Origin of the sequence: Rhodopseudomonas sp., assembly GCF_048594845.1 — a bacterium.
Taxonomy (GTDB): Bacteria; Pseudomonadota; Alphaproteobacteria; order Rhizobiales; family Xanthobacteraceae; genus Rhodopseudomonas.
Genome location: NZ_JBMDXE010000346.1, coordinates 1 through 56,459, shown reverse-complemented (window position 1 = coordinate 56,459; position 56,459 = coordinate 1). Strand labels below are relative to the sequence as shown.

At 65.2% G+C, this 56,459-nt stretch carries 46 protein-coding genes; 32 read left to right on the top strand and 14 right to left on the bottom strand.

Annotation, left to right across the window (positions count from 1 at the left end):
• Nucleotides 1-330: 330 nt before the first annotated feature.
• The 6 genes from ACOJTD_RS23545 to ACOJTD_RS23520 all read right to left on the bottom strand — a co-directional run bounded on the left by ACOJTD_RS23545 (nucleotide 331) and on the right by ACOJTD_RS23520 (nucleotide 6,709).
• Complete coding sequence (locus ACOJTD_RS23545) at nucleotides 331-900, bottom strand: flavin reductase family protein (RefSeq protein ID WP_420135268.1); 570 nt, start codon at nucleotides 898-900, stop codon at nucleotides 331-333.
• A 10-nt stretch (nucleotides 901-910) separates the two neighbouring features.
• Nucleotides 911-1,753 carry an ATP-binding cassette domain-containing protein gene (locus tag ACOJTD_RS23540; protein ID WP_420135267.1) on the bottom strand — a complete coding sequence of 281 codons (843 nt, stop codon included), beginning with the start codon at nucleotides 1,751-1,753 and terminating at the stop codon, nucleotides 911-913.
• A gap of 7 nt (nucleotides 1,754-1,760) precedes the next feature.
• Nucleotides 1,761-2,567 carry an aliphatic sulfonate ABC transporter permease SsuC gene (gene ssuC / locus ACOJTD_RS23535; protein WP_420135266.1) on the bottom strand — a complete coding sequence of 269 codons (807 nt, stop codon included), beginning with the start codon at nucleotides 2,565-2,567 and terminating at the stop codon, nucleotides 1,761-1,763.
• The gene (ssuD, locus tag ACOJTD_RS23530; RefSeq protein ID WP_420135265.1) at nucleotides 2,564-3,751 is read right to left on the bottom strand and encodes an FMNH2-dependent alkanesulfonate monooxygenase; all 1,188 of its coding nucleotides are present in this window, start codon (nucleotides 3,749-3,751) and stop codon (nucleotides 2,564-2,566) included. The genes ssuC and ssuD overlap by 4 nt, the downstream gene beginning before the upstream one ends.
• 579 nt (nucleotides 3,752-4,330) lie before the next feature.
• On the bottom strand, nucleotides 4,331-4,780 hold the full coding sequence (locus ACOJTD_RS23525) for an SseB family protein (RefSeq protein WP_420135264.1): 450 nt from the start codon (nucleotides 4,778-4,780) through the stop codon (nucleotides 4,331-4,333).
• A 48-nt stretch (nucleotides 4,781-4,828) separates the two neighbouring features.
• Nucleotides 4,829-6,709: a sigma-54-dependent Fis family transcriptional regulator gene (locus ACOJTD_RS23520; protein WP_420135263.1), complete on the bottom strand. Its 1,881-nt coding sequence runs from the start codon at nucleotides 6,707-6,709 to the stop codon at nucleotides 4,829-4,831.
• 322 nt (nucleotides 6,710-7,031) lie between these two features.
• On the opposite strand from ACOJTD_RS23520, the gene ACOJTD_RS23515 reads away from it, so the two are divergent.
• From ACOJTD_RS23515 to ACOJTD_RS23470, 10 genes are all read left to right on the top strand, one after another.
• Nucleotides 7,032-8,075: an NAD(P)-dependent alcohol dehydrogenase gene (locus tag ACOJTD_RS23515; protein WP_054163170.1), complete on the top strand. Its 1,044-nt coding sequence runs from the start codon at nucleotides 7,032-7,034 to the stop codon at nucleotides 8,073-8,075.
• A gap of 50 nt (nucleotides 8,076-8,125) precedes the next feature.
• The gene (locus ACOJTD_RS23510; RefSeq protein WP_420135262.1) at nucleotides 8,126-8,494 is read left to right on the top strand and encodes a hypothetical protein; all 369 of its coding nucleotides are present in this window, start codon (nucleotides 8,126-8,128) and stop codon (nucleotides 8,492-8,494) included.
• Complete coding sequence (locus ACOJTD_RS23505) at nucleotides 8,494-8,769, top strand: hypothetical protein (protein WP_420135261.1); 276 nt, start codon at nucleotides 8,494-8,496, stop codon at nucleotides 8,767-8,769. The genes ACOJTD_RS23510 and ACOJTD_RS23505 overlap by 1 nt, the downstream gene beginning before the upstream one ends.
• A gap of 129 nt (nucleotides 8,770-8,898) precedes the next feature.
• Nucleotides 8,899-10,572, top strand: coding sequence for an aromatic/alkene/methane monooxygenase hydroxylase/oxygenase subunit alpha (locus tag ACOJTD_RS23500; RefSeq protein ID WP_054163169.1), 1,674 nt, complete (start codon nucleotides 8,899-8,901; stop codon nucleotides 10,570-10,572).
• Between the two features lie 103 nt (nucleotides 10,573-10,675).
• Nucleotides 10,676-11,719, top strand: coding sequence for an NADH:ubiquinone reductase (Na(+)-transporting) subunit F (locus ACOJTD_RS23495; RefSeq protein ID WP_420135260.1), 1,044 nt, complete (start codon nucleotides 10,676-10,678; stop codon nucleotides 11,717-11,719).
• A 68-nt stretch (nucleotides 11,720-11,787) separates the two neighbouring features.
• The gene (locus ACOJTD_RS23490; RefSeq protein ID WP_420135259.1) at nucleotides 11,788-12,852 is read left to right on the top strand and encodes an aromatic/alkene monooxygenase hydroxylase subunit beta; all 1,065 of its coding nucleotides are present in this window, start codon (nucleotides 11,788-11,790) and stop codon (nucleotides 12,850-12,852) included.
• A 61-nt stretch (nucleotides 12,853-12,913) separates the two neighbouring features.
• Entirely contained in the window at nucleotides 12,914-13,273 is a 360-nt protein-coding gene (locus ACOJTD_RS23485; RefSeq protein WP_054163166.1) for an MmoB/DmpM family protein, read from the top strand.
• Between the two features lie 101 nt (nucleotides 13,274-13,374).
• A complete protein-coding gene (locus ACOJTD_RS23480; protein ID WP_420135258.1) occupies nucleotides 13,375-14,415 on the top strand; it encodes an amidohydrolase family protein in 1,041 nt (346 codons plus the stop codon).
• A 4-nt stretch (nucleotides 14,416-14,419) separates the two neighbouring features.
• Nucleotides 14,420-15,193: a metal-sulfur cluster assembly factor gene (locus ACOJTD_RS23475; protein WP_420135257.1), complete on the top strand. Its 774-nt coding sequence runs from the start codon at nucleotides 14,420-14,422 to the stop codon at nucleotides 15,191-15,193.
• A gap of 18 nt (nucleotides 15,194-15,211) precedes the next feature.
• A complete protein-coding gene (locus tag ACOJTD_RS23470) occupies nucleotides 15,212-16,840 on the top strand; it encodes a molecular chaperone GroEL (protein WP_420135256.1) in 1,629 nt (542 codons plus the stop codon).
• Between the two features lie 122 nt (nucleotides 16,841-16,962).
• On the opposite strand, the gene ACOJTD_RS23465 is transcribed toward ACOJTD_RS23470, so the two are convergent.
• The gene (locus tag ACOJTD_RS23465) at nucleotides 16,963-18,936 is read right to left on the bottom strand and encodes a sigma-54-dependent Fis family transcriptional regulator (protein ID WP_420135255.1); all 1,974 of its coding nucleotides are present in this window, start codon (nucleotides 18,934-18,936) and stop codon (nucleotides 16,963-16,965) included.
• A gap of 481 nt (nucleotides 18,937-19,417) precedes the next feature.
• Here ACOJTD_RS23465 and ACOJTD_RS23460 point away from each other — a divergent pair, with 481 nt between their 5' ends.
• Complete coding sequence (locus ACOJTD_RS23460) at nucleotides 19,418-19,813, top strand: VOC family protein (RefSeq protein WP_420135254.1); 396 nt, start codon at nucleotides 19,418-19,420, stop codon at nucleotides 19,811-19,813.
• Between the two features lie 95 nt (nucleotides 19,814-19,908).
• Here the strand turns inward: ACOJTD_RS23460 and ACOJTD_RS23455 are convergent, their stop codons facing one another.
• Nucleotides 19,909-22,197, bottom strand: coding sequence for a molybdopterin guanine dinucleotide-containing S/N-oxide reductase (locus tag ACOJTD_RS23455; RefSeq protein WP_420135253.1), 2,289 nt, complete (start codon nucleotides 22,195-22,197; stop codon nucleotides 19,909-19,911).
• A 289-nt stretch (nucleotides 22,198-22,486) separates the two neighbouring features.
• Here ACOJTD_RS23455 and ACOJTD_RS23450 point away from each other — a divergent pair, with 289 nt between their 5' ends.
• From ACOJTD_RS23450 to ACOJTD_RS23410, 9 genes are all read left to right on the top strand, one after another.
• On the top strand, nucleotides 22,487-23,377 hold the full coding sequence (locus ACOJTD_RS23450) for a LysR substrate-binding domain-containing protein (protein ID WP_420135252.1): 891 nt from the start codon (nucleotides 22,487-22,489) through the stop codon (nucleotides 23,375-23,377).
• 170 nt (nucleotides 23,378-23,547) lie between these two features.
• Nucleotides 23,548-24,822, top strand: a complete 1,275-nt coding sequence (gabT, locus tag ACOJTD_RS23445; protein ID WP_420135251.1) for a 4-aminobutyrate--2-oxoglutarate transaminase — start codon at nucleotides 23,548-23,550, stop codon at nucleotides 24,820-24,822.
• Nucleotides 24,823-24,858: 36 nt separating this feature from the next.
• Nucleotides 24,859-26,310: an NAD-dependent succinate-semialdehyde dehydrogenase gene (locus tag ACOJTD_RS23440; protein WP_420135250.1), complete on the top strand. Its 1,452-nt coding sequence runs from the start codon at nucleotides 24,859-24,861 to the stop codon at nucleotides 26,308-26,310.
• 48 nt (nucleotides 26,311-26,358) lie between these two features.
• Entirely contained in the window at nucleotides 26,359-27,657 is a 1,299-nt protein-coding gene (locus ACOJTD_RS23435; RefSeq protein ID WP_420135249.1) for an ArgE/DapE family deacylase, read from the top strand.
• Nucleotides 27,657-29,246, top strand: a complete 1,590-nt coding sequence (locus tag ACOJTD_RS23430) for an acetolactate synthase large subunit (protein ID WP_420135248.1) — start codon at nucleotides 27,657-27,659, stop codon at nucleotides 29,244-29,246. Before ACOJTD_RS23435 ends, ACOJTD_RS23430 begins: the two co-directional genes overlap by 1 nt.
• Before the next feature lie 79 nt (nucleotides 29,247-29,325).
• Complete coding sequence (locus ACOJTD_RS23425; protein ID WP_420135247.1) at nucleotides 29,326-30,906, top strand: ABC transporter substrate-binding protein; 1,581 nt, start codon at nucleotides 29,326-29,328, stop codon at nucleotides 30,904-30,906.
• A 5-nt stretch (nucleotides 30,907-30,911) separates the two neighbouring features.
• Complete coding sequence (locus tag ACOJTD_RS23420) at nucleotides 30,912-31,934, top strand: ABC transporter permease (RefSeq protein ID WP_420135246.1); 1,023 nt, start codon at nucleotides 30,912-30,914, stop codon at nucleotides 31,932-31,934.
• Nucleotides 31,935-31,946: 12 nt separating this feature from the next.
• Nucleotides 31,947-32,786, top strand: a complete 840-nt coding sequence (locus ACOJTD_RS23415; protein ID WP_420135245.1) for an ABC transporter permease — start codon at nucleotides 31,947-31,949, stop codon at nucleotides 32,784-32,786.
• Nucleotides 32,783-34,441 carry an ABC transporter ATP-binding protein gene (locus ACOJTD_RS23410; RefSeq protein ID WP_420135244.1) on the top strand — a complete coding sequence of 553 codons (1,659 nt, stop codon included), beginning with the start codon at nucleotides 32,783-32,785 and terminating at the stop codon, nucleotides 34,439-34,441. The genes ACOJTD_RS23415 and ACOJTD_RS23410 overlap by 4 nt, the downstream gene beginning before the upstream one ends.
• 123 nt (nucleotides 34,442-34,564) lie before the next feature.
• Here ACOJTD_RS23410 and ACOJTD_RS23405 read toward each other — a convergent pair whose 3' ends face one another.
• The gene (locus ACOJTD_RS23405) at nucleotides 34,565-35,473 is read right to left on the bottom strand and encodes an alpha/beta fold hydrolase (protein ID WP_420135243.1); all 909 of its coding nucleotides are present in this window, start codon (nucleotides 35,471-35,473) and stop codon (nucleotides 34,565-34,567) included.
• Between the two features lie 158 nt (nucleotides 35,474-35,631).
• Nucleotides 35,632-36,630 (bottom strand): AraC family transcriptional regulator, encoded by a 999-nt coding sequence (locus ACOJTD_RS23400; protein WP_420135242.1) that lies wholly within the window; start codon nucleotides 36,628-36,630, stop codon nucleotides 35,632-35,634.
• Nucleotides 36,631-36,790: 160 nt separating this feature from the next.
• Here ACOJTD_RS23400 and ACOJTD_RS23395 point away from each other — a divergent pair, with 160 nt between their 5' ends.
• The 5 genes from ACOJTD_RS23395 (at nucleotide 36,791) to ACOJTD_RS23375 (ending at nucleotide 43,041) form a co-directional block, all read left to right on the top strand.
• Nucleotides 36,791-38,485, top strand: a complete 1,695-nt coding sequence (locus ACOJTD_RS23395) for an AMP-binding protein (protein ID WP_420135241.1) — start codon at nucleotides 36,791-36,793, stop codon at nucleotides 38,483-38,485.
• Nucleotides 38,486-38,577: 92 nt separating this feature from the next.
• Nucleotides 38,578-39,765 (top strand): acetyl-CoA C-acetyltransferase, encoded by a 1,188-nt coding sequence (locus ACOJTD_RS23390; protein WP_420135240.1) that lies wholly within the window; start codon nucleotides 38,578-38,580, stop codon nucleotides 39,763-39,765.
• A 16-nt stretch (nucleotides 39,766-39,781) separates the two neighbouring features.
• Nucleotides 39,782-40,909: an acyl-CoA dehydrogenase family protein gene (locus ACOJTD_RS23385; RefSeq protein WP_420135239.1), complete on the top strand. Its 1,128-nt coding sequence runs from the start codon at nucleotides 39,782-39,784 to the stop codon at nucleotides 40,907-40,909.
• A 555-nt stretch (nucleotides 40,910-41,464) separates the two neighbouring features.
• A complete protein-coding gene (locus tag ACOJTD_RS23380) occupies nucleotides 41,465-42,052 on the top strand; it encodes a hypothetical protein (protein ID WP_420135238.1) in 588 nt (195 codons plus the stop codon).
• 170 nt (nucleotides 42,053-42,222) lie between these two features.
• The gene (locus ACOJTD_RS23375; RefSeq protein WP_420135237.1) at nucleotides 42,223-43,041 is read left to right on the top strand and encodes a LuxR C-terminal-related transcriptional regulator; all 819 of its coding nucleotides are present in this window, start codon (nucleotides 42,223-42,225) and stop codon (nucleotides 43,039-43,041) included.
• Nucleotides 43,042-43,062: 21 nt separating this feature from the next.
• Here ACOJTD_RS23375 and galE read toward each other — a convergent pair whose 3' ends face one another.
• From galE to ACOJTD_RS23360, 3 genes are read right to left on the bottom strand one after another with little or no spacing between them, the layout of a single operon-like run.
• Nucleotides 43,063-44,073 (bottom strand): UDP-glucose 4-epimerase GalE, encoded by a 1,011-nt coding sequence (gene galE, locus ACOJTD_RS23370; RefSeq protein WP_420135236.1) that lies wholly within the window; start codon nucleotides 44,071-44,073, stop codon nucleotides 43,063-43,065.
• A gap of 11 nt (nucleotides 44,074-44,084) precedes the next feature.
• The gene (locus ACOJTD_RS23365) at nucleotides 44,085-45,095 is read right to left on the bottom strand and encodes a glycosyltransferase family 2 protein (RefSeq protein ID WP_420135235.1); all 1,011 of its coding nucleotides are present in this window, start codon (nucleotides 45,093-45,095) and stop codon (nucleotides 44,085-44,087) included.
• Complete coding sequence (locus ACOJTD_RS23360; protein WP_420135234.1) at nucleotides 45,092-46,288, bottom strand: glycoside hydrolase 5 family protein; 1,197 nt, start codon at nucleotides 46,286-46,288, stop codon at nucleotides 45,092-45,094. Before ACOJTD_RS23360 ends, ACOJTD_RS23365 begins: the two co-directional genes overlap by 4 nt.
• Nucleotides 46,289-46,565: 277 nt before the next feature.
• Between ACOJTD_RS23360 and ACOJTD_RS23355 the strand changes: the two genes are divergently transcribed.
• Nucleotides 46,566-48,179 (top strand): glucosamine inositolphosphorylceramide transferase family protein, encoded by a 1,614-nt coding sequence (locus tag ACOJTD_RS23355; RefSeq protein ID WP_420135233.1) that lies wholly within the window; start codon nucleotides 46,566-46,568, stop codon nucleotides 48,177-48,179.
• Here ACOJTD_RS23355 and ACOJTD_RS23350 read toward each other — a convergent pair.
• On the bottom strand, nucleotides 48,134-49,339 hold the full coding sequence (locus ACOJTD_RS23350; RefSeq protein ID WP_420135232.1) for a GNAT family N-acetyltransferase: 1,206 nt from the start codon (nucleotides 49,337-49,339) through the stop codon (nucleotides 48,134-48,136). The genes ACOJTD_RS23355 and ACOJTD_RS23350 overlap by 46 nt on opposite strands.
• A gap of 302 nt (nucleotides 49,340-49,641) precedes the next feature.
• On the opposite strand from ACOJTD_RS23350, the gene ACOJTD_RS23345 reads away from it, so the two are divergent.
• From ACOJTD_RS23345 to ACOJTD_RS23320, 6 genes are all read left to right on the top strand, one after another.
• On the top strand, nucleotides 49,642-50,466 hold the full coding sequence (locus ACOJTD_RS23345; RefSeq protein WP_420135231.1) for a glycosyltransferase family 2 protein: 825 nt from the start codon (nucleotides 49,642-49,644) through the stop codon (nucleotides 50,464-50,466).
• Between the two features lie 64 nt (nucleotides 50,467-50,530).
• Nucleotides 50,531-51,685: a glycosyltransferase family 4 protein gene (locus ACOJTD_RS23340; protein ID WP_420135230.1), complete on the top strand. Its 1,155-nt coding sequence runs from the start codon at nucleotides 50,531-50,533 to the stop codon at nucleotides 51,683-51,685.
• Between the two features lie 68 nt (nucleotides 51,686-51,753).
• Nucleotides 51,754-53,655, top strand: coding sequence for a hypothetical protein (locus ACOJTD_RS23335; RefSeq protein ID WP_420135229.1), 1,902 nt, complete (start codon nucleotides 51,754-51,756; stop codon nucleotides 53,653-53,655).
• The gene (locus ACOJTD_RS23330) at nucleotides 53,642-54,403 is read left to right on the top strand and encodes a hypothetical protein (RefSeq protein WP_420135228.1); all 762 of its coding nucleotides are present in this window, start codon (nucleotides 53,642-53,644) and stop codon (nucleotides 54,401-54,403) included. Before ACOJTD_RS23335 ends, ACOJTD_RS23330 begins: the two co-directional genes overlap by 14 nt.
• Nucleotides 54,404-54,420: 17 nt before the next feature.
• The gene (locus ACOJTD_RS23325) at nucleotides 54,421-55,692 is read left to right on the top strand and encodes a glycosyltransferase family 4 protein (RefSeq protein WP_420135227.1); all 1,272 of its coding nucleotides are present in this window, start codon (nucleotides 54,421-54,423) and stop codon (nucleotides 55,690-55,692) included.
• A gap of 23 nt (nucleotides 55,693-55,715) precedes the next feature.
• On the top strand, nucleotides 55,716-56,459 hold a 744-nt coding region (locus tag ACOJTD_RS23320), incomplete at its 3' end, for an oligosaccharide flippase family protein (protein WP_420135226.1).

The window sequence follows — 56,459 nt, the reverse complement described above, 5'->3', positions numbered from 1 at the left end:
CCTTCAGCGTCGCCTCCAGCACGCCGCGTTCTTTCACGGCCGGCTGGATGCCGGCCTTCTGGAAGCCGATGCGGACTTCCTTCAGCTCGGCGGCGGAGGCGGCGCTCATCGACGAGGCTGCGAGGGCGGCGAAGGCGAGGGCGAACAGCGATCTGCGCGAAGTCTTCATGGGCCTGCTCCAAGGATCGTTTGCGGGGCACTCATTAGAAACGCGAACGACGTCCGGTTGAATTCCAAAGATCGGAGTGGCGCGTTAATACCATGCTGCGTCATGCGAGCTTGTTGGCAGAGAATAGACGCGAGCACGAGCTGATAGTCGTCAGCGTCGAACTAACCGTGCTTGGCGCCGGGGACGCTGACTTCGGCGAGTCGGAGAAGGTCCTCGTCGCGATCGATCGCGACGTAGCTGCCCTGCCAGTAGGCCAGTGATGACTTGCGCGGCAGCGTTGCGGTGTGAACGACGCGGCCGATCAGGATCGTATGAGTATGCCGCTCGATCAGTTCGTCGCGTTCGCATTCGAGGCTGGCGAGCGCGCCGGACAGAACCGGGGCGCCGGAGACGCCGGCGGCCCAAGCGCCGGCAGTGAACCTCGCGGCGCCCTTGAAGCCGCCTTTGCCGGCGAAACGTTCGCCGATCTCGATCTGATCGGCGGCGAGGATATTGACCGCGAAGCTGCGGCTCTGGGCGATGGTTGGGCCGGCCGAAGACGTCCGGTTGAGGCAGACGATCAGCATCGGCGGGCTCGCCGACAGCGATGTCACGGCCGTTGCGGTCATGCCCACTCGGGCGCTGCCGCTGCCGGCGGTGATGATGCTGACTCCGCTGGCGAGCTGGCGCATCGCATGGGCGAAGTCCGCCGGAGAGGCGGAGCGCAGACAGTCGTCGATCGCAAGCGTCATGGCGGTAGCCTCACAGCTCGAACGCGCCCTCCGAACCTTTCAGCAGGTCGCGCAGGATCTCGCCTTCGAGCGCGGCGAGTTCGGCCGAGCCGCGTTGGCGCGGGCGGGGCAGGTCGATCAGCAGGTCCTTGGCGATGCGGCCGTCCTCGATCACCAGCACGCGATCGGCGAGCGCCACCGCCTCGGCGACGTCGTGAGTCACCAGGATGGCGGTGAAGCCCTGGTCCTGCCACACCTGTTCGAGCAGACGCTGCATGGCGATGCGGGTCAGCGCGTCGAGCGCGCCGAGCGGTTCGTCGAAAGCCAGCACGCGCGGCCGGCTGACGAGCGCACGCGCCAGCGCGACGCGCTGCTTCTGGCCGCCCGACAGCACTGCCGGCCACTGGTCGCGCTTGTCGTCGAGCCCGACCTCGATCAACGCCGCATCGGCGCGCGCGCGGGCATTCGGCGAATTGCGTTCGGCACCGAGACCGACTTCGACGTTGGCGAGCACGCGGGCCCAAGGCAGCAGCCGCGGCTCCTGGAACATGACGCGGACATCGCCCGGCAGTTTGTCCTCGCCGAAGCCGATGTGGCCGGCGGTCGGCGTCTCCAGTCCGGCGATCAGGCGCAGCAGCGTGCTCTTGCCGCAGCCGCTGCGGCCGACGATGGTGACGAACTGACCGGCCGGAATGTGCAGGTCGATGCCGCGCAGCACATCGTTATCGCCGAAGGATTTGCGCAGGCCCCGAATGTCCAGCGGCAGCGCGGGCGTCGCCGGACGAAGCGGCGGCGCTTCGTGAGCAGGGCCGTCGTCGAGGTCGTCCGGACGAGGCCGGGGGTCGGCGACGAGAAATTGCAGAGCTTCCATCATCGCCGCCTCACGATTTCTGGAACGCCGGATGCCACGACAGCGTCAGCCGCTCGAGCAGCCGGGATGCGCTGTCGGCGAGCTTGCCGAGCAGGGCGTAGATCAGGATCGACAGCACCACGACGTCGATCAGCATGAATTCGCGCGCCTGCATCGCCATGTAGCCGAGGCCGGATGAGGCGGCGATGGTTTCCGCCACGATCAGCGTCAGCCACATGATGCCGAGCGCGAAGCGGACGCCGACGAACACCGAGGGCAGCGCGCCGGGGAAGATCACGCGGCGGAACAGTTCGAGATTGCTCATGCCGTAGATCCGGCCCATCTCGATCAGCTGCGGATCGACGGTGCGGATGCCGTGCAGCGTGTTGAGATAGATCGGGAAGAACACCCCGAGCGCCACCAGAAATAGTTTGGCCTGCTCGTCGATGCCGAACCACAGGATCACCAGCGGAATCAGCGCCAGATGCGGGACGTTGCGGACCATCTGCAGCGTAGTGTCGGACAGTTTCGCGCTGAGGCTGGACAGGCCGTTGGCGAGGCCGAAGGCGAAACCGATGCCGCCGCCGATGGCGAAGCCGACCGACGCGCGCCAGAAGCTGACCCAGATGTTGCGCACGAGTTCGCCGGATTGCAGCAGCTTCCAGCCGGCCACGACGACATCACTCGGCGCCGGCAGCACGCGCGCCGAGACCAGGCCGAAGCTGCACGCCGCCTGCCACAGCACGATGATCAGCAGCGGCACGATCCACTGGATCAGGCCATCAGCGCGCGGCAGGCGCCAGCTGCGCGGGCGGGCGAGGGTCTCGACGAGGCTCATGATTTGGCCGCCTGCTTGCCGCTCGGCAGATGCGCGTTGGCGATGGTTTCGCCGAACGGTCCGGAGTTGACGCGCAGCTGCGTGACGTTGCCCGCGTGCTGCGGCTTCACCAGTGGGAACACCAGCTCGGCGAAACGGTAGGCCTCCTCGAGATGCGGGTAGCCGGACAGGATGAACGTGTCGATGCCGATGTCCTGATACTCCTTGATACGCGCTGCGACAGTCTGCGGATCACCGACCAGCGCGGTGCCCGCGCCGCCGCGTACCAGGCCGACGCCGGCCCAGAGATTTGGGCTGATCTCCAGCTTGTCGCGCCGGCCACCGTGCAGCTCTCCCATCCGCTTCTGTCCCACCGAATCCATGCGCGCGAACACCTTCTGCGCCGCCGCGATGGTGTCGTCGGTGACGTAGCGGATCAGGTCGTCGGCCGCGGCCCACGCCGCCTCATTGGTCTCGCGTACGATGACGTGCAGCCGGATGCCGAACGACAGCTTGCGGCCGCGCGGTTCGGCGACGGACCGGACGCGGGCGACCTTCTCGGCGACCAGCGCCGGCGGCTCGCCCCAGGTCAGATACTTGTCGACCGTATCGGCCGCGACATCGATCCCGGCGTCGGACGAGCCGCCGAAATACAGCGGCGGCCGCGGGCTCTGCAGCGGCGGAAACAGCAGCCGGCCGTCCTCGATGGTGATGTGCTTGCCGGCGACGTTGACGGTCTTGCCGGACAGCAGATCCGAATAGACGTTGAGAAATTCGCGGGTGACTTCGTAGCGTTCGTCGTGCGCCAGGAAGATGCCGTCGCCCTTGTTCTCGACCGGATCGCCGCCGGTGACGACGTTGATCAGCAGCCGGCCGCCGGTGACGCGGTCGAGCGTTGCAGTCATGCGTGCGGCCACGCTCGGCGATTGCAGGCCGGGACGCACGGCGACCAGATAACGCAGCCGCTCGGTCCACGGCGCCACAGCGGACGCGACCACCCACGAGTCCTCGCAGCTTCGCCCGGTCGGCAGCAGCACGCCGAAATAGCCGAGCTGATCGGCCGCCTGCGCGACCTGACGCAGATAGCCGAAGTCGACCTCGCGTCCGCCTTTCGAGGTCCCGAGATAATGGCCGTCGCCGTGAGTCGGCAGAAACCAGAGGAAATTGGACGCCGGTCCAAATGCCGGTGCAACAGCTGAAGTCATCGGGGATTGCTCCTTGTGATCAGTAGTGGTTGCCGCCGCTACGGTTACGCTTGAGGCGACGGCGACAGCGCGTTGCGATCGGTGGGACGATCATCCGCACGCCGTGGCCCAATGGGTGATGCGTGTCCCGGCGAACGACTCGCCATTTGCGCGCGGCGGTAGCAACGCTGCCCAGGCGACGGCTGCTGATAGGTCGAACACGTCGCGCCGCAGCATTCAGCTCCACCCTTCCGGCCATTGTCGGTGGTGAGAATGATGGTCAGGCGCGCGTGGCCTGTCGAGGCGTGCGGGAAAATAGCAACGCCAGCGCTGCTTTCCTCACGGGTGGGAGCGGTAAATTTCCTCAAGGAGCGGCGGACGGGAATGGATGTTCCCGCTGCCTTCGGTCGGTCACAGTCGTGACGACGCGTTCGCGCGCAAGCGTTCGCGAGGAAGCTGGCCGCGACCTCATCGGCACGCGCTGCCGCCGGCAGCGATGCGCTCGCTTTCGCGGCGGCATCGGCCGGGCACAACTTTGCGGTGCGAGCGATCCCGCCGCAGTCGAAGATGTCGGCGGTTCGTTGCTGACGATGTTGGCTCTCAGCCTTTGCGTGGTGCGCGGCGCTGCCGGCCGGCCGGCGCGCCGATCGTCTCCAGGATTTTTGCGCTGGTGATCAGTTCGATTTCCGAGGCGGGCAGGGGCTTCTGGCACTCGGACGACGGGTTCAGCCAGAAATTCGATCCCGGCAGCATCGCGAACAGGTCGGCGGCGACGGCGCCGAGGCAACTCTCGGGTTCCTTGACATAATCGGAGATGCGCGATTTCGAGGTGAAGGCCGGGTGCCAGCGCAGGCCCTGGAAATCGACGGTGGCGACGTTGATCGTCTCCTGCGGCTGCAGCGCGCGGCTTTCGCCGGGCGCAACCGGCGCTTCCGGCACCAGGATGTAGATCTCCGACTTCATCAGCGCCTGATAGAACGCCGGTGCCGCGCCGGGATCCTGGGCGGCGGCCTGCATCAGCGTCTCCAGCTTGTTCTGCGGTTCGAACACAGCATCCTCCTTGCTGAGTGTTGAATTGCTGAGCGGCGAGCTACGCGATCAGTCCGTCTCGCGCAGCGCGCGATAGATCATGTTGCGCGACACGCCGAGCTTGCGCGCCGCCTTGCTGACATTGTTGCCGGCCTCGGTGTAGGCGGCGAGCAACTGCGCGCGCTGCAAGTCGCGCAGGCCGCGCTTGAGTCCACCGCCGCTTGCCGCCGCGCTGCCGGGTAGTCGCCTGGACATCAGATGGCCGATCACGGCTTTCACGGCTGCTTCGCCGATCAGGCCGCCTTGTTCGTCGAGCGACAGCCGCGACAGCACGTTGCGCAATTGCCGGATGTTGCCGTCCCAATCGAGTTCGGCGAGCCGATCGATCGCGCCGGGCGTCAGTCGGGCCGACGGATCGATCCGGGCCAGCACGTGCCGGGCAATGTCGGCGAAGTCCGTGCGCTCGCGCAGCGGCGGCAGCGTCACTTCGAGGGTGTTGAGGCGAAACAGCAGGTCGGAGCGGAAGCGGCCCTTGGCGATCGACTCGTCGAGATCGGCATTGGTGGCCGAGACGAGCTGGACATCGACCTTGCGCTTGGCGCCGCCGACCGGACGCACAGTCCAGTCGTCGAGGAAGCGCAGCAGCACGGCCTGCAGCGACACCGGCATGTCGCCGATCTCGTCGAGGAACAGCGTGCCGCCATCGGCCTCCTTGAACAGTCCGCTCGCTCCGCCTTTCCGCGCGCCGGTGAACGAGCCCTCGGCGTAGCCGAACAGTTCGGCTTCGATCAGGCTGTCGGGCAGCGCCGCGCAGTTCACCGGGACGAAGGCGCCGCTACGGCGGCTCGCGGCGTGGGCGTGGCGGGCGAGTTGCTCCTTGCCGGTGCCGGTCTCGCCGCGCACCAGGATCGGCATCTTGCGCGCCGCGGCGTTCTCGACCTGCCGCACGATTGCGGCGATCGCCGGATCGGCGGAGACGAATTCGGTCGCCGCCGGCACCGGAGCAGGTGCCGCTTTGATGCGCGGCTGCGACAGCATCGGAAATTGCCGGGTATTCTCGATCGTAGCGACGAACTGACTGCCGACGTCGTCTTCCAGGCTCTGCCGCTCGCTGCGCCGTCCTTCATCGACGAAGCGGTGGAAGTCGGTGCGGAATACGTCCGCGAAATGTCGTCCAGCGGCCGCCGGCAGGCCGTGCAGCAAGACACGCGCGGCACGATTGGCGGACAGAATGCGGCCGTCCTCGTCGATGGCGAGCAGGCCGGCGCTGAGCGTGTGCAGATACTCGCCGCGGTTGTGAAAGGCGATCAGGATATTGCCGCGGTGATATTCGCGGAACAGGCCGTTCTCGATCTGCGTCGCCGCCATGCCGACGAGCGCCTGAGTATGAGTCTGGCGCGACAGGCAATCCGACGAGGCGTCGAGGATGCCGGTCAGCTCGCCGTCGGGCGCGAAGATCGGCGCGGCGACACAAGTGAGATTGTTGTAGCGCGGGAAGAAATGCTGATCGCCGTGCACCGCAACGGGGCGCTTCAGATGCGCCGCCGTGCCGAGCCCATTGGTGCCGCAGTGGCGCTCGGTCCACAGCGCTCCCGGCCTGATGCCGGCGGCGTCCGACGCATCGCGGAAGCTGCGATCGCCGATGATATCGAGCAGCAGCCCCTCGGCGCTGGCGAACGCCACCATGAAGTTGGAGCCGGAGATCTGCTGATGCAGCGTGTGCATCTCGGCCAGCGCGAGGCCGCGCACCAGAGAGCAGCGCTGCTGTTCCTGGCGCAAGGTTGCCGGACTGACGAATTCCGGAGGCGGCGGTTGCCGCATGTCGAGTCCGAGTGCGATGCAGCGCATCCAGCTGTCGTAGATATCGACCGGCATATAGCCGGCCGGCGAACCGCCGCGTTGCTCGAGCGCTAACCCGATATTGTCCAGGCGCCGCCCGGCAAGCAGCATCGATTGCCCTCCCTCATCAAGCATCCGACGTTCCTCCGTCCCGCGAGCCGTGTTCGGCTTCTCGATGCGGCGTTCGGATTTCAACATATTCCAACTAAGCAGAATTCCAAATCCATCGTTCCGCGCGAGAAGTGTTCCGTCACGGAACATCAATGTTCATTGCGATGATCCGGTGCGGATCGGCGGGACGTTGTGTGCTCGCGCGGAAATCCATGTAGTTCAGCCTGTTAGTCGCGTGGCACAGCTCTTGCTGTTGTTAGTTCGTCGCCCGGCACCAACGAGGCGGCAGAACAAAAAATAATTTTCAGGGAGCGAAGGGTCGATGAAAGCCGCGGTTCTGCATGCATTCGACGAGAAGCTGACGGCGAAGGAATTCGTCAAATACGAAGACGTCGCGGATCCGAAGATCACGCGGCCGTCCGATGTGGTGGTGCGGATCGGCGGCGCCGGTGTGTGTCGCACCGACCTGCATATCGTCGAAGGCATCTGGCGCAGCAAGGTTGACGTCAACCTGCCTTACATCATGGGCCACGAGAACGCCGGCTGGGTCGAGGCGATCGGCCCCGGTGTCGAAGGCATCAAGGTCGGCGATCCGGTCATCTGCCATCCGCTGGTCACCAGCGGTCATTGCCTGGCGTGCCGGCGCGGCAACGACATGCACGCCGACGACAGCGCATTTCCGGGCATCAACACCAATGGCGGCTACGCGCAATATCTGCTGACCGGGCAGCGCTCGCTGATCAAGCTGCCGAAGACGCTAGCTCCGAAGGACGTCGCTCCCTACACCGACGCCGGCCTCACCGCGTATCGCGCTGCGAAGAAGGCGTCGCGGCATCTGCTGCCCGGGCAGTATGCCGCCGTGATCGGCGCCGGTGGTCTCGGCCATATCGGCATTCAGGTGCTGGCCGCGTTGTGCGCCGCCGAAATCATCGTGGTCGATCGCGACGACAAGTCGCTCGAACTCGCCAAGACCTGCGGCGCGCATCATCTGGTGAAGGCGGACGGCAACGAGGTCGAAGCGGTGCTGGCGCTGACCGGCGGGCGCGGTGCTGAAGCCGTGATCGACTTCGTCGGCGAGGGCGAGGCGGTCGCCCGCGGCCTGGCGATGACGGCGAACGACGGCTTCTACTACGTGGTCGGCTACGGCGGCAAAATCGAGCTGCCCACCATCGACCTGATCACCACCGAAAAGACCATCGTGGGCAATCTGGTCGGCAGCTACGCCGAGCTGGTCGAGCTGATGAAGCTCGCCGATCGTGGCCTCGTTCAGCTCCACACCAAGGAATACAAGCTCAGCGCCGCCAACGATGCGCTGCACGATCTGCACCATGGCCGCATCCACGGCCGCGCCGTGCTGGTGCCATGACGAGCCGCTGCGAGGCGGTTCGCTCGCCGCCGCAAACCTGGATGGGCGACATGACCAAGAGCAGTGCGGAAGATCCTCCGGGAGGTGACCGATTGGATCGCGAGGCGGCCCGCGCCAGCATGCTGGCGAGGCACCGGCTGATCGAAGCCATCATCCGCAACAACGAGGCGCAGCTGCGCAACGACAGCGCGCGCGGCGGCGCCGAGATCGAACTGCACTGTGCGCTCCGCGACAGCCGGCTGCCCGGCGCATCGGAGGACGCCGAAGCCGAGGTCGAGCGGCTCACCGCGCGGTTCAAGGCGCTGCAGGACGAACACGATCGGCTCGTCGCCGAACGCGAGTGGCTCAACGCATCGCTGCTCGAATTCGACGCCGGCCCGCAGGGCGGGGGCACTCACTACCGATCAGGAAACGCATGATGACCAGCAACAACATCCGCACAGCCGGCAAAGCGCCGCGCACGGACCGCGTGCCGCCAGCCGATCCGATCGAACTCAGCGAAGAGGACCGCTCCAAGGACGGCTTCTTCATTCAACTCGCGGCCATCGCAGAGGCGATGATCGCCAGCCACGGCAAGGATTTCGCGATGGGCGCGCTAGTGCTCACCGCGCGCTTCATCGCCGAAGGCAAGCCCTTGACCAAGGGCGCCGCGCAACGCGACCCGGCCGAGCGGCCGGTCTCCGGCCCGTCCTGAGCGACGGACCACCGACCATCGGGCGCACCTGCCTCATGCGTAGCAATCGATTGTCGAGCGGGCGCCCGACCAACGAAGGCAGGAAGTGAAGTCAAGACGAAGTCCAAGCAACGTCCAAGGGAGAAGTAAATGTCTGAGACACTGACGCTGAACAAGATCGTGAGCCAGAAGGGCATCAGCACAGCGGAAGCCGCCAACCGCGTGTCCGATCTGGGCTGGACGCCGAGCTACGTCCAGGAGGCGATGACCTTCCCGACCGACTACAAGATCTCGCGGGTGCCGCGCGACCCCATGAAGCAGGTGCTGCGCTCCTACTTCCCGATGCAGGAAGAGAAGGACAACCGCGTCTACGGCGCGCTCGACGCGGCGCTGCGCGGCGACATGTTCCGCAATGTCGAGCCGCGCTGGGTCGAATGGATGAAGCTGTTCCTGGCGATCATTCCGTTCCCGGAAATCTCGGCGGCGCGGTCGATGGCGATGGTCGGCCGGCTGGCGCCGGGCGAGGAACTGCGCACCGGCTTCACCATGCAGATGGTCGACGAGTTCCGCCATTCCACGATTCAGATGAATCTGAAGAAGTGGTACATGGAGAACTACATCGATCCCGCCGGCTTCGACATCACCGAAGCGGCGTTCGGCAAGTGCTACGCCACAACGATCGGCCGGCAGTTCGCCGAGGGCTTCCTGACCGGTGACGCGATCACCGCCGCCAACATCTATCTGACGGTGGTGGCCGAGACCGCCTTCACCAACACGCTGTTCGTCGCGATGCCGTCGGAAGCGGCCCGCAACGGCGACTATGCGCTGCCGACCGTGTTCCTGTCGGTGCAGTCCGACGAATCCCGCCACATCGGCAACGGCCACTCGATGCTGATGGCGATGATCCACGATCCGTCGAACCACCAATTGCTCGAGCGCGACCTGAAATACGCGTTCTGGCAGAACCACGCGATCGTCGACGCCGCGATCGGTACCTTCATCGAATACGGCACCACCAACCGCGACAAGAACAAGGAGTCCTACGCCGAGCTGTGGCACCGCTGGATCTACGAGGATTACTACCGGACCTACATGCTGCCGCTCGAGAAGTACGGCATCAAGATCCACCACGACGACGTCGCCGAGGCCTGGGACCGCATCGTCAAGAAGAATTACGTCCACAAGACCGCGCAGTTCTTCTCGGTCGGCTGGTCGTTCAACTTCTGGCGCATCGAAGCCCAGACCGAGAAGGATTTCGAGTGGTTCGAGCACAAATATCCGGGCTGGTACGCCGAATTCGGCGATTATTGGAAGTGGTACGCGAAGCTGTCGAAGCCGGGCGAGAAGGTGATCGCCTTCAATTCCGACGTCGGCTACGTCTATCCGCACCGCTGCTGGAGCTGCATGGTGCCGTGCCTGATCCGCGAAGACTTCTGCTGCGACGAAGTCGACGGCAAGGTTTACACCTACTGCTCGGAAGGCTGCCGCTGGACCCACAAGGTGGCGTTCGCCGCCGAGTATGAAGGCCGCGCCACGCCCGCGATGGGCCGCTTCAGCGGTCGCCGCGAGTGGGAGGAGTGCTACCACGGCTGGGATCACGCCGATGCCCTGGTGGATCTCGGCTTCGTGCGCTCCGACGGCAAGACGCTGGTGCCGCAGCCGCATCTGCGCTTCGAGCAGAAGGACATGTGGACGCTCGACCACGTCCGCGGCAACACGCTCGGCAGCCCGCTGCGCTCGTTCCGTGCCTTGAAGCCCGGCGCCGAACGCGACGCCGCCGTCGCCGAGTATCGCAAGGGCTTCACCATCAACCCCTGCAACTAAGCCTTGAACGAGGCGAGGGGGCCGCACGTCGCGGCCCTCTCGTCCCCGCCGATGCGGCGCGGTGCGCGCTGCCAACTCCGTCCCATTAACCAGGCCGAGATCCATGTCGGAAACCACCACCACCTACAAGGTCCGCCTCGAGCCGGTCGGCATCGAGATGGATGTCGAGGAAGGCGAGACCGTTCTGGACGCCGGATTCCGCCAGGGCATCGCGCTGATGCATGGCTGCAAGGAAGGCCAGTGCGGCTCTTGCAAGGCGCGCGTGCTGAGCGGCGATATCGAGATGTTGAAATACTCCACCTTCGCGCTGCCGGATTACGAGCGCGAGAACGAGCACGTGCTGCTTTGCAAGACCCACGCCTACAGCGATCTCGAAGTCGAGCTGCTCAATTTCGACGAGGAGCTGCTGTCGCATTCGATCGCGGTGAAGTCGTTCGAGGCGCGGCTCGCCAAGGTGACGGCGCTGACCCACGACATTCGGCTGCTGGAGATCGACCTCGACAAGCCGATGAAGTTCTGGGCCGGTCAGTATGTCGACCTCACGCTGCCGGAGATCGGCGTGACGCGCGCGTTCTCCATGGCCAATGCGCCGGTTGACGGCACGCGGCTGTCCTTCATCATCAAGAAATATCCGAACGGGCTGTTCTCGTCGCAGCTCGACGGCGCGCTGCAGCCCGGCGCCGTGCTGCAGGCCAAGGGCCCTTACGGCACCTGCTTCCGCCGCGAGGGCCGCACCGGCCCGCTGCTGCTGATCGGCGGCGGCTCCGGCATGTCGCCGCTGTGGTCGATGCTGTCCGATCAGGTGCAGAGCGGCGATCAGCGGCCGGTGCGGTTCTTCTACGGTGCGCGGACGCGGGCCGATCTGTTCATGCTCGACGAGATCGCGGCGGTGGCCAAGGCCCTGCCGGACTTCCAGTTCATCCCGGCGCTGTCGCACGCCACGGCCGACGATCAGTGGGACGGCGAGACCGGCTTCATCCACGAGGTGGTGCAGCGCCGGCTCGCGGCCGAAGGCTTGAGCGGCACGATCGACGCCTATGCCTGCGGGCCGGTGCCGATGATCGATGCGGTGCTGCCGGTGCTGCAGATGGCCAATGTCGAGCCCGATCACATCTTCTTCGACAAGTTCACGCCGGCCACGCGCTGACGGCCGACGGCTATCCCAAGACCTCGATCACGACTCTGCCAAACAAACCAGAACCCAGGGAGGATGACATGAGTGCGAGCCCACAGACCGTCCAGAAGTCCGGCGCCGCCGGATCCGCGATCTTCGCCGGATCGGACAGCAGGAAGTACAATTACTACGAGCCGAAGGCGCGCAAGGCGACGCATTACGAGGACATGACGGTCGACGTGCAGCCCGATCCGGAGCGCTATCTGCTGCAGGACTGGATCATCTCGTTTCCGGACGGCACGCCGACCTATTCGAAGAATTGGACCAAGGCACGCAGCTCGAACTGGCATCAGTTCCGCGCCGTCGACCAGGAGTGGGAGCGCACGCACTATCAGCGGCAGTCGACGATCTGCGGCATGGTGCAGGGCGTGATCGAGAACGCCCGCAAGTCGGGCGCGCCGAAGCGCTTCGACTCTGCCTGGGTCAAGGTGCTGCAGGATCATCTCGGCGCCTACAAGCACGCCGAATTCGGGCTCGGCACCTCGCTGATGCAGGCGCAGCGCTACGGCTACACCCAGATGATCAACAACGCGACGCTGACCAACTCGTCCTACAAGCTGCGCTTCGCCCAGGATCTGACGCTGTATCTCAGCGAGATCGGCATGGACATCGGGAACTTCGACCACACCGCCGGCAAGACCCACTGGCTCGAAGACCCGATCTGGCAGGGCACCCGCAAGGCGATCGAAGCCATCATGGGCGCCACCGACTATCTCGAGCAATATCTCGCGACCAATCTGGTGTTCGAGCCGCTGGTCGGCGAGCTGTTCCGCAGCGGCTTCATCATGCAGATGGCCGCCTCCCAGGGCGACTTCGCGACTCCGTCCGTGGTTGCCGCGGCCGAGGCCGACTACGAGCGCAATCTCGCCAACACCGTCGAGCTGATCCACATGCTGACGCACGACAACGAGAACGGCGCGCACAACCGCGATCTGTTCAACGGCTGGATGGCGCATCACGGCGCGCTGGCGCGCGAGGCGGCCAGCAATCTGCAGCCGATCTGGTCGCAGCCGCGCGTCAAGTTCACCGGCTTCGCCGACGCGCAGGCGCAGGCCGACAACCGCATCAAGACGATCTGCGCCCAAGTGGGCCTCACCGCGCCGTGATCGGCGGCGCGGAGATGATCCTGAACGCATGCAATCAAGCCATCACCTCAAGGAGAACCAGATGACCGAGGCCGCGACCAACATCTTCAAGTCGATGAAGGACATCAAATTCGAGGAGACGATCTCGCACCAGTGCGGGGTGACGATGAACGACAGCGTCGAGGCCCGCGCCATCGCCGAAGTCATGGAGCAGAAGGTCGGCGTCAAGGTGACGTTCATGCCGGCGATGATCCGGATCGACGGCGAGGGCAAGCTGGTCTTCAAGATGAGCGAGATCAGCGAAGCGCTCGGCCGCGAGATGACGCCGTATCTGTTCGAGATCTCGACCTCGACGCACTACGGCCGAATGGTGATGGTCGACGACGACACCGTGGTCTGCTTCGGCGACATGAACGAAGCGCTCGCCTACATCGAACACTGACGCGGACGGAGCCGGCCGTGCGCCGGCTCCCTACCTCCACGAGCCTGGATCGATCGATCCGCTAATCAAAACGCCCGAATGGGACGACAGGGAGAAACGCGATGTACAGGACGGCATCCGGCGAAGAGATCTTCGTGATCGACGGCCACACTCATTTCTGGGACGGTAGCCCGGCCAATCAGAAGAACATCCACGGCAAGCAGTTCATCGAATGCTTCTACGCCTATCACTCGAACCTCAGCCCGGCCGAAGAGAAGTGGCCACAGGACAAATTCGAGAAATACGACGCGCAGACCATGCACGACGATCTGTTCGTGCATGGCTATGACGACATGGCGATCCTGCAGTCGACCTATCTGACGGACTTCTACAACAACGGCTTCAACACCGTGGAGCGCAATGCGGCGCTGAAGAAGAAGCATCCCGAGCGCTTCATCCTCAACGGCGCGTTCGACCCCCGCGACGGCAACAAGGGGCTGGAGCAACTTCACGCCGACGTCGAGAAGTACAAGCTGACCGGCGTCAAGCTCTACACCGCGGAATGGCGGGGCGACTCCAAGGGCTATCGGCTCGACGACAAGGAGTCGTATCGCTTTCTCGAGGAGGCGCAGAAGCTCGGCATCAAGAACGTCCACGTCCACAAGGGCCCGACCATCATCCCGCTGAACAAGGACTCGTTCCATGTCGGCGACATCGACGACGTCGCGACCTCGTTCCAGGGGCTCAACTTCATCGTCGAACATTGCGGCCTGCCGCGGCTCGACGACTTCTGCTGGATCGCCACCCAGGAGACCAACGTCTATGGCGGCCTCGCCGTGGCGTTGCCGTTCATCCACACGCGGCCGGCTTACTTCGCGCATGTGATGGCCGAGCTGCTGTTCTGGATCGGCCCGGACAAGATCCTGTACGGCAGCGATTACGGCATCTGGACGCCGAAATGGCTGATCGACCGCTTCATGGCGTTCGAGATTCCGGAGGAGCTGAGCAAGGAGACCGGCTCGGTGCTGACGCTGGAGACCAAGAAGAAGATCCTCGGGCTCAACGCGGCGCGGCTCTACAACATCGACATCGAAGCGCAGAAGCAGCGGATCGGTGCCGCCGGCGGCTACGATCATCTCGCCGCAGCTCACGCGGCGGAGTGAAGCCATGGCTGCCGTGACGATCGCGGACCTCGAAGCCGAGGTCTGGCGCGCCTTGCAGACCGTCACCGACCCGGAGCTCGACGAGTCGGTGACCGATCTGAAGTTCGTCACGCGGGTCGATGTGGACGCGGATCACCGCGTCCACATCGATTTCCGCCTGCCGACCTATTGGTGCGCGGCCAATTTCTCGTTCCTGATGGCCGACGACATGCGCACCGCGGTGCTGCAGCTGCCGTGGGTGCGCTCGGTCGAGGTGACGCTCGGCGAGCATATGTATGCCGACAAGATCAACACCGGCCTGAAGGAGGGGCGCTCGTTCCAGGACACATTCGGTGACGAAGCCGATGGTGACCTGGGCGAAGTGCGGCGCACCTTCCTTCTGAAGGCGTTGCAACGTCGGCAGGGCGCGCTGCTGGCGCATCTGATCGCCGACGGCTTCGCGCCGGAGGTGCTGGTCGAGCTGACCTGCGCCGAACTCGCGGCGCTGGATCTCGACGAAGACGGGGCTCGCCTGGTCGCGCGCTATCTGGAGCGGCGTCCGGTCGTTGCCGGCGCCAGGTCGACGCTGGCCTTCGTCGATGTCGAGGGCGAGCCGCTGCAGGCCGAGACACTTGCCACCTATGTCCGCGCGCTGCGGCGCGTCGACGTCAATGCCGGCTTCAACAGTGCGCTGTGTCGCGGGCTGTTGCACGTCCGCTTCGATACCGAGACTCCGCTGACGCCCCGTTGCGAAAAACCGCTCGACCAAACAAACCGCGCGCCCGTGGTGCGCGCATAAAAACCAGGGAGGATCACGATGGCTAAGATGATGCTTCACGATGCCCAGGCGCGCGAAGCGCTCGGGCGAGGGGTCGCCAAGCTGGCGAAGGCGGTCGGCGGCACGTTGGGGCCGAAGGGCATGAATGCGGTGATGGACCGGCCGATCGGCACGCCTCTGGTGTCGCGCGACGGCGTCAGCATTGCGGCCGAGATCGAGCTGGAATGCCCGTTCGAGAACATGGGCGCGCAGGTGCTGCGCGAAGTCTCCAAGCATACCAACGAGGTCGCCGGTGACGGCACCACCACGGCGACCGTACTGGCGGACTTCCTGGTGCAGCATGGGCTCGAGCTGCTGGCCGGCGGTGCTAACGCGGTGGAACTGGTCGAAGGTCTTGAAGCCGCCGTCGAGGAAACCATCAAGGCGCTGAAGCGCGCGGCCAAGCCCGTCAACGGTCCAGACGGCATCCGCGCCATCGCCACCATCGCGGTCAACGATCCGCGGCTCGGCGAGATGGTCGCCGAAGCCTTCGCGCGCGCCGGCAATCACGGCATCGTCGCGGTCGAATTCGGCTCGACCGTCGAGACGACGCTTGAAGTGGTCGAGGGCATGGCGTTCGAGCGCGGCTATCTCTCGCACCACATGGTCACCGATGTGGAGCGGATGCAGGTGGTGCTCGACGAGCCCTACATCCTGATGACCGATCACAAGATCCAGACCAGCGATCAGCTCGCCGGCGTGTTCGCGCTGATCGAGAAGAGCGGCCGGCCGCTCTTGATCATCGCCGAGGAAGTCGCGCCGCCGGTGATCATGATGCTGCTGTCGCGGCGCGAGAAGACCAACGTCAAGGTCGCGGCGATCCATCCGCCGGAATACGGCCATTGGCGCAAGGCGATGCTGGAAGACATCGCAGTCGCGACCGGCGGCCGGGTGATCTCGCGCGATCTCGGCGGCACGCTCGAGCGCGCCAAGCTCGAGGATCTCGGCTCGGCGCGGCAGGTGCGGATCTCGTCGTCGAAGACGCTGATCACCGCCGGCCACGGCAAGGCGAAGGAGATCGAGGCGCGGCGCGAACAGGTGCTGCGGCAATTCGAGGCGGCACCGGAGAACATTGAGCGCGACAAATTCCAGGAGCGGCTCGCCAAACTCTCCGGCGGCACCGCGATGATCCTCGCCGGCGGTGCGACGCCAGTCGAGCAGAAGCGCCGCGCACAGCTGATCGAGGACTCGATCAACGCGACGCGTGCGGCGATCGAGGAGGGCGTGGTGCCCGGTGGCGGCGTCGCGATGATCCGCGTGGCGCCGGAGCTCGACGGTCTGATCGGCAAGCTGGACGGCAGTGCGCGTCAGGGCGCCGAGCTGGTGCAGCGCGCGCTCAGCCAGCCGCTCGCGCGCATCGTGGCCAATTGCGGCCGCGATAGCGCCGCCGCGGTCGACAAGGTCGCCAAGGCCAGCAACGGCTATGGCTTCGACGCGCGCACCGGCACGACGGTCGACATGATCAAGTCGGGCATCATCGATCCGGTGAAGGTCAGCTACTCGGCCGTCCGCAACGCCGGCTCGGTTGCCGCGCTGATCCTGACGACGCAGACGCTGATCGCCAAGAAGCCGGAGTATCACGACATCACCGCGGAGCCGGCGCGCGGGGGTGGCGCCGAGTTGCTCTAGGCCGCGATCATCAACGCGTCATGCCCGGGCTTGTCCCGGGCATCCACGCCTTGCTGATCGAAATGCAGAAAAGACGTGGATGGCCGGGACGAGCCCGGCCATGACGAGCTTGGTGCTACCTGTCAGCGCGGCGTCTGTCCCAGCGCGCGGTACACGGTGTTGCGTGAGACGCCGAGGCGGCGGGCGGTTTCGCTGACATTGCCGGCCGTTTCGGCGTGCACCGCGAGGATGCTGGCGAGCTGCATGTCCTGCAGCGATCCCGACTTCGCCGGCGGTGCTTGGCCGATCAGATCGGCGATCGCCGACGACCCCGGTTCGTCGTCGCCGGCGAGGGCGATGCGCGCCAGGATGTTGCGCAACTCGCGGATATTGCCGGGCCAGGGCCGCGATGCGAGCGCCGCCATCGTCGGCGGAGCGATCTCGCAGCCCGGATCGATGCCGTCGATCAGATGTCGCACGACCAGTTCGAAGTCGGTCCGCTCGCGCAGCCGCGGCAGCGTCACTTCGAGCGTGTTCAGCCGATACAGCAGGTCGGAGCGGAAGCGGCCCTCGGCGACGGCGGCTTCCAGGCCGGCATTGGTGGCCGACACCAGAAAGATATCGACGCGCTTGCGCGCGCCGCCGACCGGCCGCACCGTCCAGTCGTCGATCAGGCGTAGTAGCACAGCCTGCAACGCGACCGGCATGTCGCCGATCTCGTCGAGAAACAGCGTGCCGCCATCGGCCTCCTGCACCAGCCCCGGCGCGCCGCCGCGCCGCGCGCCAGTGAATGCGCCCTCGGCGTAGCCGAACAGTTCGGCTTCGATCAGGCTGTCCGGCAACGCTGCACAATTCACCGGCACGAATGCGCCGCTGCGGCCGCTGGCCGCGTGGGCATGGCGCGCGAGCTGCTCCTTGCCGGTGCCGGTCTCGCCGCGGATCAGGATCGGCATCTGTCGCGCAGCGGCGACTTCGACGCGGCGGACGACGGCCTGCACCGCCGGATCTGCGGCGACGAAGCTGGTCGCGGGCGAGGGGAGCGATCGTGATCGCCGCGGCGGCACGCAAGGCTGGCGCAACGCGGACGTCTCGTCGCAAAAGCGCAAGCTCGGCGGCGGCAGCGAGCGTGTCGGTGCGGGCTGTTTCCGCAGATCGGCGGGATGATCCTGCTTTTGCAGGCCGCGATCGGCGGCCGTCAGTCGCCGCCTGGCGTGCAGCACGACGACGGCGCCGATGCCAGTGTCGTCATGGGCGACGAGATCGATGCTCGCGCCCGGGATCAGCTCCTTCAGCTTCGCCGGCCACTCGGAGAAGTCGAGCCGCTTGAGAATTCGCGTCGGCGGATCGTGGCCGTCGCTACGTGCGTTGTCCCGGATCGCCTTGCGGGCGAGCTCGCTGCCGTGAAGGATGGTTCCGCGTCGATCGATCAGCAGGCAATCGTCCGCGGCCCATAGCGCGCGCTTGGCCAGATAGTGCTGCAGCAGCCGTTCGTGATCTTCCTTGATGGCGCGGGCCAGCACGCTCTCGACCTGCTGCCCGACGCAGACCGCGAGCGCGAGGCTGTGAGGATTGAACGTCGTCGCAGGACCGGAGATATCGACGATGCCAAGTACCTCGCCGTCGACCGGATCGCGCACCGGCACGGCCGCGCAGGTCCAGCGCTGCACCTCGGCGCAAAAATGCTCGGCGCCATGGATCTGCACCGGCCGTGCTTCGGCCATCGCGGTGCCGATCGCATTGGTGCCGATATCCGCCTCGCTCCAGCGTCCGCCATGCTCGAGATGCACCGCCCGGCCCGCATCGATCACACGCGCATCGCCTTCGGTGTCGATGATCAGACCCGACGGATCGGTGAGGATCATGATCGAATGCGCATCGCTCAAAAAGGTCCGGGAGCTCTCCAGCGCGTTGCGGGCAGCGTGCCTGAGCGAGACGTGCTTGGCGCGCTGCCGGAACAGCTCGGCTTCGGCGACCAGTGGCGCCTTGTCGCGATCGATTGCCACCTGGTGGCCGCGCGACCGCTGCCACGAGTTTGCCACATGAGTTCGGAGTTCGTTCGGCAGTGCGCCTCGTTCGACGAAGCGTTCCCAGGCGGCGCGTACGTCTCGCTGGTCCATGTCGGCTCCCTTGGCGTCATGGGTGTCGAGGCTGTCACGAAGCAGGTGCTCAATTAAGGCCGTATCCCGCCCGCAAGTCGCTACCTCAGCGAAAGTCGTTTCGCAGTCGTCAAAATCAGCTGCCGACAGCGGCGCACGACCGACCACGTCGGTCCTGGACCGCTCAGCGACAGCGCATTCGATCGTTGTCTTGTCCCGCGCGAGCGCTTTCACTTAGAAGATAGACAACTCGCAAATGGTGAGCCTATACCTCCTTTACGAAGTCGCAAGAAAGAGTCGCATGTGAACGCCCCGCACGGCCAAAAATCGTTGCTGCAGTGCGGTTAGATGTGGTCGTTGTTTGCGCTGCGGAATGACAGCGACTACGCGGCACGCAGGCAAGCGCTCCTGCCGCCTTTCGACTTCGCGCGTGTAGTTGACGTTGATCAGGATGAGTGAGACGCGCGGCGTTGCTGATCTCATCAGGTAGAGGAAGTGTACGATGGCGAAGCCGGTTCATTCGATGATCCGCGTGCTCGATGAGGCACGGTCGTTGACCTACTATCGCAAGGCTTTCGGGCTCGAGCCGGCAGACCGCATCGCATTCCCTGACTTTGCGCTGATCTATCTACGGCATCCGTCGTCGCCGTTCGAGCTCGAACTCACCGTCAATGCCGGTCGCACCGAGCCCTATCAGCTCGGCGACGGCTATGGTCATCTCGCTGTGGTGGTCGATGATCTGGCGGCGGAGCATGCCCGTTTCGAGCGCGAAAACCTCGGTCCTGGACCGCTTCGCGAATTGCAGCACGGCGGCGCTGTGCTGGCGCGGTTCTTCTTCGCCACAGATCCCGACGGTTACAAGATCGAAGTGATCCAGAAGGGCGGCCGGTTCGCCTGACTTCAGCCGGCCCATTACGTCGGCCGCGCCCACGGTCGCAACATCGTTACGGCGCTGCGACCAGTCGTCAGTGCTTCGTCACGATCACGGCCCGCTTAGCCGATTGGTGTCGGCGGATCGTAGGCGCGGATCGGCGGCAGCGGGCCGGTGTACTTCTCGCATTCGACGATAGTCACCTGGCCGGTGCAACCTTGCGCCAGCCGCGACGTGCCGATGTCGCGCGTCAGCACGTTCGGATTGCCGTGCACGCACAGTGGCTGATCGCCGCCGCCAGGCAGCGGGTCGTACCACGCGCCGGTCGGCAGATGGATCACTCCGCGCGCGACCTGATCGGAGATCGCCGCGGCGGCGAGGCAGGCGCCGCGATCGTTGAAGAGACGGACGATGTCGCCTGCTGTGATGCCGCGCGCCTGCGCATCGAGTGGATTGAGACGCACGACCTCGCGTCCCGCGATCTTGCTCGACTGGCTGTAGCGGCCGAAGTCGAGCTGACTGTGCAGCCGCGTCGCAGGCTGATTAGCGATTAGCGTCAGCGAATGACGCTCGGTCGGCTGATCAGCCGGCGGCAGCCATGTCGGATGTCCGGGGCAATCGGCGTAGTCGTAGCCCGCGATGGTCTGCGAGAACACTTCGATTTTCCCGCTTGGCGTCGGCAGCTTGCCAGCCTCGGGATCGTCGCGGAAGGCGCGGAGCAGGCCGCCGTCGTCGGGCTCGGACGGCAGCGCCAGCTCGCCGCGGCGCCAGAACTCGTCGAACGACGGCGCGTCCCAGCCCTTGGCGGCCAGCGCGGTCCGCGTGGTCTCATAGAGATGTTCCAGCCATTGCCGGCTGTCGCGGCCTTCGGTGTAAGCCTGCTCGACGCCGAGCCGGCGCGCGAGCGCCGCGAAGATCTCGAAGTCGTCGCGCGCTTCGCCGACCGGCGGCGCCACCTTGCGCATCGCGATCAGCCGCGGATCGGTCGCGGCGGCGCCGATGTCGTCGCGCTCCAGCGTCATCGTCGCGGGTAGCACGATGTCGGCGAACCGCGCCGTCGGGGTCCATGCGGTTTCGTGCACGACGATAGTCTGCGGCACGTTGAAGGCGCGGCGCAGGCGGTTGATGTCCTGGTGATGATGAAAAGGATTGCCGCCGGCCCAGTACACCAGCTTGATTTCCGGATAGCGCAGCGAGCGGCCATTATAGTCGAACGGCTGGCCCGGATTGAGCAGCATGTCACTGATACGCGCGACCGGAATGAACGCTTCGACGCCGTTGCGGCCCTGTGGCATCGTTGGAATCGGCACGGCGTTGACGCGCCGTCCAGTGTGGCCGAGTGCGCCGAGTGCGTAGTTGTAGCCGCCGCCGGGCAAGCCGATTTGGCCGAGCATCGCTGCGAGCACCGCGCCCATCCACACCGGCTGCTCGCCATACTGCGCGCGTTGCAGAGAATGCGACACGGTGACCAGCGTGCGTCCCTGCGCGGCGCGGCGGGCCAGCGCGATGATCTCGGCGGCGTCCATGCCGGTGACCGCCGATGCCCAGCTCGCATCTTTCGGCTGGGCGTCATCGAGGCCGAGGAGATAGCGTTCGAAGAGCTCGTAGCCGGTGCAGTAGCGCGCGAGGAAGTCGCGATCGTGCAGGTTCTTGGCAACCAAACTGTGTGCGAGCCCCAGCATCAACGCAACGTCGGAGCCGACCCGGATCGGCAGCCAGGTCGCCGCAGCCTGCTCGGGCAGGTCGTCGCGGAGTGGGCTGATGCAGTAGAAGCGCGTGCCGCGCTGCGCCGCCTTGCGCATCGCATCGCGTTCGACGTGACGGCTGATGCCGCCGCTCGCCACCATCGAATTCTTCAGCGCCATGCCGCCGAACGCCAGCACCGTGTCGGTGTGCTCGCTGACCTGTTGCCAGGTCACGTTGCGCCGCGACAGCGCTTCGAACGAACCCAGCACATGCGGCAGGATCACCGCGGATGCACCCGCGCTGTAGCTGTTGACCGAGCGGACATAGCCGCCGAAGGCGACGTTCAGGAAGCGATGGATCTGGCTCTGCGCGTGATGGAAGCGCCCGGCACTGGCCCAGCCGTAGGAGCCGCCGTAGATGGACTCGGCGCCGTACCCCTTGTGGACGCGCGACAGTTCGGCGGCGAGCAGATCGAGCACTTCGTCCCACGGCATCGCCACGAAGGCACCATCGAAGCCGCGCGGCTCGCCGGTCTTCGCGAGCCAGCTCTTGCGCACCATCGGCCGTTCGAGCCGCGCCTTGTGCCGCAGCGAGTCCGTGAAGTTGCCGAGGATCGGTGACGGCGCGGGATCGCCCGCGTCGGGCTCGACCTCGACATCCTGGCCATCCCATCGTGCCGAGAAGGCGCCCCAGTGCGAACTGTGCGTGCTCCAGTCGTCATTCATCCCGTTGATCTCCGTCGATCTTCTTGGTGGCAATGATCGGCGAACATGCCGACGCCGTATTGTTTGTAATCGTTCGAAATTGAGCGAAATGTCATGGCGACGAGCTGGACATGCGCAGCGCGGGGAAAGGCAGACATTTGTGACGGTTGCTTCGGCGTGCGACAAGAGGGAAGAGTTCGTCGACTGCGCGAATTTCCATCGCGGCAGAACACGAATGCGCACAGCCGCGCAGAGGTGACAAAGAGATAATGTACATGCGTCGTTACACCGATCCCGAGATGCAACGCCCATGACGCGTCGTCGGTTGCCGTCTCTGATCGCGCTGCGTGCCTTCGAGGCTGTCGGACGCACCGGCAGCGTCCGCGCTGCGGGCGATGAACTCGCCGTGAGCCACACCGTGGTGTCGCGGCATTTACAAAACCTGCAGAAGTTTCTCGGTGTAGCGCTGGTGCGCGGCGAAGGCCGCGGCGTGATCTTGACCGAAGCCGGGGCCAGCTTTCATGCGCAGATTTCGCAAGCCTTCGACATCATCGCGCGCGCAACGACGAGCGCACGGCCGTCGTCGCTTCCGACCCTGAACATCTGGTGCATTCCCGGCATCGCCAATCGCCTGCTGCTGTCCCGTCTGCCGGAACTGACCGGGCCACCGCGCAACTGGGAGGTGAATCTGCAGCCGACGCTGACACATCCCGACCTGCTGCGCGCGGAGGCCGATGCAGAAATCGTCTACGCCGACGTGATTGATTCCCGCGGTCCGTTGATGGCCGAGATTCTTTTGCGTCCGCGCGTGTTTCCAGTCGCCAGCCCCGCTTATCTGGCGCGCTATCCGGCCATCACCAGTCTCGAAGACCTCTCGAAGATCGCGCTGATCCACGAAGAATCCACCACGCAATGGTCGCGCTGGTTCGAGCTCGCGGGGCTCGACGATCTACCGCCGTTGCGCGGCCAGCGGCTGTGGCACGCGCATCTGGCGATCGAAGCGGCGCGGCTCGGGCAGGGCGTTGCGCTCGGAAACGAGGTGCTCGTCGAGGAAGATCTGCGTTCCGGCGCACTGGTCGAGGTGATCACGTCGTCGGTCTATATGGAGACGTATCAACTCGTCGCGCTCAAAGAGCGCTGGGACGATCCGGAGATCGTTGCGCTGCGGAATTGGCTGAAGCGGGTGCTTGCGGAGCTCTGATGGCGCCGTTTGGCTGCGCGTTGGGCGGATCGCTCAACAAAGCGCCAACATTTGCTCGCGATCGTGCAGCGTTTTCCGATTGGTGCATGCAAGTCACCAGATCGAACTTACAAGCTGATTGATTGTCCTCCTTGTCGCATTAGCGTCGTCATCAGTTCGGGAGAGAGCTGATGACGAATAGTGAATTGCTGGCGCGCAGGCAGACGGCTGTCGTGCGGGGCGTCAGCCAGGCGACGCCGGTCTTCGCGGCGCGTGCGCTAAATAGTGAGATTTGGGACGTCGAAGGTAAGCGCTACGTTGATTTCGCCGGTGGCATTGCCGTGCTCAACACCGGCCATTGCCATCCGCGCATCGTCGCGGCGATCCGCGAACAGCTCGATCGTTTCACCCACACCTGCTTTCAGGTGGCGCCCTACGAAGGCTACATCAGGCTCGCCGAGCGGCTGAATCAGTTGGCGCCGATCAACGGCCCTCTGAAGTCGATCCTACTCAGCACGGGTGCGGAAGCCACCGAAAACGCGGTCAAGATCGCTCGCGCCGCGACCGGGCGTAGCGGCGTGATTGCGTTCACCGGCGGTTTCCACGGCCGCACCGCCTTTGCGTCGGCAATGACCGGCAAGGTCATTCCCTACAAGAAAGCGCTCGGTCCGCCGCTGCCGGGCGTCTGGCATGTGCCGTTTCCTGTTCCGGGTAGCGACGTCAGCGTCGAAGACGCGCTGCGCTGCGTATCCTTCGTGTTCAAGGCGGATATCGACGCGTCGCAGGTCGCCGCGATCATCATCGAGCCGGTGCAAGGCGAGGGTGGATTCCATCAGGCGCCGCCGGAATTGATGCGTGGCCTGCGCAGGCTGTGCGACGAGAACGGCATCGTGCTGATCGCCGACGAAGTGCAGACCGGCTTCGGTCGCACCGGCAAGATGTTCGCGATGGAGCACTACGACGTTCAGGCGGACATCGTCTGCGTCGCCAAGAGTCTCGCCGGCGGCTTGCCGCTGTCGGGTGTGGTCGGCCGCGCCGCGATCATGGACGCGGCCGAGCCGGGCGGCCTCGGCGGCACTTATGCGGGCAATCCGCTGGCCTGCGCTGCTGCACTCGCGGTGCTCGACGTGTTCGAGGAAGAGAACCTGATCGCCCGCGCCAATCAGATCGGGGAGCGGCTGCGCGCTGCGATCGATCGCTTCGCGCTGTCGAACACGCTGGTGCCGACGTCGGCCGCGCGCGGACCCGGCGCGATGGTGGCGTTCGACATTCTCAAGCAGCGCGGCAGCAACGAGCCGGACGCCGAGACGACCAAGCGCGTGACGCGTCTGGCGCACGAGAATGGCTTGATCCTGCTGTCGTGCGGCACTGCCGCCAACACTATTCGCATTCTGGTGCCGCTTACGGCGTCCGATGCGATCGTCGACGAAGGGTTGGCGATCCTGGAGCGCTGCCTCGCCGCTTAGGACTGGGCGCGCTGCGCCGAAATAGGACTCATCGAGATGCTCATGACGAGTGATCCGGGCCTGTTGGTCGAACGCTGCCTGATTGGTGGCAAGTGGTGTGGCGAGCCGGTTGACGCCGTGCTCAATCCGGCAACCGGCGAACGTCTCGGCGCGGTGCCGCATTTCGGCGCCGACGAAGCCGAAGAGGCGTTGCGCGCCGCCGATATCGCCTTCCGGCAGTGGTCGAAGCTGCTCGCCAAGCAGCGCGCGACCATGCTGCGCGCGTGGTTCGACCAGATCATCGCCAATCGTGAAGAGCTGGCGCTGCTGCTCACGCGCGAGCAGGGCAAGCCGCTGACGGAAGCGCTTGGCGAGATCGACTACGCGGCCTCGTTCGTCGAGTTCTATTCCGAGGAAGCGCGGCGCATCTACGGCGAGACGATTCCCTCGCATCGCGCCGACGCCCGCACCATGGTGATCCGCCAGCCCGTCGGCGTCGTTGCGGCGATCACGCCGTGGAATTTCCCCGCCGCGATGATCACCCGCAAGGTTGCACCGGCGCTCGCCGCCGGCTGCACCGTGGTGATCAAGCCGGCGCCGGAAACGCCGTTGACGGCTCTGGCGCTCGGCGTGCTGGCGCAGCGTGCCGGTTTCCCGGCCGGCGTCCTCAACATCGTCACCGGCGATGCACCGGCGATCGGCCGCGCCTGGACGGAGAGCCCGGTAGTTCGAGCTATCAGCTTCACCGGCTCGACCGAAGTCGGCAAGATCCTGATGCGCCAGGCCGCCTCGACCGTGAAGAAGGTCGGTCTCGAGCTCGGCGGCAACGCGCCGTTCATCGTGTTCGACGACGCCGATCTCGATGCCGCGGTCGAGGGCGTGATCACGTCGAAGTTTCGCAACATGGGGCAGACCTGTGTCTGCGCCAATCGCATCTACGCGCAGGATGGCATCTACGACACCTTCGTCGAGAAGCTCACCGCCAAAGTGGCGACGCTGCAGGTCGGTAACGGTGTCGACGCCGGTGTGACGCAGGGACCGCTGATCACCAAGGAGGCGATCGCGAAGGTCGAGCGCCATGTCGCCGACGCGGTCGGCAAGGGCGCCAAGGCGGTGCTCGGCGGCAAGCGGCACGCGCTCGGCCGCACCTTCTTCGAGCCGACGGTGCTGTCCGGCGTCACAACGGACATGGTGATCACCCGCGAGGAGACGTTCGGTCCGGTCGCGCCGGTGTATCGCTTCACCGACGAAGCCGATGTGATTGCGCAGGCCAACGACTCGCCGTTCGGTCTGGCCGCTTACTTCTACGCGCGTGATCTCGGGCGGGTGTTCCGGGTCGCCGAAGCGCTGGAGTCCGGCATGGTCGGCGTCAACTCGGCACTGCTGGGCGCCGACGTGGTGCCGTTCGGCGGCGTCAAGCAGTCGGGCCTCGGCCGCGAAGGCTCGCGCCACGGCATCGAGGAGTACGTCGAGACCAAGTACATCCTGCTCGGCGGTCTCGATCGCTGACACTGCTGCTGCATTGCGACGACTTTCAGATTCAGGGGAGACAAGGACGTGGCGACTGACACATTGACCAAACCGGATGCGATCACCGAGGCTCTGCGCGCCGCTGTCGATCGCAACTTCGACGACCAGGTCGCGTTTCTCCAGCGTATGGTGCAGTTCCGAAGCCTGCGCGGCGAAGAGGCGCCGCAGCAGGCGTGGCTGGCGCAGCAATTCGCCGATCGCGGCTACAAGGTCGACACCTTCAGCCTCGCCGACGTCGATATCGCCAGCCATCCGAAGGCGGCGCCGATGGACACGATCGATCCGGCCGGCTCCATGCAGGTCGTCGCCACGCCTGATTACGACGGCAAAGGCCGCAGCCTGATCCTGCAGGGCCACATCGACGTCGTGCCGGAAGGCCCGGTCGATCTGTGGAGCGATCCGCCCTTCGCCGCGACCGTCCGCGACGGCTGGATGATCGGCCGCGGCGCGCAGGACATGAAGGGCGGCGTGTCGGCAATGATCTTCGCGCTCGATGCGATCCGCGCCGCGGGCTACGTGCCCGATGCGCGCGTGCACGTGCAGACGGTGACCGAAGAGGAGAGCACCGGCAACGGCGCGCTCTCGACGCTGATGCGCGGTTATCGCGCCGATGCGTGCCTGATCCCCGAGCCGACCGGACATACGCTGACGCGCGCGCAGGTCGGCGCTGTCTGGTTCAGGCTGCGGGTGCGCGGCACGCCGGTGCACGTCGCCTATTCGGAGACGGGCACCAGCGCCATCCTGTCGGCGATGCATCTGGTCCGTGCCTTTGAGGAGTACACCAAGACTCTGAATGCGGCGGCGGTGCGCGATCCCTGGTTCGGCCAGGTCAAGAATCCGATCAAGTTCAACGTCGGCATCATCAAGGGCGGCGACTGGGCGAGCTCGACCTCGGCATGGTGCGAAGTCGATTGCCGGCTGGGCCTGCTGACCGGCGATACGCCGCAGGAAGCGATGCGCGGCATCGAGAAGTGCCTCGCCGACGCGCAGGCGACCGACAGCTTCCTGTCGGAGAACCCTGCCGAACTGATCTGGAGCGGCTTCCAGGCCGATCCGGCGGTGTGCGAGCCGGGCAGCGAGGCCGAAGCCGTGCTCACCAGCGCCCACCAGGCCGCCTTCAAGGCGCCGCTCGACGCCCGCCTGTCGACGGCCGTCAACGACACTCGGTACTACTCGGTCGACTACGGCATTCCGGCGCTGTGCTACGGTCCTTACGGCGAGGGGCCGCACGCCTTCAACGAGCGCATCGATCTCGAAAGCCTGCGCAAGACGACGCTGAGCATCGCGCTGTTCGTCGCGCAGTGGTGCGGGCTGAGGAAGCTGTGATGACTGTCGCGGCTCCGGCGGCGTCTGCCGTGCAATCGATGACGGGAGCGGACCGGCTCTGCGATGCGCTGCTGGCACACGAGGTCGACGTCTGCTTCGCCAATCCCGGCACGTCGGAGATGCACTTCGTGGCGGCGCTCGACCGGCAGCCGCGGATGAGGTGCATCCTCGGCCTGTTCGAAGGCGTCGTCACCGGCGCCGCGGACGGCTATGCGCGGATGACCGATCGCCCGGCGGTGACGCTGCTGCATCTCGGTCCCGGCCTCGCCAACGGCCTCGCGAACATGCACAACGCGCGGCGCGCGCAGTCGCGGATGATCAACGTCGTTGGCGATCACGCAGTCGATCATCTGCCGCTCGATGCGCCGCTGACCAGCGACATCGACTCGCTGGCGCGGCCGATGTCGCGCTGGGTGAAGCGGATCGCGGATCCGGTGCGGATCGATCAGGACGTCGCCGAGGCGTGGGCGCAGAGCATGGCGCCGGGCATTTCGACGCTGATCCTGCCGGCCGACATGGCGTGGAACGAGCACGTCTATCGCTCGGCGCCGGTGCGCGGCAAGCGTCTGCCGCAGACGCCGCTGCAGCAGGAGACGGTGGCACGCATTGGTGATGCGATCCGCACCAAGCGCAAGGTGGTGCTGGTGCTCACGGGCGCAGCGTTGCGCGAACGCCCGCTGCAGATCGCCGACAACATTCGCCGTAGCGCCGGCGTGGAGATTTACGCGCAGGGCACCAACGGCCGCATCCAACGTGGCCGCGGCCGCGCGCCGATCGCCAAGCTGTCGATGATGCACGACGTCGGCCTCGACATGCTGCGCGACGTCGACATGGTGGTTCTGATCGGTGCCAAGGAGCCGGTGTCGTTCTTCGCCTATCCGAACCGTCCGGGCCGCTTGACGCCGCCGAATTGCGAGATCGTCCAACTCGCCGCGCCCGATCAGGATCTGGTGCAGGCGCTGGAATGGCTGGCCGACGAAGTGAACGCACCGAGCGAGCCGGTCGCGGTCAAGCCGTTCGCCGTCGCCGCGCCGGCGGCCGGTGCCGGCGACGCGCTGACGGTCGACATCGTCAACCGACTGGTCGCAGCCCGGCTGCCCGATCAGGCGATCGTCTGCGACGAGGCGCTGACCTCGTCGGGGTTCTTCGATTACTCCTACGACGCCGCGCCGCACGATTATCTGCAGATCACCGGCGGCGCGATCGGGATCGGCATTCCGATGGCGGCCGGCGCTGCTGTCGCGTGCCCGGACCGCAAGGTCATCAATCTGCAGGCAGACGGCAGCGGCATGTACACGGTGCAGGGGCTGTGGACCCACGCCCGTGAGAACCTCGACGTGCTGACCATCGTGTTCTCGAACCGCTCCTATGCGACGCTGTGGGGCGAGATGAGCAAGGTCGGCGCGCAGACGCCGGGGCGCAACGCGCAGCGGATGCTGCAGCTCGATCAGCCGGAACTCGACTGGACCAAGATGGCGCAAGGCCTCGGCGTCGAGGCGAGCCGCGCCACCACGCTGGCGGAATTCAGCCGGGCGCTCGACGCGGCGCTGACGCGGCGTGGCCCGTATCTCATCGAGGCGATGGTCTGATGCGGGGACCGTCTTCGTCACGATTTGCGACCTCATGGTCGATCGATCAGTTTCAACTTCTTGTAACGCGGGGGATGGCATGAACAGACGTGAATTCGCCAAATTGGGCCTGATGGCCGGCGCGCTCGGCATCGGCGGCATTCCGCTCGGCATCACGCGCGCGGCGGGGCAGACCAAGGGTGGCACGCTCAACACCATCATCCAGCCGGAGCCGCCCATCCTTGTGACGGCGCTCAATCAGCAGCAGCCGACGCTGACGCTCGGCGGCAAGATCTACGAGAGCCTGCTGCGCTACGATTTCGACCTCAAGCCAATCCCGGGCCTGGCCCAGTCCTGGGAAGTGTCGCCGGACAAGCTGACCTACACCTTCAAGCTGTTCCCCAACATCACCTTCCACGACGGCACGCCGCTGACTTCGGAAGACGTGGTGTTCTCGATCACGAAGATTCTGATGGAGAACCACGCGCGGGCCCGCAACACCTTCTCGCGCGTCGAGAAGGCCGAAGCCCCGGATCCGCTCACGGTGGTGTTCAAGCTGAAGACGCCGTTCGCGCCGTTCCTCACTGCGTTCGACTGCACCACGGCGCCGATCGTGCCGAAGCACATCTATGAGGGCACCGACTATCGCAAGAACCCGGCCAACGCCAAGGCGATCGGCTCGGGCCCGTTCAAGCTGAAGGAATGGGTACGCGGCTCGCACGTCCACCTCGTCCGGCACGAAGGCTATTATCGCCCGGGCGAGCCGTATCTCGACGAGATCATCTATCGGGTCATTCCGGACTCCGCGTCGCGCTCGGTGGCGCTGGAGCAGGGCACGGTTCAGCTGACGCAGTGGACCGACGTCGAGCTGTTCGAGGTGCCGCGGCTGTCGAAGCTGCCCAATTTGACGATGACCACCAAGGGCTACGAATTCTTCGCGCCGCATACCTGGCTCGAGTTCAACACCCGCATCGCGCCGATGAACGACAAGCGGTTCCGCCAGGCGGTGATGTACGCGATTGATCGCAAGGCGCTGCTCAACCGCATCTACTTCGGCCTCGGCAAGGTCGCGACCGGTCCGGTGTCGTCGAAGACCAAGTTCTATGAGAAGAACGTCAAGAACTACGACTTCTCGCCCGACAAGGCCAAGGCACTGCTCGACGAGATGGGGCTGAAGCCGGGTCCCGACGGCAAGCGTGTGTCGATTCCGTTCCTGGTGCCGCCTTACGGAGAGACGCATCAGCGGACGTCCGAATTCCTGCGCCAGTCGCTCGCCCGCGTCGGCATCGATCTGCAATTGCAGGGCATCGACGTCGCCGGTTGGGCCGACAAGTTCAGCAATTGGGATTTCTCCACCACCACGACCACTGTCTATCAGTTCGGCGATCCGGCGCTCGGCGTGTCGCGCAGCTATGTTTCGTCCAACATCCGCAAGGGCATCCTGTTCTCCAACACTTGCGGCTACAGCAACCCGGAAGTCGACCGGCTGTTCGAGGAGGCCGCGGTTGCGACCTCGGACGACAAGCGTCAGGAAGCCTATAGCGCGCTGCAGAAGATCATGGTCGAGGAAGTGCCGGTCGCCTGGCTGCTCGAGATCGACTATCCGAACTTCATGGACAAGCGGCTGAAGAACGTCGTGACCACCGCGATCGGCGTGCACGACACCTTCGGAACGGTTTAGTTCGGATGAGGGCGCTGGCGCTGTCCATCACCGGCAACCGCGGCGTGGCGATCGCGATAGCGAGCGCCCAGTGGGTGGCGCGGTTCGTCGCGGTGGTCCTGGTGATCGCCACGTTCAACTTCGTGCTGGTGCATGCGGCGCCCGGCGATCCGGCGCAGGTGATGGCCGGGCAGAGCGGATCGGCTGACGAGCAGATGTTGGCTCAGCTGCGTGCGGAGTACGGCCTCGACAAGCCGTACCCCGTGCAGCTCGCGATCTACCTGAAACGGATCGTGACGCTGGACCTCGGTTACTCGTATCGGCAGCAGCGCAGTGTGCTGTCGCTGATTGGCGAGAGGCTGCCGGCGACGCTGCTGCTCACCTGCAGCGCGTTCCTGCTGTCGCTCGCAGCCGGCGTCTCGCTCGGCACGCTGGCCGGCGTGCGCGCCGGCAAATGGTCGGACACCGCGCTGACGATCGTATCGCTGCTGCTCTACGCCATGCCGGTGTTCTGGCTTGGCCTGATGTTGGTACTGCTGTTCTCGGTGAAGCTCGATTGGCTGCCTGCGTTCGGCTATGTCAGCATCGGCGTGCCGATGACTCCGCTTCAACGCATCGGTGACATCGCTGCCCACATGGTGCTGCCCGTGGTGTCGCTCGGCGCCGTGTTGATGGCGATCTATGCGCGACTGATGCGCTCTGCGATCATCGAGGTCGCGCATCAGGATTTCATCAAGACGGCGCGCGCCAAAGGCTTGAAGCGTGGGCAGATCATCATGCGTCACATGCTGCGCAACGCGGTGCTGCCGGTGGTCACCGTCGCCGGCATGCAGGCCGGCACGCTGGTCGGCGGTTCGGTGGTGATCGAGACCGTATTCGCCTGGCCTGGTCTCGGCCGGTTGACCTTCGACTCCGTTTTGCAGCGCGACTACCCGCTGATGCTCGGCATCTTTCTGGTGATGTCGGTGATCGTCATCCTGCTGAACTTCTTGACCGACACGATTTATCGGATCGTCGATCCGCGCGTGTCGCTGCGTGCGGCGTCCTGAGCGGAGGTTGGGATGGAAAGGCTGAAGACGTTCCTGCGTCACCCGACCGGCATGATCGGACTGATCATTCTGTTGGCCGTTGTGATCCTCGCGATCTGCGCGCCGACGCTGTTTCCCGACGATCCGTGGGAGATGGTTGCGGCGCCGTTCCAGCCGCCGGGCAGTGAAGATCTGCCGCTCGGCTCGGACATGCTCGGCCGCAACGTCGCGGCGGGCATCGCCTATGGGGCGCGGGTGTCGCTGACAATCGGGGTCGCGTCGACACTCGCGGCGCTGTGCATCGGCGTGACGATCGGCGCGATCGCCGGATATTTCGGCGGCCGGGTCGACGATCTGATGATGCGGATCACCGAACTGTTCCAGACCATCCCCGGCTTCATTCTCGCCATTCTGCTCGTTGCGACGATTGGGCCGACGCTCACCAACGTCATCATCTCGATCGGCGCGGTCAGCTGGCCGCCGCTGGCGCGGCTGACGCGGGCCGAATTCATGCGGCTGCGCGGCCGCGAGTTCGTGCAGGCGGCGGTGTGCCAAGGTCAAGCTCCTTTGATGGTCGCTCTGCGCCACATTCTGCCCAACGCGATCTCGCCGATCATCGTCACCGGCTCGCTGACGATTGCGACCGCGATCCTGATCGAAAGCGCGCTGAGCTTCATGGGGCTGGGCGATCCCAACCTGATGTCGTGGGGGCTGATGATCGGCGCGTCGCGCACCGTGATCCGGCAGGCGTGGTGGATGAGCGTGTTTCCCGGCGTCGCCATCCTGCTCACCGTGCTGGCGATCAATCTGGTCGGCGAAGGCCTCAACGACACGCTGAACCCGCGCATCGCGCGAAAGGTGCGCAACGCATGAGCGACGAAACTCTGCTGTCCGTCGAGCATCTGTCGGTCGAACTGCCGCATGGCGGCGATCGTAGCCACGCCGTCTCGGACGTGTCGCTGAGCGTGGGGCGCAACGAGATCGTCTGCCTGGTCGGCGAGTCCGGCTCGGGCAAGTCGATCACCGCGCATGCCGTGCTCGGCCTGCTGCCGCCGAGCCTTGAGATCGGCACCGGCACCATCAGGTTTCGCGGCCAGGATCTCGCGCACGCCGACGAAGACACGATGCGCGGCCTGCGCGGTGGCGCCATCTCGATGATCTTCCAGGAGCCGCTCAGCGCGCTCAATCCGCTGGCGCGGGTCGGCGATCAGATCGCCGAGGTCATTCTCGTGCACGCCACGCCGCGCCCCAGCCGCGCGGAACTCGATGCGCGGGTGCTGGAGCTGATCGGAGCGGTCGGCCTGCCGGACCCGGCGACGCTGGTGCGCAGCTATCCGTTCCAACTGTCCGGCGGACAGCGTCAGCGCGTGATGATCGCAATGGCGATGGCCAACAATCCGGCGCTGCTGCTTGCCGACGAGCCGACCACCGCGCTCGACGTCACGACCCAGAAGCAGATCCTGGCGTTGATCCGCCGCCTGCAGGCCGAGCGCGGCATGGGCGTGTTGTTCATCACCCACGATTTCGGCGTGGTCGCCGACATCGCCGATCGGGTCGTGGTGATGCGTAACGGCCGCGTGGTCGAGCAGGGCAGCGTCGACGAAGTTCTGCGGCGCCCGAAGGACGACTACACCAAGGCGCTGATCGCCGCCGTCCCGGGCTCGCGGCCTGCATCGGAGGTCGATCGCAAGATCGAGGGCGAGCCGCTGCTCGATGCGCATGGGCTGAACAAGACCTTCGTCACCGGGCAGGGCCTGTTCCGCCCCGATCGGACCGTCGTCGCGGTGCGCGACGTCGCGCTCAGCCTGCGGCCGCGCGAGACGGTCGCGGTGGTCGGCGAGTCCGGCTCCGGTAAATCGACGCTCGGCCGCATCATCATGCGGCTGATCGAACCCGACACCGGCGCCATCGACTTCGCCGGAGCCGACTTCCTGCAGCTCCGCGGCGGCCAGCTGCGGGCGATGCGCCGCAAGGTGCAGATCGTGTTTCAGGACCCGTTCGCCGCGCTCGATCCACGGCAGAAGGTCGGCGACGCGATCGCGCGCGGGCCGATGGCTTACGGCGTGCCGCCCGCGGAGGCGATGGCTGATGCGAAACGGCTGCTGGCGCGGGTCGGCCTCGAGGCCAGCGCGGCCGGACGCTATCCGCACGAATTCTCCGGCGGTCAGCGTCAGCGCATCTGCATCGCGCGCGCGCTGGCGCTGAAGCCGATGGTGCTGGTCGCCGACGAGGCGGTATCGGCGCTCGACGTCTCGGTGCAGGCGCAGATCCTCGATCTGCTGGCCGAACTGCGCGAGGAGATGAACCTCGCGATGCTGTTCATCACCCACGATCTGCGGGTCGCCGCGGAGATCGCCGATCGCATCGTGGTGATGCGCAGCGGCGAAATCGTCGAGCAGGGTGATACCAAGTCGGTGTTCACATCGCCGCAGCACGCCTACACCCGCGCCTTGCTGGACGCGATCCCGGGCCGCAGCCTGTTCGCCGGGCCGCAGGCCGCCGTGACGCCTGACGTGATGACTGCGTAGTTGCCGGCCCTGTGAGACGACAGGTCGCTGTCAGCTCTGCCGACAGCGGACGATGTTTGCCCGCGACGGAGCCGCCGCTCCGACATGTGCGTTTGAACGTCGCGTCATGACCGGAGGCCGGGATCACTGTCGAGCGGGCTGCGATCCCGCGGCCGCCACACTGCAGATCGCTTCGATCAGGCGTGGGTGGAACTGCTTCGGCAGGTCATGACCCATGCCGTCGATCGGCACATAGATCGCGTCCGGGATCGACAGCGCCGTGTCGCGACCGCAGGCCTCCGGGATCAGCGGGTCGTCGGTGCCGTGAATGACCAACGTCGGTGCCGTGATCGTCTTGAGCCGCGCGCGCCGATCACCGGCGACGGCCATCGCGGCAATCTGCCGTGACGTGCCGGCCGGATCGTAGCCGCGCGCCGCCTCGTCGAGCAGAACGGCGCGATGTTCGGCTTCGTCGAACCCCGCGGCCGTTCCGGCAATCCGGCGTGCGAAGGCGAGGCGGGCCGCCAGAAAGCCCTCGGGGTCGATGGTGGGACCGGGCGCAGGCCGCAGCATTAGCGCCATGACGTCCGGCGCCGCCTGCGGCAGGGCCGGATTGCCGGTACTCGACATGATCGAGGTGAGGGAAACAACCCGGTCGGCGTGCTCGCTTGCGAGGATCTGCGCGATCATGCCGCCCATCGACCGTCCGACCATGTGGGCCCGCGCGATGCCGAGCGCATCGAGCAGGCCGATCGCGTCCATGGCCATGTCGTCGAGCGTGTAAGGCACGTCGGGTCGGCGCCCGGCCATCAGCGCGGCTGCAAGCGCTCCGAAGTCCGGCGGAGCCGCCGCCCCGAGATGCGTGGAGCAGCCGGCGTCGCGGTTATCGAAGCGAATGACGCGATACCCCCTGGCGGCGAGGTCTTCGCAGAACGGCTTGGTCCAGCGGATCATCTGCGTACCCAGCCCGGCGATCAGCAGAATGACGTCATTGGCCTCATCGCCGAACGCGTCCCAGGCGAGTTCGATGCCGTTGGCCTTCACGAGCGGCATGGTGTGGTCTCCTTCCAGGAAAAGCACGCTGCTGCGAGGTCGGCCGCGATTGCGTCCCGCAGCCTGATAGGCCTGCTGAGACGTCCCGTCAATTATATCCGGGTAAAAATAGCTAAGCCCTGATTTAGGACCGCGGCTTCTCCTCGAGGACGCAGCGGCTAGGACGAAACGGTCACGGACTCGCGCCGGAACGCGCCGGGGCTGCGGGCCATCCACTTCTTGAAGGCGCGGTGAAAGGCGCTCGGTTCGGCAAAGCCGAGGTCGGCGGCGATGTCGCCGACCGGCTTCTGGTTCTCGGCCCGCCAGCGGATCGCGAGCGCGCGGCGGATCTCGTCCTTGATGGTCTGGTAGGTCTGGCCCTCTGCGCGCAGCCGACGGCGCAGCGTCGAGGCCGGGATCTTCATCTGCTTCGCCAGCGTCTCGAAGTTCGGCCATACGGTCGGCGGCCTGGCGCGGAGCGTGGTACGGATGGCGGCGGTCAGAGTCGCATCGTGGCGGTAGCGCACCAGAATGTTCGCCGGCGCAAGGCGGAGAAACTCCTTTAGCGCCCGCTCGGTTCGGTTGGTGCGCAGCGATAGATATCGGGCGTCGAACACCAGCGCGCTTTCCGGCTGACCGAACCGCACCGGCGCTCCGAAGAACGATCGATAGTCGGCCGCCACTGCGGGCGGGCCGCAGGCGAAATCGACCCGGCGCAGCGGCAGCCGCCGGCCGACCAGCCAGCAGGCGACGCCGTGCACCACGATCCAGAAGGTGCGATAGGCGAAGGCGGAGCGTGGCCCGGCCTTGTCGTAAAGCACGATGCGGGCGAGGTCGCCTTCGACGCGCAATTCGCCCGACGGATCATCCAAGGCGACTTTGAGAAAGCGCAGCGCGCGGTTAAGCGCCTGTTGCAGCGTGCCGGCATTCAGCACCGCGTGGCACAGCAGCGTGAACGAGCCCGGCCGCATCGGCCGTCCGCCGAGGCCGAAGAATTCGTCGTCCATCGCCGCCGCCACCGCCAGCCACAACGCACCGAACTGTGCGGCGGAGACGCGCTCGCGCACGGCGTCGGGAAGGCCGGCGGCCGCGAACACCGGCTCGGGCGCGATGCCCGCACGACGCAGACAGTCGGCGACCTCCTCGACAAACAGAGGCGAGATCGTGCGCCGCTCCATCCGCTGGTCCTCTCCCGGAAGTGGCAAAACCGATCACATTTCTAGGTCATTTTGGTCCTAGAAAGCCACAGGACTCCGCCGCTTAATCCCGCCGTGGATCGACGTGCGCCAAACCCTCGTGCCGACAACGAGGGCAAGAGACGACAAGGGAAGAAACACCATGAGCAAAGCCCCCGGTGCGGCCGCAGCCGCTGAGGATTATGCCGACGTCCTGGCGCGGTTTCGCCGCGAGGATCTCGAAGCGCTGTTCGACGGTGACTTTGCGAACGGCATCAACGTTTGCGTCGAATGCTGCGACCGTCATGTCGCGGGCGGCAGCGTGGCGCTCGATTGGGAAAGCCAGGACGGCCGCACGGCGTCCTTCAGCTTCGCCCAGATGAAGGACTATGCGGCGCGCGTCGCGAATCTCCTTGTGGCCCAAGGCGTGGAGCCTGGCGATGTGGTCGCCGGCATGTTGCCGCGCACGCCGGAGCTGCTGGCGCTCATCCTCGGCACCTGGCGGGCGGGCGCGGTGTATCAGCCGCTGTTCACTGCCTTTGGTCCCAAGGCGATCGAGCATCGCCTGAAGATGAGCGGCGCAAAGCTGGTCGTCACCGACCCCGCCAACCGGGCCAAGCTCGCCGACGTCGTCGATTGTCCGCCCGTGGCGATCGTGACGCGGCCCGGCGAGAGCGTGCCGCTCGGCGACCTCGATTATCACGCCGAGCTTGCGACGCAATCGACAACGTTCGAGCCGGTGCTGCGCAAGGGCACCGATCTGTTCCTGATGATGTCGACCTCCGGCACCACCGGGCTGCCGAAGGGCGTGCCGGTGCCGATCAACGCTCTGCCGGCGTTCTATTCCTACATGCGCGACGCGGTCGACCTGCGCGCCGACGACAGTTTCTGGAATATCGCTGATCCAGGCTGGGCCTATGGCTTGTACTACGCAGTGACAGGGCCGCTGCTGCTCGGCCATGCCACCACCTTCTACGACGGACCGTTCACCGCCGAGAGCACCTACGGCCTGATCAAGCGCCGCGGCATCACCAATCTGGCCGGCGCGCCGACGGCGTATCGGCTGCTGATCGCGGCCGGGCCTGACGCCGCTGCTGCGGTGAAGGGGCAACTGCGCGTCGTCAGCAGCGCCGGCGAGCCGCTCAATCCGGAGGTGATCCGCTGGTTCGCCGAGCATCTCGCCGCGCCGATCCACGATCACTATGGTCAGACGGAGCTCGGCATGGTGGTGAACAATCATCACCGCCTGCGTCACACTGTGCATCCGGGCTCGGCGGGGCTGGCGATGCCGGGCTTCCGCGTTGCGGTGCTCGACGAGCAGGGCAAGGAGCTGCCGGCTAACGTTCCGGGCGTGTTGAGCGTCGATCTCGCCCGCTCGCCGCTGATGTGGTTCTCGGGTTACTGGCAACAGGAAACGCCCGCGATCGAAGGTGGTTACTACCGCACCGGCGACACCGTGGAGCTGGAGCCGGACGGCTCGATCAGCTTCGTCGGCCGCGCCGACGACGTCATCACCTCGTCTGGCTATCGCATCGGTCCGTTCGACGTCGAGAGCGCGCTGATCGAGCACGCGGCGGTGATCGAGGCGGCGGTGATCGGCAAGCCCGATCCTGAGCGCACCGAGATCGTCAAAGCCTATGTGGTGCTGGCGAAGGACGTGACGCCGAGCGAGACGCTCGCCGAGGAGCTGCGCCAATACGTCAAGAAGCGGCTGTCGGCGCATGCCTATCCGCGCGAGATCGAGTTCCTGGAGCAACTGCCGAAGACCCCGAGCGGCAAGCTGCAACGCTTTATCCTGCGCAAGCGCGAGGCCGATCAGGTGCGCGACGGGCAGGGCGCGGCGTCCTCCGCGGCCTGAGCCAAGAAAAGCAAACGAGGCCGCTGCCGCGCTGACGCGGCGGCGGCTGCTCTTACAACGTGATCAACAAAACCAATCCAGGGAGATCTCCCATGACCCACGATCCTATCGTTATCGTCGGCTCCGCGCGCACGCCGATGGGCGGCTTTCAGGGCGAGCTGAAAGACGCCACGGCGTCGCAGCTCGGCGCGGCCGCGATCTCCGCCGCCGTCGAACGCGCCGGCCTGAAGCCGGATGCGATCGACGAAGTCATGTTCGGCTGCGTGCTGCCGGCCGGCCAGGGCCAGGCTCCGGCGCGCCAGGCGTCGCTCGGTGCCGGCCTGCCGCTGTCGGCCGGCTGTACCACGGTCAACAAGATGTGCGGGTCGGGCATGAAGGCGGCGATGCTGGCGCATGATCTCTTGATCGCCGGCAGCGCCACCGTCGCGGTGGCCGGCGGCATGGAGAGCATGACCAACGCGCCGTATCTACTCGACCGCGCCCGTGGCGGCTATCGCATGGGCCACGGCCGGGTGATCGATCACATGTTCCTCGATGGCCTCGAAGACGCCTACGACAAGGGCCGGCTGATGGGCACCTTCGCGGAAGATTGTGCGCAAAGCTATCAGTTCACTCGCGAGGCGCAGGACAATTTCGCGATCACCTCGCTGACCCGCGCGCAAACCGCCATCAAGGACGGCTCGTTCGCGCAGGAGATCACGCCGGTGAAGCTCAAGGCCGGCAAGTCGGAAGTAACCGTGACCACAGACGAGCAGCCGCTCAAGGCCAAGCTCGACAAGATCCCGACGCTGAAGCCGGCGTTTCGCGACGGCGGCACCGTGACGGCGGCGAACGCGTCGTCGATCTCCGACGGCGCAGCGGCGCTGGTGCTGATGCGCCGCTCCGAAGCGGACAAACGCGGCCTGAAGCCACTGGCGGCGATCGTGGGGCATTCCACCCACGCGCACGAGCCTGCACTGTTCGCCACTGCCCCGATCGGCGCGATCCGCACGCTCAGCGAACGCACCGGCTGGAATCTCGCTGACGTCGATCTGTTCGAGATCAACGAGGCGTTCGCGGTGGTGGCGCTGGCAGCGATGCACGACCTTGGCCTGCCGCACGACAAGGTCAACGTCCATGGCGGCGCCTGCGCGCTCGGCCATCCGATCGGCGCTTCCGGCGCGCGCGTGCTGGTGACGTTGCTGGCGGCGCTGGAGAAGTACGACCTCAAGCGCGGCATCGCCTCGCTGTGCATCGGCGGCGGCGAGGCGACCGCCGTGGCCGTCGAACGGCTGTCGTGACGGTCGCGAGTGCATCATGATCCTGAACGAACTGCAGACCCAGATCCGCGACACCGCCCGCGACTTTGCCCGCGAGCGGCTTGCCCCGACCGCCGCGGCGCGCGACGTCGCGCGCGCCTTTCCGCGCGCCGAACTGACCGAGATGGGCGAGCTCGGCTTCCTCGGCATGCTGGTGCCGGAAGCCTTTGGCGGCTCCGACACCGGCATGGTGGCCTATACGCTCGCGCTGGAAGAGATCGCGGCCGGCGACGGCGCCTGCTCGACCATCGTCAGCGTACATTCCTCGGTAGCGTGCATGCCGATCCTGAAATTCGGTACCGACGCGCAGAAGCAGCGCTTCCTGCCCAAGCTCGCCAGCGGCGAATGGATCGGCGGCTTCGCGCTGACCGAGCCGCAGGCCGGATCGGACGCCTCGAACCTGCGCACCACCGCGCGCCGCGACGGCGACGCCTACGTCATCAATGGCGCCAAGCAGTTCATCACCTCGGGGCAGAACGGCCAGCTGATCATCCTGTTCGCCGTCACCGATCCGGCGGCCGGCAAGAAGGGCATCACCGCCTTCATCGTGCCGACCGATACGCCCGGCTACGAGGTGGTGCGGGTCGAGGACAAGCTCGGCCAGCATTCGTCCGACACTTGCCAGCTCGCTTTCAACGACATGCGGATTCCCGCCGATCTCCGGCTCGGCGCTGAAGGCGAGGGGCTGAAGATCGCACTGTCGAATCTCGAAGGCGGCCGGATCGGCATCGCGTCGCAGGCGGTCGGGATGGCGCGCGCCGCGTTCGAGGCGGCCCGCGACTACGCGCGTGATCGAGTCACCTTCGGCAAGCCGATCATCGAGCATCAGGCGGTGGCGTTCCGGCTCGCCGACATGGCGACCCGCATTGCTGCCGCGCGCCAAATGGTGCTGTACGCCGCCAGCCTGCGCGAAGCCGGGCTGCCGTGCCTGACCGAAGCCTCGATGGCCAAGCTGTTCGCCTCCGAGACCGCGGAGGCGGTGTGCTCGTCGGCGATCCAGACGCTCGGCGGCTACGGTTACTTGAAGGACTTCCCGGTCGAACGGATCTATCGCGACGTCCGCGTCTGCCAGATCTACGAAGGCACCAGCGACGTCCAGCGCATCGTCATCTCGCGCAATCTGTGACCGGCAGGGTGGTCGCCACCGGCGTGCGCGACCACCCATCTCCCTTTCGAGCGGTCGGATAGAACGGGCAGTTTAGCTGGTCAATTTCCTTCGCTGCTGTTCTGCCGGATCGAGGAGGCCGCGGTCGAAGTGTGGACTGGCCGACTGTCGGATACATGCCTCGATTCCACGGATTGCGAGCCGCGCGGTTTACTCAAGGTTCAGTTGTGCTCTCCCGTGAAGCGTAAAGCTCTGCGGCGAGCTTGTTTAACGTGAGCGGGGCGGAGGCGACGACCGCTGTCGCGCGTAGTGGCTCACGAACAATCTGACAACAGTCGCCAGGAATTAGCAAAGACGCGATCAGCGAGGATGAAAATCCCGCAGGCAGACAACGCCGGCCCGAGCCTCGGATGACGGTGTGCGAATCGATAGATCTGACTGGGAGAGTGATATAAAAGGCAACAAAATAGTTAACTTACAGTTATCATTCTTAGTGACAACGCTTTCGACGCGATGCAAATTGAAGGCGCATTTTTGGTACCTCGATTTTGACCATAGCTAGTGAGCGGAGCGTACATGCCGCAAAGAGCACTCAACACGGTAATCGTCGATCCTCACAGTCTCATTCGGGACGTGCTGTCCTCGCTGTTGCTGCCGTACTCGTTCAATATCGTGGGAACCTTCGCTTCCGTTCACAAAATCGATGAGCTTCATCGAACCTCTACGGACGTTGATCTGACTATTCTAAGTGGCCAGAGTGTCGACAACGCCCTGGCAACTGCGGAAGTCATGTCTGCCGCTTATCCCGGTGGAAAAGTGTTCTTTCTGTTCGATGAATTGTCGTCAGAAGATATGTGTCGCCTCTGTAGTTCGCCCATCGATGGTTGCGTTTCACTTCATGTGTCGCACGACCTGTTGATGAAATCGATTGAGTTCGTCGTCGACGGCAATGTTCGCATTTTTACGCTCGACGATAGTCTGCCGAGCGCCGGGACTACTTCGCTGCTTCAACGCAGTGCCATCAACCAGGCGATCGAGTCTGGTTGGGGTAAAAGCAGCGGGGTGCGCCTGGATAGTCCGTTCTTCGATGACGGAGATGTTTTTGGAGAAGTTGACGATTCAGACGACTCTGTCGTCGGAAAGGGAGCTCCACGTCGACATTGATGTCGTTTCGAGCGGTTCGGCAGCCAGCTGGCACGCTGATTGCCTTTCGGTCGGACAGTGTAATTCAGGCTCGCGTTGGCGTGTGAAGTACGCCGCCGGGCATCGTCGGTCGGAAGCGGTGTGAGAAAATACCTCACGATCGACGAAACTTCGGGCGGGGGTCTTTCGTCATGCAGGCAAGGTCGATTCCAACTATCATCGTCGGGCCACAGAAGTTGCTGCGGACGGGGATATCGCATCTCATCGAAGAATTTCTCTTCAATGTGGTGGCCACATTTGGCTCGATGGAAGATGCCGGGCAGAACAGGTTCGCCAATCACGATCCGGAACTGGTGTTGATCTGCGGCCAGAGCGCCGAGCGGGCGCTGAAAGATGCGGCCGACATTCGCGAGCAGTGGCCGACCTGCAAGATCGTGGTGCTGTTCGATCAGTTGCCACCTCGGCAACTTCAGAAACTTGGTCAAGCGGCGATCGATGGCTGCCTTCCTCTTGCGGTGTCCCGAGAGTTGCTGATCCGGACTTTGAAGCTCATCATTATGGGCGGCGCGCGCATATTGATGCACGACGAGCCCGCCCGGAACGGATCGGTGCAAAGAGACGCGCCGGCCGAACGGCACGGCGAGCAGCTGCACAAGGTGAAGCCGGTTATCGGCCTCGTTTCGAGGACGGCGCGCGTCGAGGACGAAGAGCCTAACGGGGCCGAGCCGACGGAAGAATTCGCCCTCGGATTTGATCCGGCCGACCCCGGTGATCCATCGACGGTTCATGCACCTCAATTTCCGACGCTTTCGGGCAGGGAAGAGATGATCCTTGATGGACTCGTCAGAGGGCTGTCGAACAAGCAGATCGCCCGTGAATGCGGTATCACCGAGGCGACCGTGAAGGTCCATATGAAATCCATTCTTCGAAAGATCCAGGTCTCCAATCGAACCCAGGCCGCGATATGGGCGCTCGATAGGAAGGCCGCTCTCACGTCGTCGGTGCGCTGAGGTCCTAGACCTCGAACGCGCTCAGGCGCCCGCGTAGCCTGCTGGATTCATGGATTGCCAGCGACAATGGTCGGCACACATCTGCAAGAGTGATCGGGTCGATGTCCAGCCGAGGACGTCTTTCGCAAGCGACGGATCGGCGTAGCAAATAGCGACGTCGCCGGCCCGGCGCTCGCCGATTTCGAAGGGGACAGCGCGGCCGCTGACGGCTTCGAAAGTCCGGATGACCTCCAGAACACTGCTGCCCTCGCCGGTGCCGAGGTTGAGGGTGAGGATACCCGGCTCCTTCAGTTGCCGGAGCGCCCCGAGATGGCCCTCCGCCAGGTCACAGACGTGGATGAAGTCGCGCACGCCGGTGCCGTCGGGCGTTGGATAGTCACTGCCCCAGACCGTGAGCTTGTCGCGTCTGCCGATGGCCACTTGTGCAACGAACGGCATCAGGTTGTTCGGGATCCCGAGCGGGTCCTCGCCGATCAGTCCGCTCTCGTGTGCACCGACAGGATTGAAGTAGCGCAAGATGCCGATGCGCCAGTCGCGGTCGGCGGCGTGCACATCCCTTAGAATTTCTTCGACGAACAGCTTGGTGCGGCCATATGGGTTTGTTGGCGCCAGCGAATGCGACTCGTCGAGGGGCAGGTAGGAGGGCGCGCCGTAGACGGTGGCGGACGAACTGAATACAATCGTCTTGGCGCCGGCCCGTTGCATCGCGGAGAGCAGGCGCATCGAGCCGATCACGTTGTTGTCGTAGTAGCTCAGTGGCTGCTGGTTGGATTCGCCGACCGCCTTGAGGCCGGCAAGATGGATGACCGCCGTGACGCCATACGTCGTCAGGACATCGTAAACCGCCTCTTCGTCGCGGATGTCGCCCTGCCGGAAGTGAACCGGTCTGCCGGATATCGACTGAACGCGGTCCAGCGAGGCAGCGCTGCTGTGACACAGGTTGTCGAATACGACGACGTCGAGTCCGGCCTCCAGCAGAGCGACCGCAACGTGGGAGCCGATGTAGCCTGCGCCTCCGGTCAGCAAGATCATGGTCTTCTCACTCAGCCATTTGGACCAACATGGACGGTCGCACCCTGGGCTGGAGCGGGTGCCACTCCACCCAGCCGGGTGCGAGCGTAAGCGAAGGCGGTGAGGGCAAAGCCGGCCACGATCGCGCCGGCTCGTCCGAGAGCGCCGGGCTCGCCACGAATGGCTGCCAGCAGGTTGCGGGCCACGGCGCGCGGGAGTACGTCGCGGACATAGCGGTTCTCGGCGCCGAGACCGTCTGCGCGCCCCGTCAGCCCGGTCAGCACCGCTTTGGCGGTGCCTTCGACGAGACAGCGCTGGACGAAATATTTCCACGTGGTGCGTTGAGCCGGGACGCAGTGGCGGACCCGCGCTCCGTCCCGGTAGGCCCAGTAACCACCCGGATTGAGCCGCGCGGTTCGGATACTGAATTCCGTTTCTTCGCAGCTTTCGGCCTTGCCGCCGATGCGGGCCTTGCCGCTGACCGAGAAGCCGAGCTTGCGGCGTCCGAGATCAGAGGTGAAGCCGCCGGCGCGACGCAGCACGTCGGTTCGTACCGACATGTTGGCGCCGATGGGATTGCGGATGCGGCCCTGCTGCACGTGCATGCCGGCATAGGTGCAGCCGACCACCCAGAGGAATTCGTCGGGAAACCAGCACGGCCGGGGGGCTCGCCAGAGCGGCTCCACCGGGCCGCCAGCGCCGATGACGACCGGGTCTTGATAGGCGTCCAGCAGTGCGGCCAGCCAGCCCGGCTCGGTGACGGCGTCGTCGTCGAGGAAGGCGATCACGCTTCCGGCCGCGAGCGCGGCGCCGGTCATCCGCGCGCCTGACAGGCCGGCCGGTCCCTCGTTGGCGCGCACGGTCACGCCTTCGATTTCACGCACGGCACGTTCGCGCAGCTGCTCGTTGTTGTCGATGACGACGATAATCTCCCGCGCCTGCGGCTGCTGAGTGCGGACCGACGCGACGGCTCGCGTCAGGTCGTCCCAACGATCGAGCGTGTGCGCGCAAATCACGACGGAAGCTTCGATCGTCTCGGTCATTTGGGCTCTCGAGCGGTGAGGGTGGAGCGATCGTCGGTCGCGCCCGGGCGTTTCCGGGCGGCTGCGATCTTCAGCGCGTCCCAGATCGGACTGCCGTCTTTGCGGATGTCGAACTGGTCGTGAAGATCGGCGGGATAGTTGCTGCTGTCCTGGCGAGATACGAGCCGCCATACCACCCAGCCGGCACAGTTGCGATCGCGGCTCAACGTGTCGAGCCAGCGCGTGTAGGCGTCTGCAGCGTCCGGGTTTGATCGGGCATAGCCGAATTCTTCGAGCAGCACCGGCTTGCCGGCACGCGCGCCGATCTCGCAAAATTTGCTGATCGTACGGTCGAACTGATCGACCGAAAGATTGTAGTAAAGCGGATAGCCGTGCCAGGTGCCGAAATCCAGAGACTGCACGATAAGGTCCGACATCTGATCGAGCACGCCGCTGTGGCCGGATCCGACGAGATGGTTGTGGTCGAGCGATTTCACGTAACCCGACATCTCGGCGGACCAGGCGAGACGCAGTGATTCCGGGGCGGCATTGCCCTCGTTCATCAATTCCCAGGCCATGATCGTCGGGTCATCGCGATAGGCCAAGCCGGTCAACGGATTCAACCGCTCAACGACATGCGCAACCCAGCGCCGGTAGTCGGCCTTGGTCCGCGGATCTTCGAAGAAGAAGCCCGACTTGTCCGCGCTGCCGTACCACGCTCGCATCTGCTGCGCGCCGCCGGTGTAGTCCCAGAAGTCGAGAAAGGCGATGATGAGCTTGAGGTTGCGTTTGGCGGACTCGGCGAGCAGAAAATCGACTTTCGCCATGCCGTCGGGACCGTCATTGATCCCCATCGCGCCAGCGACGTGATCCCAATAAAGCAAATAGGTTCCACCAACGCCGAGGTCGCTCGCATCGGCGCGGACGTGCCACGCCCAGATCGTGGCGTGGCTGCCGTCGAGCGATCCGATCACGGGCTGCAGAAAGGTGCGAACCACGTTGGCTCCGAGGGCCACGGCGTCGTCGAGGACGCCCAGCACCTCCTGCCTCGATCCAAAGGTCACGTAGTGGTTGTTGACCCCGGTGACGTAGAAGGGCTTGCCGTCGAGCATGAAGTCGGTGCCCTTCGTCTTCACGAAGCTGGTCGAGGCGCGCGCGCAGTCGGTAGATGCGCTCGAGGCGGCGCAAAGCAACGCCATCGCGAAGACGGCCATTCCGGCGTCCCGCAGTCCTTGCGTTATCCGACCCCGGCTTCCGTTCATGAGCGAAAGCTGACTACGGCTGGGCCTTCAAGGCCAGACGCCCAGAGGGGGTACCCCCGTGGAGAGGACTGGTTCGCGGACGCCCCTCTGACTTCTTCCCGACCGTAATCTGCCGAGACGGATACGCCATCGGGGATGGGGATCAACATCCGCGCATCTCCTTTAGATCAGTAGGACGGCGCCGGTTTCTGTTCGAGTATTGAGAGGACCGAACAGGTGCTCATCGCGAATGCACATCTGTCTCCAACTGGACCGATCGCGACTCTTCCGTTGGCATATTTGGCTGGCGGAAGCGCTCCTTGCCGTGCCGGGTCAGACAGTATCGCGGCAATTCGCAGCGAGTTCGCATCCTATCCCGCGTGGCGTTTCACTGCTGCTCGACCTGGAAAGGTCGATCTACCGGCTCGCCCCGAAGGGCGCCATGGATCCAGCGAGCTCCGCTGCCCTCTCGCTGGCCCCGGAACGGGACGATACGCCGGACGTGGTGGTCGATCTTGCCGGTGACGGAGTAACCACAGCAGCACAGCGCGTCCTCAGGCCGACGTTCAACGGCATCTCTGGCGAGATCGGCGTGATGGCCGCGCTCAGCGAAGGCGCGGATCTCCTAATCGAACTTCATGATACGGCACGTCCCGGACGGCCGTGGACGGCCCGGCCTGCGAGCCAGGACCGAGAGGTGTTCGGGGCCACGCTCGACGCCGCCTTGTCGTGTACTGTTGCACTGATCCTCAAAGCGATGTCTGGAGAGCGCGGCGTTACGAGCCAAACGGCCGCAGCGCCAGGGCCGGTGTATACTGATTTTGGAACTGCGCGGTCACTGGCGTGGGCGAGCGCATCAGTCGCGGCCAAGGCGATCCGATTGCTGGGTATCTTGGCCAAGGGAGCCAAGGAGTGGCGCATCGCTTGGCGGCTCGATCGCAGCGGAACCGGCTTGCTGGATTGCGGTAAGGCCTCCTTCCGCGTGCTCACTGGTGGCGTCGGTAGCTATCTTGCCGACCCGTTTCCGTTTCGACACGGGGGACGCGACTTCATCTTCGTCGAACAGTATTTGCACGCCAAGAATAAGGGCTGCATCGCCGTGGTGCCGATGAATGGGAGCGGCGTTGCTGGACCTGCCGAGATCGTGCTCGAGGAGGCGCACCATCTATCGTATCCGGTGGTGTTCGAGCAGGCCGGGCAGATCTGGATGATCCCGGAAGCCGGCGAGTCCGGGAAAGTCACGCTGTACCGCGCGGAGTCATTTCCTTACCGCTGGAAGCGCGAGGCCGATCTTGCCAATGGCATTGAGGCCTACGATGTCACGCCGCTGGCGGACGACTCCGGCGTCTGGTTTTTCGCCGCGCAGCGTCTGTGGCGGTCGTCGTCATGGGACGTCCTCAACATCTACCGCGCCGACAGCCTGACCGGCAGCTGGAAGCCGCACGGCGTAGGGTCAGCGCTGATCGACGCCGCGCTGAGCCGCCCCGCCGGCAGCTTCATCCGGCGGGACGGGCAGACGCTGCGTCCGGTGCAGGATTGCTCACGCGGTTATGGCAGCGGGCTGACCTTCTGCAGGATCGACGCACTCGACGCTTTCAACTTCGCACAGACTGCGGTGGGGCGCGTCGGCGCAGGACCTTACGGATGCCATACCTATAACCGCCGCGATGGCATCGAGGTGGTGGATCTGTTCGGTCGGATCGCCGACGCGGAGGACGTGACAATTTCCTACGTTCCGCTCCCGACGGACTCACCAGCGGCGCGGTCGTCGACGAACCTCATTTCGCCGACGTTTTCAGGAGACCGGGCAGGCGCCGGTCACTCGGCGGAGTTTCTGAACTCGGCCAGCGCGCGTCTTCCCTGACGGACCATCGCTTCGATGCGGTGCTCAATTGTGTCGGCGCCGACAATGATGCGCTTCAGTGTGCGCTCGGCATTGGCCAGGCGCGATTTGTGAGCGGCCGATCCAGCCATGAAGTCGTAGCCGCGCTCGCCGCGGGCGAAGCTGTCTTCGATCGCCAGCACGTGGCTGAGGAGGCCTGGCTTCAGCTTGGCGTCCTCTTCGTACAAAAAGCCGCTTTGGTAGTGCAGGACCTCACCGTCATGGACGAAGTTGTAAAGTACGCCGATGGTTTGGCCGCCGACGGTCGTGCGCGAAATCCGGACCGCGCCGGCGGGAACGCCGTGTTTGATCAGGTCCTCGTGAAAGGGGCGGAAGGCCGGGTTGGCGAACGCGCCCTTGCGGCCCCAGCGCGCGTTGTGGAGTTCGGCAAGTTCGGTGAAGGCGGCCAGCGCCTCCGGGACCGTCTCCATGAGGTGGTGCTCCACGGGCCCTCGCTCGCCATAGAGTCGCAACGTGCGGCTCACCGCTTGGCGGGTATTGCGACCGAGCGAGGCTCGGTAGTCCTTGCTGGTGCGACGGATCTCGGCGTAATCGATCCAATGCGCGGTATCGATATGGGTAGCCTCGGCACGTAGTCCCGCGTCGGCCGCGAGGCGGCAGGCGGCGACGTCGAGATCGCTGGTGATGCCCGGCAGCACCAGTTGATCCAGCCGGCCAAGGTGGCGGAGCACCCGATCGAGGCATCCCGCGACGACGGCGTCGGCCGCCGAGCGCTCGGCAAGGATCCCGTTATATTCGATGGCGAGGCGGTCGAAGCGGGCGTCACCGGTTTCGTGCAGAAACCATCGCGCGCGGGGACGAACCCCGAGTCGCCATGTCCCGCGCCGGCAAAGCACGGCCATGCCGACGACGCGGCCGTATAGCACGGCAGTCACGAGATGCGGCGCGGCGTTCTTCGGTAAATGCGCCAGCCACGTTCCGATCCAAAGCCACGACACGAAGAAGGAGGGGGCCGCGCGCGCTTCCAGATCCCGCCAGATGGCCTCAACCGCTGTTGGGTTCCTGAGCGGTTCAATCCGGACCTCGATGGCGTCGGCCGACACCGCTTCGCCGCCGGTAATCACGCGCAGCGGTGGCCGGTGCAATTGACGGAGAGGGTCTGAGATCGACGTCTGCGGCATCGGGACCTTCCTGGCCGTTTGCGGCCGAGCGCGGCCGCGCCGACGTTCGGTTTCGGCGACGAGCCGACGAACCTTCTGCCCCAACGTGCCGATAGGGAAGGTCCCACAGAGGCTAGATCAGGGGCTGTTCGCACGGTTCATTGTGATTACTCCGTGGGACCGGTGCATAGGTATTGGCGTCCACGTCTCGCGTCGCGCCGCCTCGGCCTAATGCTAACGGACTACCCACCCATCGCACTTCCAACATCACCGCGCTTCGATGAACCTCCAGGCAGCCGAATTTGGCCAGGAGAAACGCTCTCATGAACGCTCCGGTACCCCATCCAATTGCCGCGTCCGTCCCAATTGCCGAGCCCGCTCTTGCCGAGTCCGCCCGGGCGCGTAGCGTCTCGTCAGTCGAATATGGATTGCCGCCCACATTGTCGCTGCCCCGTGTCAGCTTCATCGTCCCGACGCTCAACGAGGCTCTGAACCTGCCGCATCTGCTGCCGCGGATTCCGTCATGGGCGCACGAGGTAGTGATCATCGATGGCAGATCGACCGACGACACTGTTGCCGTTGCGCGCAAGCTTCGCTCCGATGTCAAGATCGTCATGGAGCCCAGGCGCGGCAAAGGTGCAGCGCTGCAAGCCGGTTTTCGCGCGGCCACCGGCGACATCATCGTGATGCTCGACGCCGACGGCTCTATGGATCCCGAGGAAGCGATTCTGTTTGTCGGAGGCCTGATGGCCGGTGCCGACATGGTGAAGGGCTCCCGTTTCCTGCAGGGCGCCGGCACGGACGACATGTCGCTTATCCGCATGCTCGGCAACTGGGGTCTCACGACAACGGTGCGGCTGCTGTACGGATGCGCCTTCTCCGATCTTTGCTACGGGTACATGGCGTTCTGGAGACGACACGTCGACACGTTGAAATGCGACTGCGACGGGTTCGAGATCGAGACGCTGATCAACGTGCGTGCCTTGAAGAACCGTCTGAAAATCGTCGAGGTGGCGAGCTTCGAGGCGCCGCGTATCAGCGGTCTCAGCAACCTGCGTGCACTCCCGGACGGCTGGCGGGTTCTCAAGACCATCCTGCGCGAACGGATCCTCGGGCAGGTCGCGCCGGTGGGGTACGGGGTCTCCTAGCTAGCGGGCTCGCCGAGCAGTGCGAGAGCCTCGATACTGACAGCTCTGGAGCGGTGATCGTTCAATGCGTATTCTGATGGTTGCCGCTCGCTGCCACCCTTTTATGGGAGGCATCGAAACTCACATCCGGGAGGTCGGTCCACGGCTGCAGGCACGCGGCCACACGGTCGACGTGCTCACCACTGATCCGTCCGGCGAACTGCCGGTCGAAGAGGACGTGTTGGGCATGCGGGTCCGGCGGGTCAGGGCCTGGCCGAAACACCTGGACCTGTATTTCGCGCCGGGAATCTACTCGGCGATCCGGGATGGTGCCTGGGACCTGATCCACTTTCAGGGCTACAGCACGTTCGTGGTGCCCATCGGTTTGTCCGCCACCGTTCGGGGCGATCTGCCGTTCGTGCTGACCTTCCACAGTGGCGGGCACTCGTCCCGCCTGCGCAATGCGGTGCGCGGCGCGCAGCAGGCTATGCTCCGGCCGCTGATATCGAGGGCCGACCGCCTGATCGGCGTCTCCGACTTCGAAGCGGACTTCTTCAGCGCGCGGATGGGCGTGCGGCGGGAGCGGTTCGCGGTGATTCCAAACGGAGCCGCGATGCCGACGCCGAGCCCGGGCGTTCGGGTCGATCCCAACCTGATTGTCTCGAGTGGCCGGCTGGAGCGCTACAAGGGGCACCACAAGGCCATCGCAGCGATGCCTGATGTCATTCGGCGACTTCCCGAGGCACGCCTTCACATCGCAGGAGCCGGTCCACACGAAGACGCTCTGCGCCGTCAGGTACGCAAGCTCGGTTTGGATGATCGCGTGACGATCGGCGCGATCCCGGGCGGCGACCGGCAGCAGATGGCGGACCTCTTAGCCAGGGCCGGCCTGTTCGTGCTGTTCAGCGACTATGAGGCGCATCCCGTGGCTGTGATGGAGGCGCTCGCGCTGCGGCGTCGGGTACTGGTCAGCGACACTTCGGGGCTTGCTGAAATCGCCGCGAAGGGTCTGTGCCGGGCCATTCCCTGCCACGCCGGCGCCGCCGAGACCGCAGCGGCGATTGCCCGGGAGATGACGACCCCACGTCTGTTTCCCGACCTCACCCTCCCGGACTGGGACGACTGCGCGGATGCACTGATGGAGGTGTATAGCGGTGTAATGACCGCCCGGTCTGCGACACGAAGCGCTTCCGGCAATGGGCGGTTGACCTTGATGCCCCGCACAGTGCCACGCCGATGACGACCGGCGACATCACACTCGGAACGTGGACGGGCCCGGTCAGAAACCGCGTCCGGCAGGTTCTGGCCGTGATCGGGCCGGATTATCGGGATGCTGCTGCCGAGACCAACGCGCAGCCGGCCAAACCCGACATCGTCGCGGCGTTATTCTTGATCGTCTCCGCCGCCCTGCTACTAGTAGTGCTCGGGCAGGGGGCGGGCCGACGGGGCGAGGCGTTGGCGCCGCTGCTGTTCTGGCTCGGAATTGCCCTCATGGTGGTTCCGATCAGCTTTCGCATCGCGTGGCCCGACGTTTCGCGCGGCGAACGCCTGCTACTGTTGTTGCTGTTGGTCGAGGCGATGTTCTTTTGCAGGACGGTCTATTCGCCGACCAGCTTCACGCCGCATGATGAATATCTGCACTGGGTCGCGGCCGACGATCTGATGACGGCGCGACGTCTGTTCCTGTCCAATCCGCTGCTCGAGGTCGGCTCGACCTATCAGGCTCTCGAGATTTTGGCGACGTCGCTGGCCGATCTCACCCGTCTGCCGCTGTTCGCCTCCGCGATGTTGTTGCTTGCGGTGCTGAAGGGCACCTTCATCGTCGCGCTGTTCCTGCTCTACGAGAAGATCACCGGCTCGGCTCGCATCGCCGCGATCGGGTCGCTCGCCTACATGGGCTGCTCGACCTTCTTCCTGTTCGAGGCGATGTTCTCCTACGAGAGCCTCGGCATCGTGCTGTGCGCGGTGGCTTTTGCACTTGAGGCAGCATCGCGCAGTGACGCCGGGCCGCAAAGGACCAAGGCGCTGGTACTGGTCGGCCTGATACTGTGCGGCATCGCCGTCACCCATCACCTCTCGGCCGTCTACGCGGCGATCTATCTCGGCGCGGTGGCGATCCTCGATCTTTGCCGACGAGGCGGGGACAATAGACGGGAAGCCAGGCTCGCCGTCGGCGCGGTCATGGCGGTGGCTCTGCCGCTGCTCTGGATGGAGTTCCGCGGCACCGACATCACCGCTTATCTCGGCCCGGTGATCGAGAGCGGCGTCAAGACTCTCCTGGCGAAGATGCAGGGTGTCGCGATGGAGCCGCCAGATCCGCTTGGCGACGCCAAGGCGCCCTCGCAGCCGATCGTGATGCGGATGATTACGCTGCTCGGCGTGCTGTTGACGGCGATCGGGCTGGCGACAGGGTTCTTTCGCTCGCTTGCGCTTTCGACCGCCGGTTCAAGCCGGACGGGCTGGGCGGCGATCCGCGATGTCGTCGCTCGGCGCTGGAGTGATAGTCGGATCGTCTTTCTCACCTTGCTGGCTTTCGGTTTTCCGGTTTCGGTGCTGTTTCGGCTCAGCATCGGCGGGTGGGAGATCGGCAATCGCATGGGCACTCTGGCGTTTTTCGGCGTTGGACTGGTCGTTGCGGTTGGCGTCGTCCACTTCTGGCAGGGTCTTTCGCCGCGGGGATGGCGTCTGTTCGCCCCGCCGCTCGCGCTGAGTGTGATCGTACTGAGCGGCATCACGAGTGCCTCGCTCGATCTGCTCCGAGGTCCGTATCGGGTGGCCGCTGACGCACAGTCGGTCGAGGCCATGGCGGTCGGGACTGCGCGCTGGACCAAGGAGTGGATGGGCCCGGGCAACCGTTTCACCTCCGATCGCGTAAACCGTCTGCTGCTCGCAGGATATGGGCGTCAGGACGTGAGGCTCGATATCGCGCCGGGCGTCAACTCGGCCCGCGTGTTCGGAAGTGCTACGCTATCGTCCGACGATTTCTGGGCATTGGCGAAGGGCAATGTCGATTTCCTATTGGTCGACATGCGCCTGACCGCGGCTCCGCCTGTCCTGGGATTCTATTTCGAACCGTGGGAGCCCCGAACGGACAAGCCGATCGCGGTCGATGCCTTGCGCAAATTCGAAGATATCGAGGGTGTAGGCCGCATCTACGACAACGGCTTCATCCGGATCTACGACATGAGGGGGATGCATGTTCGCCCTTAGCAATCGCGACCTTCTGTTGTGCTGCTTGTTAGCCAACCTCGCGGTGCTCGCCGTCGCCATGACGGACAATGCGGTGCTCCGGACCATTCTGTGCTTTCCGCTGGCGATGTTCGTCTGTGGCCACGCGGTGATCCGGGCGATCGGGATCGCAACGAGTTCGGTGGCCGAGCATCTCGCTTACGCAATCGGAGCAAGTCTTGTGGTCGGGATCGCCGGCGGCCTGGTGCTCAACGCTGTCGGTGCGCTGTCTCCGCTCGGCTGGGCGACCTGGTTCTGGCTGATCGTCGTCGGGGCGTCATTGATGGCGATCCGCAGGGGCGAGCCCGCTCAGTCGCCGTTAGTGGTGGCGGGGAGCCTGCCGAACAGCCTGCGGCCGTGGCACGTCGGTGCGATCACTCTCTCGCTGCTGATCGCGACCGGAGCTTACGCCTTGGCGGTCCGGGACGAGGCGGCGCAACAGCAGTTCAAGTACACCGAGTTCTGGCTGCTGCCGGCTGATGACGGCGGGCGGCTGAATGTCGGTGTCCGCAGCGGCGAGGACAAAGGACAGCGCTTCGATGTCGAGGTGGTGCTGGACGGTCGTCAGATCGCGACCTTTCGCTCCCTGGAGATGGCGCCTGGCGAAACCTGGACGCGTGAGCTGCCCATCGCTCCCGGCGTGATGCCGCGACTGGCGGTGGCGAGACTGTATCGGCCCGACGACAATCGCCTCTACCGCAGCGTCTCGGCAGTGCTCGGACGAAGCTGATCGGTAACGGAGCATCCATGCGAATCCTGCTGCTATCGCAGTTCTATCCTCCCGTGATCGGCGGGGAGGAGCGGCATGTCCGCAATCTCGGCGCCGCCCTGGCGCAGCGCGGGCACCAGGTCAGCGTTGGTACTTCCGCACATCATGGCTCGTCCGACATTGAGATGGATGGCAACGTTCGCGTTCACCGTCTTCGCGGAACGCTTCAGAGGTTCGCAGGCCTGCATGCCGACGCGGACCGGCCACACGCGCCGCCATTCCCTGATCCTGAACTGATGTTGGCGCTGAGGCGGCTGATCGCCGTGGAACAGCCGGACGTCGTCCATGCCCACAACTGGATCTACGCTTCGCTACTGCCGCTCAAGGCGATCGGTGGTCCGCCGCTGGTGATCACGATGCACGATTACGGCCTATCCTGCGCCAAGAAAAACTTCATGCATCTGGGACAACGGCTGTGCGACGGCGGCGGACTTTCAAAGTGCCTCGGCTGCGCGAGCCGGCACTACGGTGCCGTGAAGGCGACAGCGACGACGGTTGGCAACTGGGCATCAGGATTTGCCGCACGGCGATTGGTTGACCGCTTCATTCCGGTCAGCCGTGCGGTCGCCCGCCATACCGGCTTGGTCGGAAGTCGCGCGCCTTTCGAAGTGATTCCGAATTTCGTGCCCGACGATGTCGGCGTTCTTGGTGCCGAGGAGTCCTGTCTGCGCGAGCTCCCGGAAGGCGAGTTCATCCTGTTCGTCGGCGATATGATGCGGCTGAAGGGAATTCACGTCCTGGCGGAGGCTTATGGGCGATTGCAGGGGGCTCCGCCTCTCGTGCTGATTGGCCGATCCGCGCCCGACACGCCGCGGAACTTTCCGCCAAACGTCCGAGTGATGGGCACGTGGCCGCATTCCGCAATCATGCATGCCTGGCGACGATCACTGATGGGTGTGCTGCCTTCGGTCGGGCCGGAAGCCTGTGCGACCGTGGTGATGGAAGCAATGGCCTCGGGCAAAACCGTGGTGGCGAGCGATATCGGGGGCATGCCCGACCTGATCGATCCGGAGGAAACCGGCTTGCTGGTGCCCGCCGGGGACGTCGATGCGTTAGCGACTGCCATGCAGCGGCTCATTGATGACCGCGTACTTCTCAATCGCCTGGCGGCGGCAGCTACGGCAAGGGTGGGACGTCTCAAGGCCAGCGCAGTCGTCCCCCGAATCGAACAGGTGTACCGCGACGTCATGCAAAAGGCGGCGAGCGGCGTGCGGGTGCTGGAAACCACGGAGGGCACGCCTTGCCCCTAGAGAGCCCGACGTCGGTCGCAAGGGTGAGGGAGGCGGTCAGGAAGAGCACGGCGCTGCTTCAGAATTCCGGAGCGCTGATGCTTGCGACGGTGGTCACGGCCGGTCTGGGGTTCGGCTATTGGTGGTTGGCTGCGAGGCTGTTTCCGCCCGAGGTGATCGGCCGGGCTGCCGCGCTTTTGTCGGTCATGGGACTCTTGGGACTGCTGGGCGACTCCGGCCTCGGGACACTGCTGGTCGGGGAGTTGTCCCGATATCGTGGCAGAGTTGCGGGACTGGTGAGCGCGGCGACGATCGTCGCCATGGGGCTGGCGACTATTCTGGGAATGGTTTTCGTCCTTGCGGAGCCGTTGTTCGGTCAGGTCAACCTGATCGCGGGCCGGGTTACAATGCTGCTCTTCATTTTTGGCAGCGCCCTCACGGCGTTTACCATGGTCGTCAGCCAGGGACTTCTCGGCGCCCTGAACGGCACCGCCAGGATGCTTCAGCAGGTCGTGTTCTCCGTGCTGAAGCTCGGCTTGATCGGCATGGCCGCTCTCGTCGGGGCGACAAACGAGAGTGCCATCCTGATGACCTGGATTGCGGGCGCCATAGCTTCCTGGCTTCTGGTCGATCGCGTGACCCGCGGCGGGGTGCGCAGTTTGCTCGGCCGCCCGGACTTCACGCTGCTGCACGCCCTTCGGCACAAGGTCCTTGATCACTACGCACTCGATGTCGCGCTGCAGGCGCCCGGGCTCGTCGTGCCGTTTCTGGTGGTGGTGATACTGACG

Excerpts from the sequence above, each read along its gene's own strand:
- ssuD (WP_420135265.1), bottom strand. The coding sequence starts at position 3,751 with ATGACTTCAGCTGTTGCACCGGCATTTGGACCGGCGTCCAATTTCCTC.
- ACOJTD_RS23520 (WP_420135263.1), bottom strand. The coding sequence starts at position 6,709 with ATGCTGCTTGCCGGGCGGCGCCTGGACAATATCGGGTTAGCGCTCGAG.
- ACOJTD_RS23425 (WP_420135247.1), top strand. The coding sequence starts at position 29,326 with ATGAACAGACGTGAATTCGCCAAATTGGGCCTGATGGCCGGCGCGCTC.
- ACOJTD_RS23420 (WP_420135246.1), top strand. The coding sequence starts at position 30,912 with ATGAGGGCGCTGGCGCTGTCCATCACCGGCAACCGCGGCGTGGCGATC.
- ACOJTD_RS23390 (WP_420135240.1), top strand. The coding sequence starts at position 38,578 with ATGACCCACGATCCTATCGTTATCGTCGGCTCCGCGCGCACGCCGATG.
- gabT (WP_420135251.1), top strand. The coding sequence starts at position 23,548 with ATGACGAATAGTGAATTGCTGGCGCGCAGGCAGACGGCTGTCGTGCGG.
- ACOJTD_RS23460 (WP_420135254.1), top strand. The coding sequence starts at position 19,418 with ATGGCGAAGCCGGTTCATTCGATGATCCGCGTGCTCGATGAGGCACGG.
- ACOJTD_RS23515 (WP_054163170.1), top strand. The coding sequence starts at position 7,032 with ATGAAAGCCGCGGTTCTGCATGCATTCGACGAGAAGCTGACGGCGAAG.
- ACOJTD_RS23360 (WP_420135234.1), bottom strand. The coding sequence starts at position 46,288 with ATGGCCGTCTTCGCGATGGCGTTGCTTTGCGCCGCCTCGAGCGCATCT.
- ACOJTD_RS23545 (WP_420135268.1), bottom strand. The coding sequence starts at position 900 with ATGACGCTTGCGATCGACGACTGTCTGCGCTCCGCCTCTCCGGCGGAC.
- ACOJTD_RS23405 (WP_420135243.1), bottom strand. The coding sequence starts at position 35,473 with ATGCCGCTCGTGAAGGCCAACGGCATCGAACTCGCCTGGGACGCGTTC.
- ACOJTD_RS23440 (WP_420135250.1), top strand. The coding sequence starts at position 24,859 with ATGCTCATGACGAGTGATCCGGGCCTGTTGGTCGAACGCTGCCTGATT.
- ACOJTD_RS23495 (WP_420135260.1), top strand. The coding sequence starts at position 10,676 with ATGTCGGAAACCACCACCACCTACAAGGTCCGCCTCGAGCCGGTCGGC.
- ACOJTD_RS23480 (WP_420135258.1), top strand. The coding sequence starts at position 13,375 with ATGTACAGGACGGCATCCGGCGAAGAGATCTTCGTGATCGACGGCCAC.
- galE (WP_420135236.1), bottom strand. The coding sequence starts at position 44,073 with ATGATCTTGCTGACCGGAGGCGCAGGCTACATCGGCTCCCACGTTGCG.
- ACOJTD_RS23540 (WP_420135267.1), bottom strand. The coding sequence starts at position 1,753 with ATGATGGAAGCTCTGCAATTTCTCGTCGCCGACCCCCGGCCTCGTCCG.
- ACOJTD_RS23450 (WP_420135252.1), top strand. The coding sequence starts at position 22,487 with ATGACGCGTCGTCGGTTGCCGTCTCTGATCGCGCTGCGTGCCTTCGAG.
- ACOJTD_RS23470 (WP_420135256.1), top strand. The coding sequence starts at position 15,212 with ATGGCTAAGATGATGCTTCACGATGCCCAGGCGCGCGAAGCGCTCGGG.
- ACOJTD_RS23510 (WP_420135262.1), top strand. The coding sequence starts at position 8,126 with ATGACCAAGAGCAGTGCGGAAGATCCTCCGGGAGGTGACCGATTGGAT.
- ACOJTD_RS23365 (WP_420135235.1), bottom strand. The coding sequence starts at position 45,095 with ATGACCGAGACGATCGAAGCTTCCGTCGTGATTTGCGCGCACACGCTC.
- ACOJTD_RS23395 (WP_420135241.1), top strand. The coding sequence starts at position 36,791 with ATGAGCAAAGCCCCCGGTGCGGCCGCAGCCGCTGAGGATTATGCCGAC.
- ssuC (WP_420135266.1), bottom strand. The coding sequence starts at position 2,567 with ATGAGCCTCGTCGAGACCCTCGCCCGCCCGCGCAGCTGGCGCCTGCCG.
- ACOJTD_RS23500 (WP_054163169.1), top strand. The coding sequence starts at position 8,899 with ATGTCTGAGACACTGACGCTGAACAAGATCGTGAGCCAGAAGGGCATC.
- ACOJTD_RS23505 (WP_420135261.1), top strand. The coding sequence starts at position 8,494 with ATGACCAGCAACAACATCCGCACAGCCGGCAAAGCGCCGCGCACGGAC.
- ACOJTD_RS23355 (WP_420135233.1), top strand. The coding sequence starts at position 46,566 with ATGCACATCTGTCTCCAACTGGACCGATCGCGACTCTTCCGTTGGCAT.
- ACOJTD_RS23325 (WP_420135227.1), top strand. The coding sequence starts at position 54,421 with ATGCGAATCCTGCTGCTATCGCAGTTCTATCCTCCCGTGATCGGCGGG.
- ACOJTD_RS23410 (WP_420135244.1), top strand. The coding sequence starts at position 32,783 with ATGAGCGACGAAACTCTGCTGTCCGTCGAGCATCTGTCGGTCGAACTG.
- ACOJTD_RS23340 (WP_420135230.1), top strand. The coding sequence starts at position 50,531 with ATGCGTATTCTGATGGTTGCCGCTCGCTGCCACCCTTTTATGGGAGGC.
- ACOJTD_RS23330 (WP_420135228.1), top strand. The coding sequence starts at position 53,642 with ATGTTCGCCCTTAGCAATCGCGACCTTCTGTTGTGCTGCTTGTTAGCC.
- ACOJTD_RS23465 (WP_420135255.1), bottom strand. The coding sequence starts at position 18,936 with ATGGACCAGCGAGACGTACGCGCCGCCTGGGAACGCTTCGTCGAACGA.
- ACOJTD_RS23475 (WP_420135257.1), top strand. The coding sequence starts at position 14,420 with ATGGCTGCCGTGACGATCGCGGACCTCGAAGCCGAGGTCTGGCGCGCC.
- ACOJTD_RS23385 (WP_420135239.1), top strand. The coding sequence starts at position 39,782 with ATGATCCTGAACGAACTGCAGACCCAGATCCGCGACACCGCCCGCGAC.
- ACOJTD_RS23380 (WP_420135238.1), top strand. The coding sequence starts at position 41,465 with ATGCCGCAAAGAGCACTCAACACGGTAATCGTCGATCCTCACAGTCTC.
- ACOJTD_RS23375 (WP_420135237.1), top strand. The coding sequence starts at position 42,223 with ATGCAGGCAAGGTCGATTCCAACTATCATCGTCGGGCCACAGAAGTTG.
- ACOJTD_RS23430 (WP_420135248.1), top strand. The coding sequence starts at position 27,657 with ATGACTGTCGCGGCTCCGGCGGCGTCTGCCGTGCAATCGATGACGGGA.
- ACOJTD_RS23415 (WP_420135245.1), top strand. The coding sequence starts at position 31,947 with ATGGAAAGGCTGAAGACGTTCCTGCGTCACCCGACCGGCATGATCGGA.
- ACOJTD_RS23455 (WP_420135253.1), bottom strand. The coding sequence starts at position 22,197 with ATGAATGACGACTGGAGCACGCACAGTTCGCACTGGGGCGCCTTCTCG.
- ACOJTD_RS23350 (WP_420135232.1), bottom strand. The coding sequence starts at position 49,339 with ATGCCGCAGACGTCGATCTCAGACCCTCTCCGTCAATTGCACCGGCCA.
- ACOJTD_RS23345 (WP_420135231.1), top strand. The coding sequence starts at position 49,642 with ATGAACGCTCCGGTACCCCATCCAATTGCCGCGTCCGTCCCAATTGCC.
- ACOJTD_RS23400 (WP_420135242.1), bottom strand. The coding sequence starts at position 36,630 with ATGGAGCGGCGCACGATCTCGCCTCTGTTTGTCGAGGAGGTCGCCGAC.
- ACOJTD_RS23490 (WP_420135259.1), top strand. The coding sequence starts at position 11,788 with ATGAGTGCGAGCCCACAGACCGTCCAGAAGTCCGGCGCCGCCGGATCC.
- ACOJTD_RS23485 (WP_054163166.1), top strand. The coding sequence starts at position 12,914 with ATGACCGAGGCCGCGACCAACATCTTCAAGTCGATGAAGGACATCAAA.